Raw genomic sequence first — 57,671 nt, 5'->3', positions numbered from 1 at the left:
TGCATTAAAGTTGGCCCGTCTTGCGCGCAGCGGTGATCTGATACCGGTCTGGGTGCCTGGTCCGGAACAGGAAGCGATGCGGGATCTGACCCGTGCCCGTGGTGATATGAAGTCGCAGGAGCGCAAGGCCCGCCAGCAGCTGAGCGCATTCGTGCTGCGTCACGGCCACGCCTGGCCCGCTGGCAAGAAACGTTGGACGCAGGCCCATTACACGTGGCTGGAGTCGCTGAAGTTCTCACACGACTGGCAGCAGGTGGTACTGCAGGAGTATGTCGATGCGGTGAAGGCGGCGACGCAGCGGGTGGCTGATTTGCGGACACAGATGGAACGGGCGTTGGCACAGTGGTCCCTTGCACCGGTGGTGGAGGCTCTGGTGGCACTCAGAGGAGTCGACACACTGGCGGCCATGGTGTTGCTGGCTGAGTTGGGGGATATTACCCGCTTCGACTCGCCCCGTCAGTTGATGGCATTTTTAGGGCTGGTGCCGAGCGAACACAGCAGTGGCGGGAGGCGTCGCCAGGGCGGCATCACGCTCACGGGCAATGGTCATGCCCGGCGTATGCTGGTCGAGTCAGCCTGGAGTTACCGCTTCCCGGCGCGCCAGACGAAACACCTCAAGCGTAAAGCGGCCCCAGCGTCAGAGGACACGAAGAGGATCGCCTGGCAGGCCCAGAAACGGCTTTGCGGTCGCTACCGGGATCTCATCCAGGCGGGCAAGAACAGCAAGCTGGTGTGTGTGGCGATTGCGAGGGAACTGATAGGTTTTATCTGGGCAATCGTCCGGGAAGAAATGCCGAGGGTTCACAGTGCCACGAACGCCGGGTGAACCCCCATGAACCAGCAACAAGCATAGGATGAGGTAAAGAGGCACGTTAAGTCAGGGCAGGGCTAGGCCGGTGTGGAGAACCCTTGGGAACCACTAAACCGGCAGTGACCGGGAAACCGCCCAGAGGCGGTTTCGGTCGCTGATCCTTGCTGCTAGAGAAAGGCCAGCTCCGCGACGTAGTGAAGTCAGGTCGGTAACCAATCCACGTATATCAGTATGATCCACCGTCGCAAACTGCCTGGCCGTGCTCTGATCCAACGTGCTTAACCGGAGGTGCAACCATAAAAATTGTGCAACCATTTGACAGGTCAAAACATATCAGTGGTTCCCCTTGCCGGGTCCACAGGGGACTTGCACCCCCAAGTCATCCGGCCAGCACCACCTGAACCGGATCAGCGCCCGTCAAGGCGCTACGCGCCATGCCTGGCGCACAACAAATAAAAGCGGGCCTCTCAAGGCCCGCTTTTATTTAAACTTCGAGTTACCGTGGTCTTTATTCTGGCAAATACCAATCTATTCTTCTGAACCACTCCGAATCACCAATAATTTTTCCGGATTCCTATTCTTTACCCGCAGCTGTGGAGAAAGCCATGCAATACCGCCGCCTCGGAACAACCGGCATGAAAGTCTCCCGCCTTTGTCTGGGCACCATGACCTATGGCTCGCCCAAATGGCGCCAGTGGGTACTGGACGAGCAGGCCAGTCGCCCCTTCATCAAACAGTCACTGAACTCGGGAATAAACTTCTTTGATACCGCCAACATGTATTCGATCGGTGAATCCGAGCGGGTGGTGGGCAAGGCTTTGCTGGATTACGCGCCACGGGAAGACGTGGTCATTGCCACCAAAGTATTTAATCCCACGGGAGATGCACCGAACAACCGGGGCCTGTCCAGAAAACACATCATGGACGCTATCGACAGCTCATTGCGGCGTCTCGGCACCGATCACGTCGACCTTTACCAGATTCACCGCTGGGACTACCACACACCCATCGAGGAAACCATGGAAGCGCTCCACGATGTGGTGAAGGCTGGCAAAGTGCGTTACATAGGCGCATCTTCGATGTTTGCCTGGCAATTCGCCAAAGCCCAGTTCACGGCAGAAAAGCACGGCTGGACTCGCTTTGTAACCATGCAGCCGATGTACAACCTGATCTACCGGGAAGAAGAGCGGGAAATGATTCCACAGTGTGCTGACCAGGGCATTGGCGTGATTCCGTGGAGTCCGCTGGCCCGGGGTATCCTGGCCGGAAAAACCGTACAGGGGGAAGCCGGCGAGACAGCACGGGCGCGCACCGATGAAAATACCCGGAAATGGCGCCTCGGCAGCGATATCGACCAACCTGTTATCGCCGCCCTGAAGGAAGTGGCCGACAATCGTGGTACGTCTATGGCCCGTATTGCTCTGGCGTGGGTGCTCTCCAACCCTGTGGTCACCGCTCCTATCATCGGCGCCAGTAAACCCGGTCATATTGAGGAAGCACTGGCTGCACTGGAGCTGGAACTGAGCGAGAACGAAAAAGCGACTCTGGAGGCACACTATGTGCCCCACCAAGTAGCGGGTCACGCCTGAAATAATGGAAAATGGCGGGAAGCTCTGCTTTCCGTCATCTGGATTTTAGAACGGCAGTGTGAAAATTGCGCACACCACACTACAGACGACCAGTACCACTAGCGAAAGCTTCAGGCTCCAACCATAGGAGGCGGTGGCAGCACTATACCCCGTGCATCGTTCCAACAATATCGCGTTAGCGGAATATGGCGTACCTGCGATAGTAATTCCCCACCCCGCCACCATGCCCAACCCGAGCCCGAGCAGACCGTATTCCGGCCAGATCGGGCCAAGAATGCTACCCGACAGGGTGCCTGAGATAATCGGGTTAACTCCGACGGTGCCACCGGCAAAGAACAACCAGGGCACCACCATGGCGACCACCGGATAGGCCCAGACAGGCAAGCTGAACCCCATGCCCAGCCAATTCAATGCCAAGGTGCCAATAATACCGCCAAGAAACGACGACCCCCCCATAATGACCAACTCGTTATTCATCATAGCCAGTGATGGCATGTTCAAGACCCCGTCATGGAGGCGGCGGTATACCAACCCGATGACAACCGCCGTCAGGCAGCTCAGGGTCACTGCCTGGGAGTAGAGCAAACCGCCAACCACACTCAAGGTGAATGCACCCATACAAATCAATGCAACAACACCAATAAAGCGCAGCCAGGGCAGCACAGCTTCCCCGTCTTCATCTGCACTGATTGCCAACTCTTCACGTGGTGGCTCGTCTTCCCGCGACAAGGCACCGACAAAGAGGTAGAACAAAGCAAACGGCAGACCCAGTGCAATCAATTTCCAGCTCGACAGGGCCGGCAGGAAAGTCACCGTCAGAACCACAGCGACGGACAGCGGCGAGGCCATAGGCGAGGCCCCGAACCCCCGGACGACCGCCCTCGCCGCATTACGCGCCATCGGGCTGTCTCCCTGGTCCTTGACCTGCACGCCAATCATGGTGGCGATAACCCCCACCGACCCGAAATTAAGCGGCACAGCGAGCAACGCGGTGCCTGAAGTCATGCCAACGTAGCGATAAAGCGATTTGCCGGCAAACAGGCTGCGTGAAATCAGCTTCAAGTCGTTAGACTGCCCCAATACCGCCGATAACAGCATCACGGTAATAATCAGCGCCCCGATTCTAGCCATGTTGCCAGCGGCTTTCGGCACTGAAGAAGGCTCTACTATCAACCCGACAAAGGTCAGAACCACTATCAGGATCAGGATCGCACGGCCCACTGTACGCAAGTTGCCCCAGCCCAGCACAATGGCCAAGCAGGCTAGCACAGTGGCGAGGTAGGTATGACCGGGGACAACGTTCGCAATACCAGCGAAGAGCGCCAGATAGGTAAGCACCGAGCGAGTCCCGGATAAACAGTCCGGTCTCGAGAAAGCGTTAATCATATCCCATTCGCCTATAGTCGAAACGTCTCCGACATGTCTTGGAATGGGCTTCGCTGCATCATGAGGTCAACGGAGGCAATAACCGGGCCCCAGTCACCGCCTGGACCTCTTCAAAGGTGTTGGACCCGAACAACTCGATTATCTGTAGCCCCTCCGGAGTCACATCAAGTACAGCGAGATCCGTAAAAATCCGGCTGACAACCCCTGTGCCCGTCAAGGGAAAAGTGCAGCGCTGCAGTATTTTAGGGTCGTTGTCCCGAGTGCTATGACGCATTATGACGAAGAGCCTTTTCGCCCCCACCGCAAGGTCCATGGCGCCGCCGACTGCCGGCGGAAACTTGTCTTCATTGGTGGCCCAATTGGCCAGATCGCCGTTTTCAGCAACCTGAAATGCGCCCAGCACTGCGATGTCCAAGTGGCCGCCCCGCATCATTGCAAAGGACTCAGCATTGTCGAAATAACAACCGCCTGGCAATAAAGTGACGTATTGCTTGCCAGCATTAATCAGGTTGGTATTTTCTTCCCCAGGTTTCGGTGCCGGGCCAACACCCAGAATGCCATTTTCACTGTGGTAGATAACCTGTTTGTCACCTGCGACAAAATTCGCAACACGCGTCGGCATACCGATACCAAGGTTCACGTATGAGCCATCCGGAATATCTTCCGCGACGCGGCGGGCCAGATCTTCAGAACTAAGCCGAAACATGCATTGCCTCCTGTGACACCACCCGATCAATATAAATTCCCGGAGTGACAACCCGTTCCGGGTCAAGCTCGCCTAGCTGACCAATATGATTCACTTCGGCTATTGATAAAGTCGCCGCCATCGCCATCATCGGATTGAAATTTCGGCCAGCGGTGTCATAAATCAAATTGCCCCACGGATCAGCCGCCTCGGCCTTGATCAGTGCAAAGTCCGCATTCAGCGGCATCTCCAACACATAGCCTTTGCCGTCGATGACCCTCGTTTCCTTGCCCTCCGCCAGTTTGGTGCCATAGCCGGTGGGTGTTAGAAATCCTCCAATCCCGGCACCTGCTATGCGGATACGCTCGCTCAGGGTACCCTGCGGCACCAGCTCAAGTTCAACAGCCCCCTCCTCAAAGCGCTTTTCAAACCAGATGGAACCCGCAGAACGCGGGAAGGAACAGACTATTTTTTTAACCAGGCCATCGCGCAGCAGGCTCGCAATTCCTTCTTCTCCGACTCCGGCATTATTGGAGATAATCGTCAGATCCCCTGCACCCTGCTGCCGAAGTGCTTCAATCAGCCCGAGCGGAATACCAGAGCTTCCGAACCCGCCGATCATAACGCTTGCTCCATGCGGAATATCTCCTACGGAGTCCCGCAAAGAAGCAACTCGCTTATCAATCATCCTCAATCATCCTTTCACGGCTTTCAGCCTCAGTTTCTGTAAACAGGAGCTTTAGAAGCTCCGAGAAAAAGCTTCCCAAAATAGATTACCGCGACTAAAACGAAACCAAGGACTTCGGTGAGTATGTCTGGATAAATCATCAGGCCACCCGCAAAAAGCGCCAGAACTCTCAGAGGCCATCCAATGATACCGATCCTGTATAGGTAGCCTTCCATCGAAGACGCAATTAACCAGATCGCCGCGATCGCAGTGCCGGCCGACAACAAAATTCGCTCAATATCGCCTTGCAGTATCAGGGAAGGATTCACAACGAACAGGAACGGCAGAATGAACAGAATGCCACCCAGCCGCATGGCATAGATCCCGGTTTTGGTTGCATTGGAACCTGCTACGCCGGCAGCCGTTATCGCGGCGAGGGACACTGGTGGAGTGATATACGACAACATGCCCCAGTAAAGAATGAACAGATGGCTGGCAATCGGGTTAAGGCCCGCGTTGACCAGCGCCGGTGCCAGCAGGATTGACAGGAAGATATAACAGGCACTGACAGTCATTCCCATACCCAGAATAAAGCTGGTAATAGCACCGGCAATCAACATCAGCGGTATACTGCCATCAGCGTAAAGCAGCAGCTCCCGCGAGAATGCGCCAGCTACTCCAGTGTAGGAAAGCCCGCCAACAACCAGCCCGATACCCGACAAAATCGCCACGAGATTGGAGACATTGGTCGTCAAATCCGTAATAAAGGCCCTAGCACGGGCCCAGTTCAAGCGGTAGCTACGTTTGAACAAGGCTACGCCCAGTAAAACCAGCGAGGCATAGTAAGGCGCATAAGCCTCAAGACGCATCACCAGAAGCATATAAATTAGCATGAACAAGGCCAGCAGGTATGGCCAGCCATCCTTCAGCGTTTCCTTAAGAGAAGGAATCTCGGAGTCCGGTAAGCCCTTCAGACCCCTGCGCGCGGCATAGTTATCAACCTGGAACAATAACGCCAGATAAAACAGCAAAGCCGGGAGGAAAGCCGCGATCATAATTTCCGCATAGGGCACCCCAAGAAACGACGCCATGATAAAGGCAACAGCACCCATCACCGGCGGCATAAGCGTTCCACCGGTGGATGCACACGCCTCCACCGCACCGGCATAATACGCGGGGTAACCAGTTTTTTTCATAGTCGGAATCGTAATGGGACCGGTGGTGAGGATATTGGAAATAACGCTGCCGGAAAGACTACCCAGAATACCACTGGACAGCACCGACACCTTGGCCGGACCACCGCGACTACGACCCATCAGGGCGGTCGCAAATTTCATAAAAAAGTCACCGCCGCCGGTAATTGTGAGCGCGGCGCCAAAAACCACAAAGCCAATAACCAGCTGCGCAACTACCTGCATGGGAATCCCGATAATACTTTCCACGCCAATGACGTGTGCACGAAGAAGCTCCGGCAGCTCATATTGATTGCCCCAAAGAAAGCCGGGCATACTGTCTGCATATAATGGATAGCTGCCAAAAAACAATGACACTGCTAGCAATGGCCAGCCGCCACAACGGCGTACACCTTCAAGCACCAGCACCAGCAAAACACCCGAAAATATCGTGGCCTCTGACGGCGCAAAATACTCCCAACCCATGTTGATCATCGTCAGGCCGTGATAGCCCAGATAGCCACACGAGGCCAGTGCTGAAGCAGCAAGGACCCAGTCATACCAAGAGATTCGGTCACGGGCACCAAGCCAAGCCGGAAAGCACAAAAAAGCTGCGGCCAGAAATATCCCGATAAGATAATACAGATAGGAGTTTCCCAACGGTTGGAAACCCAGAAGTTTGAGATTAAAGGTCTGATTGATTGCCATGAGCAGCCCCAGGGTACCGAGGGCCATGACTATCCAGTAGCCAATTCCACGCAGACGTCCTTTGTCAGAGCTCTGGAGTTCAGGATTAGTGGTCGGGGTGTCAGCACCCGGCGCAGATGTCATGTTGGAAAGTGCTCCGGAATTAGAGTCTTGGGCGGCAGCGCCCGTAGGCACCGCCACCCGATTCGTGTCAGCTAGTCAAACAATCAGAGTGACCCAAGTGCTTGCTGGCGATGCTTTTCCCAGATTTCGGCAAACTCTTCGTCGCTCTTGCCCTCGCCTTCGGCAACAGCCTCAGGCCAGGCTTCCAGCAACGCATTCAAGCGTGCGGTACGGGCGTCGTTCCAGGCCTGATGCTCGTCGGTCCAGATGCCTTTTTCCTTGAGATATCGAATTGCGCCTTCGTGGAAAGGCACGTCAATAGCCGGCACGCCAGATTGAGTGATTTCCCAACGGGGCATTGCAGCAGTAGCATCCTTGTACATCGGATAAGTCTGATCCACTGCTTTGAGCATGTTATACGCGGTGTCGGCATCCATTTCTGCTTTTACAGCCATTACCGGATAACGATAGGCCATGATATCAACGGGGTTTTCTTCACTGATGCCAGCACCAATGGTTTCCTGGAAGGGTGCAAAGAACGGGGCTACCTCATTCACTTTCTTCCAGGATTCGGTGTTATCGGGGTCCATGTTCAACCAGCGAATACCGCGAGGAGACTCTGCCAGCTCATAGACATGGCTCGGCGTAGTGGTCGTGCAAGATGCATCAGCCTCGCCTCTGGCCAACGAACTCATCGCACTGGCATACGTAGGAAAAACCACCGCTTCCAGATCATCCTCAGTCAGACCAGCGAATGCCAGGAAGGCGTTACATTTGACGTTGATGGACGGGTTGCCCGCCACGTAGGCAAACCGCTTGCCCTTGAGATCTTCCAACGTCTCGATCCCGGCATCCTTGGCTGTAAAAATACCAATGGAGGAAGGACGTCCCGCAAGCGCACGCAGATTCTGCGGCCCCCACTGGCGAGTCGAGAAGTCATAAACACCCTCTGCGGCAAAGAAGGTTTCGGTGGCCAGGAAACCAACAGTCGCCCTGTCACTGAGCAAAGGCTGCAGACGACCAATAGCAGAACCGGAGGGCTGGATACGGATACGGGTGCCGAATTCCTTGCCAAATGCGTCGGCGATGGCCGAGGCTTCGGCATAACCAGCGGAGCCAACGTCATAAGAGGACCAGGTCATGGTATCTGGCAGGTTGGGCTCTTTGTCCTGGGCAGCAGTATTGGTGGCCCCAATAATCAGGGCAGCAGAACAGACCATAGCAGTCAGTGGCCGCATGAACTTTGAACAGTGGATGGTCATAGGATTCTCCCGAGGTTTTTGTTTTCTTTAATCAGGCCTGCCAATACGAACATGTATTGACTGACCCACTGCGATGAAAATACATGCAGCTCGCAAAAACTACCCCCTCTCTGCGACTTGGTCAATGAATCTTCCATTCCCCAGCAAACCGTTATTTTATCGACCCCATACCAAATTTATATAGCTTGCCGTCAGGGCCGCATCTGGCCGTGTGCGATAGCCCCGCGCCGACGGCCGAACGCGACGGCAAAACCGACTCGTTAATACATTAATGAAGGAAGGAAAAGCGAGATCTCCGGGAAGAACATCAGCAATGCCAGCACGACAGCTTCCGCCGCCAAAAACCATAAAGTCCCCCGAACAATTGTCCCGAATGGAACCGAGTCCCCAACGCCGGCACTAACGACATACAGATTGAGACCTATTGGCGGAGTAAGCAGGCCTATTTCTATAAATTTGACGACTAGCACGCCAAACCAGATGACATTGATATCAAAGGCGATGACGAACGGTGCCAAAACCGGAAGCGTTACCAGCATAGCCCAATTGGATCAAGAAACATGCCCAGAACGATATAAAAAACAGTCACTATAATCAGGAAAATCCATAATGCCACCGCATAGCCTTCAACCCAGATACCAATATTCATCGGTATCTGGCTCAGCGTCAGCATCCTGCTGAACAGCACTGCGCCAATGGCAATCAGGAAAATCGAGGCGGTGCTCTTCACAGTCTCCGAGACCGCCAGCCTGAGCGCTCCCCAGCTAAAGCTCCTTTGCACCACGGCTGCCACAATGGCAATAAAGGCGCCGAAGGCACCTGCTTCGGTGGCCGTAACGGTGCCGGTATACAAGCCGGCCACAATCACCGGCAGCGGCCATGGCTTTACCAACAGTATCGATTTCGCGGAACGGGTAATGCGGTCACTGGTCACCGGGGCCAGCCCGAGATTCATCTTTACCCGCACGATGATTAACAGCCATCAACAGCTGGCCCACCGATGCTTCCATGAACACGGCATAAAGCACGAACGGAATGCTGGGCGGAATAAACGCGCCGAGTGTACCCGATGCCGCTACGACACCGGTGGCCAGCCCAGGGTCATACTTTGCCCTGAGCATCTCCGGCACTGCGAGTCTCGACATCGCCCCCGCCATTGCCACGCTTGAGCCACTGGCTGCTGCGAAGCCCGCGCTGGAGACGTTGGTGGCAATCGCCAGCCCTCCGGGTAAAAAACTCAGCCAGGCCTTTCCTGCGTCAAACAGGGTTCGGGTCAGGCCTGTGTGAAAGGCTATTGCGCCCATCAGGATAAACATGGGAATGGCCGTCAGCGACCAGTGCGCAATGAACTGAAAGGTCGTCGACCCCATAAGCGCGAACGCTGCATCCATGCCACGTAAGGCAAAAATACCGGTAAAGGCTGTCATGCCCAGCGACACCCCGATAGGGATTCGCAGGGAGAGCAGGACCAGAAGCAGACCAATACACGTCAGGCCGATCTGTATATTACTAATTGCCCTGCCCCCCGAGGCTCGTCAAGTCGACTACCCCACACCAGGCGGAACAGGTACAGAACAGAAACCACTGAAAGCATAATCCCCGCGACGGCAATCCATCGTGAGGGCCATACCGGCAGTTCCAGAAAAATCGCATCGACGGTTTCGCTACGGGTCCAGCTCTTCAAGGCCTGCATATAGAGACCGCAGGCAAATATTGCGAAATACACAGCCATCACCGCCAGGCCAAACAACTCGACAGCGAGACGCACCCTGCCCTTTAGAAACTGTGCTATTACATCCACCCGGATATGGCCGTCTTCCGTAGTGCACGCAAAGATACCCATAAAGACCGCAGCGACCATATAATAGTAGGTGACTACCTCCATGGTGCCTGGAATGTGCATGCCAAAGCCCACCCGCAATAACACCTCGGCGGTTACATGCAACATCATGAGGACGATAAGCACCCCTACCACCAGTGCCGTCCCATCACTGAATTGCTTTAAATACCTGCCCACGACACACCTCTTATCTTGTTGTTATGACGACTTTTCCAATTGATCGACGACCAATTACGCAGTCAATAGCCGCCCCAAAATCAGTCAGCGCATACACTTCCGGCTGCTTGATAGTGAGATTGTTGTCATCGGCTTCCTGGAATAGCCAAGCCATCATCTCTTTAATCTGAAGGGCAAACTCGTACCTTCGGTCCCGCTTACCCCAGCCGATATATTCCGAAAAGTTCACCCCGAACAGGCTAATGTTTTTCACTAACAGCAGATTGACCGGAACTGCGGGAATATCGCCACTAGCAAAACCAAGAGATAGCATGCTGCCCTCGATCGCAGTGCAGCGGATCAGCTGTTCAAATAGCTCACCGCCCACCGGATCGAAAACCAGATCCGCTCCCTTGCCCCCGGTAAGGGACTTCACGCTGTCGATAAGATTTTCCGTCGAGTAATCAATAGTGTGCGTGGCGCCGGCTGCCAGTGCCGCCTCAAGTTTTGGCTGGGAACTTGCGGCAGCAATAACCGTTGCGCCCCTGAGGCGGGCAACCTGCACTGCCGCTAAACCAAGCGCACCAGTCGCCCCGGTCACCAGTACCGTCTTGCCAGGAGCCACCCCACCCCGGGCCAACGCCGTTGCGGCGGTACCAAACGACAGGGGGATCGCGACCGCTTGCACTAACGGCAACCCCTCAGGAACTCGATAGACTGTTGCCGGATCAACGACCACTTCCTCGCCGAAGGCACCTGAATCGATTATCGCGGCTACGGGATCACCGGGCTGAAACTCCGACACCCCCTCACCACATTCCAGAACGTAGCCGGAAACCTCGGTGCCCGGGATGAATGGCAAGGCCATCTTGCGCTGGTATTTTCCAGCCACCATGAGCGATATGGCATAGCTGACACTGGCGAAGTGAACCTCAATCCGCACGCAACCCGGTCTCAATTCGGGAGCGGCAACGTCCTCGAGTCTGAGATCCTTGTAAGACGAAAATTTTTCACAGATTACTGCACGCATCGGAGAGTCCACCTTGCCTTCTCCCTTCCATTAAATTCCCTGAACTATCGGGCCTGTATGCAAACTTCCGACATCAGAAAGGCGTCAATTTCGCTTTGCCCGTATCCCGCTTCCCGCAATAATTCACAGGTATGCTGGCCCAGATTCGGTGCCGGACTGAGGTCTTCAGCCTTAAGGTCGGCGCCAGGGAACCGAGGCATGGGGATATTGCCGAACGCCCCGTGGGCCAACATCGGCATCAGATCAAGAAAACGCACCTGGGGATCCTGCTGTAATTCCTGGTAGCTATTCAGCGGCCCGCAAAGCACACCCGCCTCGTTCAGGCGCTCAATCCAGTCATCGCGGGTGCGTTGCACAAATACCTCTGCCAGCATTCTGTGAACTTCCTCGGCGTTGATCTGGCGCGATTCGTTTTCGGCAAATCGAGGATCAGTAGCCCACTCAGGACGCTCAACCGCCTGAGCGAGCGCAACAAACATTTCGTTGCGCAGGCACACCACCGAAATCATGCCGTCGCTGGTGGCAAAATTTCCCGACGGTACCGTGACATGTTTATTTCTGACACCACCTTGCAGATGGGACTCAATCAGTGGCATGGCCTGGAAAGCAGAGGCAGAGCCCAGCAATGAAAGATCCAGATGGCGCCCCTGGCCCGTCGCTCGCTGCTCATGAATTGCCGTAGAGAGGGCAAAGCCGGCATACAGCCCGGCGATCATATCCACGGCCAGCATACCCACTCGCTTCGGGACTCTGTCGTCGGTCTCATTCATCACCGCCATACCGGTGGAACCTTGCAAGATGCTGTCGGAGCTAGGGCGCTTGGCGTGGGGCCCGGCACTGCCGAAGCCGGAGATAGAGCCAAGAATGATGCCCGGGCGCACCGACTCCAAATCCGGATAGCTCATATCCATCTTGGCCAGTACACCGGGACGAAAGCTCTCAAGCACAACGTCGGAACCACGTGCCAATTGCTTGAGAATGGCTTTTCCTTCAGGTTTTCTGGCATCGAGGCAAATAGCCCGCTTGCCCCAGTTTGCCGATACACTGAGCGAACTATGCCCTTCGGGGGCAACGCCCATCACCCTACCCCAGTCTCCCTGAGGTGGCTCTACCTTCAGCACTTCCGCCCCCCCATCATCACCAGCATTTGGGCGGCGTAAGGTTCCGCCAGGCCCTGGCTCATATCCAATACACGCACCCCCTCAAAGGGCTTGAATTGCGTTAATCGCTCGCTCATTGATAAAACCATCCTGACAAAATGGAAACGCCGGCCCTGGCGGGCCGGCGGTCTTTCGACTTTAAAACGCCTTGTCGTAGATTTCCGTCTTCAGAAGCTCTGCATACTCAGCCTCGGACAGGGATTTGCCTGCCAGCAGCTCTTCCCACTTTTCTAGGTTTCTGGTGAAGCTCTCCACGATTTGCTCCGCATTTTCGACTCCGCGATCTGTGGCGGTCTCTGCCGCCCGCTCCAGCTGGGACTGCATGAATTCTTCGCGTTGCCGTTTCATCTCACCGGATACTTCAACAAAGTTAACGCCTTCTTCTTTAGCCAGCTCCTTAACTTCGTTCTCCTCATCCTGATAGGCGTAAATAGTGCGAGCCAGACCAATCGAGGCGGCGTCGACAAGGGCCTGTTTTTCTTGGTCACTCATCTCCTGCCAGACAGATTCCCGGATGTTCAACAGTGAACCACCAAGAAACGCGCCCATGGGCAATTCAACCACACTATTTGCCACTTCGATCAGGGACAGAGACTTGAGCCAGCTGGTCGCACCGATAACACAATCCAGCTGGCTGCGCTCCATGGCCTCGTAGGATTCACTGTTGGGTATATTTACCGGTACGCCACCGATACCGGATACCCATTTGCCGATTTCCTCACCGGCTACTCGCATTCTTTTGCCTTCAGGTTCGAATCCGGAGGCAAATTCGTCCTTGCACATGGCCTGATAAGGTGGCGTTGCGTAACTGGCGAGGAACCGCACGTTATTGTTTTCGTACTCTTCCAGACACTGTGGGCAGCCGTTCAGGATAGTGTCTACAGATGCCGCTGTCGCCACCAAGGAGTCTTGGTTCCAGAAAGACAGGTCGCTGATGGTGGTATTGGCGGGCACCGAAGTCGGGAAATAAACGGTGACCAGGAAGCCACCGTCAATCATTCCGTCGGTGACAGCGGACAGCATGCCTTTACCCGATGCAGCGGCCGCGGAAGGGAAAATTTGAAATCGACGCTACCGTCAGATCGCTTACGGGCTTCGTCGATAAAGGTCGTGATCCCCTCACTGGTTGGGTGCTGCGGCGGCAGATAGCTCGCAAACGTCAGGTCACGAGCAGCGACGCCGGATGATATGGACAGGCCGGCGAGCAGCGCACAACCAGTTGCGGCAGAAAACAATCGGGATCTGTTGTTGTTAGGCATGTATAAGTCTCCGAATAGCTGGGTTGCACACAGGAAGATGATAATTTATTGTTCGATATGCGCACGTTTTGTTCTTTGTGAGAACGCGATTAAGATAAGTGCAATTTTTGAACAATGTCAAAGGATCTTTCCAGGTATAGAAAAAATGACTAACAGTCTTCAGAGTGATGACAACGCCGTAGTGACATCCTTTGCCCGTGGGCTTGACGTGATTCGGGCCTTTGGTGAAGGAGCTTCACGACTGACGCTTTCGGAGGTGGCAAGACGTTCGGAAATCTCCCGCGCAAGCGCCCGCAGACTTCTGCACACGCTGACGGCAATGGGTTATGCCAACTCCAACGGCAAACACTTTTGGCTCACGCCCAAGATTCTGGATCTGGGCTTTTCCTATCTCTCATCCATGGAGATATGGTCGTTCGCCCAGGGGCACATGGAAGAACTGGTACAGAAGGTGCAGGAGTCCTGTTCAATCGCAGTCCTTCAGGATTATGACATCTACTATGTAATGCGGGTGCCGACCCGTAAGCTACTCAAGAGCACTCTGAATGTGGGTAGCAGGTTACCCGCTCACGTGGTTTCCTTGGGGCGAATTCAGCTGGCGGATCTGCCACCGGAAGAGCTTGATTATTATTTGGACACCCAGGAAATCATTCGCTACACGCAGTTTACAATTACCGCCAAAGAAGAACTGAAACGGGTGATATTGAACGACGGCGCCAAAGGCTGGTCCATCGTCGACCGCGAACTCGAGGAAGGTATGTGCGGTATTTCTGTCCCCATCCGGAATCGAAACTACAAGGCCATTGCTGCTATCAACCTGACGATGCCTCCGAGTAAAGCCGCAGAACCAGGGGTGTTGGAGTATCTGCTGGAAGAGCTCCAGAAGACCGCCAGCAGAATCAATAGAGACCTCAGAACCACAGAGCCGCTGGGCACAAACTGAGCGTCTTAGACCGCTGATCGCACCGGCTATAAGAGCCATTCCTAAACGGCATGGCTTTTATAGAAAATATGCTTTTCTCCACTGACCTTAATCTTGTTAACGTGTCAATCTGAACAATCCATCTGATAATTCCGGGAATTCCATGACTACGCCAACGATGACACTGGTCGACGCCATCACAACACGCCGCTCAGTGAGAGGATTTCTTCCCGACCCAGTGAGCCACGATATTCTGACGTCGATTTTTGAGCTCGCCAGGACCTCGCCGTCCAACTGTAACACTCAGCCCTGGAAGGCGTTTGTGGCTTCTGGTGAAACGAAGGAAACCCTTCGTCGGAAGTTTTTGGAGCGTCATCGGGATGGCACCCCCGGCAACCCCGATTTCAGCTACGTTGCCCGTTTCGAAGGTGAATACCGCACCCGCCAGGTCGATTGCGCAGTTGCCTTGTACAACGAAATGGGTATCGCAAGGGATGATAAGGAGGGTCGGTTACGGGCCGTGAGACGGAACTTCGAGTTCTTTGACGCCCCCCACATAGTGTTTCTTGGTATGGATCGCCAGTTTGGTTCGACCATCGCCCTTGACGTAGGCATCTATGCCCAGACCCTGATGCTTTCAATGCAGGCGTTCGGGATCAGTTCTTGTGCCATGGGCAGCATGCGCGCCTACCCTGACCTGGTACGCGATGCGTTCGGCCTGGGTGACCAGACAGGCATCCTGCTGGGCATCAGCTTTGGATATGAGGACCCTGAAGTAGACGCGAACCGGACCCGGACGACACGGGAACTGCTGGAAAATACTGTCGCTTTTCGCGATTAATCCGGCAGGGGACCGTGAGTATCATCGCGCTGAGTCGCCCTCAGACTACCCACATGACCCTGGTGAGCCAGAATCTGGCAACGGTGTGCCTGGTCACCATCTCAGCGTGCGCGATCGCCAGGGAACTCTCTCCGAATCACTGGTCCAGCCCAGTAGCCGGCATCGCATTACTGTTGTTTGTGGTCCTGCAGTGGTCCCGCATCAGCCTGACCTATCGAATATTTGCCATTCTCGCCCCGACTCTCGCGATCAGCCTTTGGCTGGCGGATTTGATTGATGGCGCGACCGTGGGCGCGGGTCTCGATCGCGCGGCCTTTTTTACGTTCTTCCTGACCGCACTGGCCGTATTACGTGAATCAGCCAAGTCATCTTCCCTGGTTCGTCGCTGTGGCAAGGTGCTGGTCAACCAACCTCCAGGGCGTCGTTACCTGCTGATGTCCTTCGGGTCACACCTGTTCAGCGTGATGCTGAACATTGGTGCTCTCAATGTGCTGGGCACCATGATTCGTCGTGCGATACGGCCGTCATCCGATCCGGAAACCCAGAGGATCGGGGGCATTCGTCAACGGCGCATGCTGACAGCCACCCTCCGTGGGTTTTGCGGCGTTCCCCTATGGGCGCCAACGTCGGTCACCATGTTGCTGGTTTTGTCTGGCATTCCAGATCTAACCTGGGAGCAATACGCACCGCTGGGGCTCCTCTGGACCTTGTTGTTCATCCTGTGGGGAGCCATCCTTGACCGCTTTTCCTACCCCAAACCGAAGACCAACCGGGTCAGTGGCGGCGGCCTGGTCCAATTGATCCCTCTCGTGTTCCTGGTGGCGCTAATTCCCGGCCTGGCCTATGTGCTGGCACGGCTCACCGGCCTGCAGCTGTTCTCAGCTCTGCTGATGTGCGCGCCGGTCATCGGCATCATCTGGATCTGGGTCCAGTACCGGGGGCAGCGAACCAGGGTGAAGGGCGGGCTACTTCTGCGTCGGATCCGCCGCTCCTTCCCTGAAACCTTCACCAACCAGCGCAATGAGGTGGTTCTGTTCACCTCGTCCGGTTTTATCGGCGTGATTCTGATTCCGTTGATCGACCCACAGGCGGCCAGCGATTTCCTTATTCAGGCAAACATCAGCAACGCCACCCTGATGGTATGCATATCCCTGATCATGCTGACGTTTTCGTTCATCGGTATCAACGCAATCATTACCGTTACGCTGATGCTCGGGGCACTCCAGCAGATCCCCGATCTGGATATCTCACCCCTGGTGCAAGCCTCCGTAATCGCCATCACCTGGGCTATTTTTGCGGGGGCATCACCGTTTACCGCGTCACTGCGTTTTATTTCGAGCTTCTCGGGTGTCTCGCCATTGCGGTTTGGCATCGAATGGAATGGATGGTTCAGCACCAGTGCGCTGCTCATCATGTACATCACCCTCTACGCATTGCTTTAAACTGGCGTAAACACAACCTTCAGGAGTACCTCCCATGGGCCTTCCAGACAACATCAAAGATCATCTGACACTGCCGGTCCTCTGCTCACCCATGTTCATCATCTCCAATCCCAAAATGGTGATCGAACAATGCAAGAGTGGCGTGATTGGCTCCTTCCCGGCTTTGAACGCACGCCCGGCGGAAAAACTGGACGAGTGGTTAACAGAAATTGGCGAGGAGCTGGCCGCGTACAAGGCCTCCAATCCCAATGCCAAAGTGGCGCCCTTCGCAGTCAACCAGATTGCTCATCCCACCAATGACCGCCTGGAGCACGATACGCGGGTATGCGTGACGCACAGAGTGCCCATTATTATCACCAGCCTCCAGGCCAACCCGATGGTCATTGAGGCGGTTCACAGTTACGGCGGCCTGGTTTTCCACGATGTCACCAATATCCGCCACGCCAAAAAGGCCCTGAGCATGGGTGTGGATGGCCTGATTCTGGTTACAGCCGGGGCCGGCGGGCATGCCGGCACCCTCAGCCCGTTTGCCCTGCTTTCGGAAATCCGTTCTTTCTTCGATGGTCCCGTGATACTGGGCGGCGCCATCACCAAGGGCAATCACGTACTCAGCGCCGAAGTCATGGGAGCGGACGTGGCCTACATGGGCACGCGTTTCATCGCGACCGAAGAAGCCAATGCCGACCAGTCCTACAAGGACATGATCCTGCAATCGTCGGCGTCCGATATTGTCTACACCAACCTCTTTACCGGGGTGCATGGCAACTACCTTCGCGGCAGCATAGAAAAAGCGGGTCTGGACCCGGAAAACCTGCCCACGTCGGACAAAAGCAAGATGAGCTTTGGCGGAGGCAGTAGCAAGAGCAAGGCCTGGAAGGATATCTGGGGCGCTGGCCAGGGCGTTGGTGGGATTACGCAACTGGCGTCGGTGGCTGACACCGTGGCCAGTTTGCGTGATGAATACGAATCGGCCAAAGCGCGGGTGGCCGTAAAAGAGTAAACAATTGGGGTGTCGGATTATGGCTTCGGCTAATCCGACACCCAAAACAAAAAAGAAGGATTTACACTCAGGACCGGGTGAAGTTGCCCTCACGGCGTTCCTTGACCGCCGCTATGCCCTCTTTATGATCGTCTGTTTTGGCCAGCCAGATTTGCTCGGCAAACTCGTGTTCCAGCCGGCTCCGGAGTTCCTCCACCAGGCCATGCCGAAGTGTCGCCCTGGTGGATTCCACGGCAAGTGGAGCACACTGTGCGATTTCAGTCGCCAGATCAATGGCCTGATCACGAACCTGATCAGCAGGTACCAACTGGTCGGCCAGACCAAACTCCAACGCCTCTTCCCCATTGATCCGACGCCCTGTCAACAGCATCAGATTGGCTCGCTGCTGGCCTATCAGTCGAGGCAGCACCAGACTAATGCCAAAGCCCGGATGAATACCGAGTTTGACGAAGTTGGCAGCAAATCGTGTCTCCGGGCAAACCACACGAAAATCCGGTACCAGAGATAGGCCCAGGCCGCCACCGATTGCGGCGCCATGGATAGCCCCGACCACCGGCTTTGCACAGGAATACAGACGCGCGGCGGCTTTATACAGGGTGATCGCACTATTGTCTGAGTCCGCCTCGAACAGATCACTGCCGCTGGAGGAAAAGTCAGCGCCTGCACAGAACGCTTTCCCCTGCGCGGCCAGCACAATTGCACGGCACTGACGATCTTCCTCCAGAGCCTCAAAGACTTCCGCAAGATGCTCAATAAGGCGGACGTCAAAAAAGTTCAGAGGCGGCCGACGGATTTCCACCACGGCAACGTGGTCGTGCCACTCAATTGCAACATCATCAAACGATTTCATTGGTTTTCCTTGTTAATTCTAGCGGGACACAACATCCCACACCGGCCCACCTTCTACACCGGCATGACCTACCTCGCTGGCCACGCTCATGCCCAAGCGTTCGGACCAGTAGAATTCCGATCCGTATTCTTCTCTCCAGCCCCATACACGACGGCTGTATTGCTGTAACGGGTATTCAAAACTGAAGCCCATGGCGCCATGGGCCTGATGCGCCAACCGAGTGACTGTGGCAGCGCCTTCGGACGTTACCACCTTGGCAGTGGCCACCGGCAAGAATACGTGGTTATCGCCGCAGAAAGGCTCCGAACATTCCGACAGCGTCCGGATCGCCTGCTCAACGGCGGCGTTGGCCATGGCACTCTCGCCGGCGATGTCCGCGACCTTGTGCTGTATGGCCTGAAATTTACCCAGGGGGCGACCGAACTGCTGCCGCTCACTCACATAACGAACCGTCAACCCAGTGATTTTTTCGAACGCCCCAGCAATCTGACAGGCCCTCACCAGCGCGCAGAATTGCCTGAGCCCATCTTCACTCATGCTATCAACAACCGGAGATAGCTGAGCGGGTATTACACTATCGAATGCCACCCTGGCTCGGGCTTCGCCTGCAAGACTCTCACGCTCCTCAATGGCCAGATTATGGAATGCAAATGTGGCAATTCTGACCATACCTCCGTCGGTAACTGGGACCACCAGCCGTGACCCGTCGATCACGCCCGGTGCATTGTCGACCACACCATTGACTCTTCCTTGCTCGACGGTCGGAAGTTCGCCTTCCTCAAACACCAGGGCAGCCCAGCCCTCGGCAAGTTCAAGGCCGCTTTTCGCAAGCACCAGATTGGCAATCATGGTATCCACCAGCGGTACCGGAACGGCAAAACTGGCAGCCAGACGAATTAGGTTAAAGCCCAGTGCAAGGGAACCTCCCACGCCGCCAGCTTCTTCGGGCACCCAGGCCAGTGAAAGACCCGCGGCCCTTACCGCATCGCGGAACGTTTCCGGCGGCTCGTCGAGCTCCGCCTGGTTAACCACATCAGCCCCGGAATGGTCGGAGAATAGCCTGCGGGCTGTATCGAGAATTAGCTGATCTGTCTGCTCCATACCACTTCCTCTTATGGGTCGTCCGCCAATCGGTCGTATTCCGGGCGACTTACCTCAACCCCATACCCCTGGCGACAATGCCTTTTAGAATCTCATTCGTGCCACCGCGAAGGGTGAACGAGGGTTGCCTCAGAAGGCTGTCGGAAAGCAGGTTCTGCAATTCGTCCCCGGCATTCGGTTTCATCTGGATAGGCCAGAACTCACGCAAACGTTCAATGACATCCTGCTCCAGACGCGTTCCCAGATCCTTCACCAGGGCGGCCTCCACATCTGGTGACTGTCCCTGGCCAAGTAACGCCGCCACGCCCAATGACATGGCGCGCAACCCACGAATACGTGCCAGAATGCTGCCAACGACTACGGCCTGCCGCTTCTCCATCGATGCTGTCCCCCGCTGAATAGCCTTTTCCAGGGCAATAAAAGTACTCAGAAAACGTTCTGGGCCTGAACGTTCCAGGGCAAGTTCACTGGTGATCTGCTTCCAGCCTTCGCCCACCGCTCCAAGCACGGCATCGTCGGCAACAAACACTTTTTCAAAATGACTTTCATTGAAGTGCTCCACGCCGCTCATGTCACGGATACCCCGAACGGTGACCCCCGGCGAATCCAGCGGCACCAGAAACTGGGTCAGGCCGTCGTGGCGTTTCCGGTCGTCCCGCTCTCCGGTGCGTGCCAATACCGTCATGTACTGGCAGTGGTGGGCGCCGGAAGACCACAGCTTGGTGCCGGTAATTTCCCAGCCGCCCTCGACACGATGCGCACGCGTCCGCACCGAAGCGAGATCCGAACCCGATTCCGGCTCGCTGAGCCCCAGAGCGATGAAACATTCGCCGGCTGCAATACGAGGGAGAATAGTACGTTTCATCTCTTCCGTGCTCGTTGCCAGGATCAGCGGACCGCTCTGGCGATCGGCGATCCAGTGCGCATGTACAGGTGCACCTGCAACCAGCAGTTCCTCTGTGATGACGTAGCGATGCAGGGCACTGAGCTCCCGGCCGCCGTACTGTTTTGGCCACGTCACACCAATCCAGCCGCGCTGCCCCAGTTTGCGGCTGAATGCGGGATCGATACCGGCGCACCAGCAATCTGTCGTGGGGCGAAAGCTGCCATTGCGAATTTCGTCCTGCAGGAACGAACGGACGTCTTTACGGAGTTGATCGACACTGTCATCAATCTCGGGGGCGGGAAAGTTAAAACGGATACTATCCATAATCACCACAACCTCAAAATATCACTCATTACCGTCGGAAATCATCTTCCTGAGCTCTGACTTAAGAATCTTGTTAACTGCCGATACCGGAAGCGGCTGCTCCATGAAGGTCACCCCCGTGGGGCACTTGTAATGGGCGATGCGCTCCCTGCAGTAACGGATAATATCGTCCTTACTTACCACCGCATCATCGGCCAGCCTTACCACGGCATGAACAGATTCGCCCCACTTTTTATGAGGCACACCAATAACCGCAGACTCTTTAATGTCAGGATGGCGCGATAGAATATTTTCAATTTCTATTGGATAGACATTTTCCCCGCCACTGACAATCATGTCTTTGATCCGTCCCACCAGGAACAGGTAGCCATCCTCGTCCAGGTAGCCGCTGTCCCCGGTGTAATACCAGCCATCCTGAAGCACTGCGGAGGTTAATTCCGGCGCGCGCCAGTAGCCCTTCATGATGCTTGCGCCCTTTACGGCAATTTCACCCACCTCACCGACACCCAACACTTGACGCTCTACGTTGACGATACGGACCTGGTTATGGAAGACCGCCCGCCCAACCGATTCGAGCCGTGGTAAACGGGCCGCCTCGAGAGAGTGATCCTCACCATCCAGCACCGTCACCACGGGGGACGCTTCTGTCATTCCGTATGACTGAGCAAAGGAGACTGACGGCAAAAGTTTCAGCGCTCGCTCCATTAACGCCACCGGAATGGGCGATGCGCCATAGGTGATCATCCGCAGACTGGACAAATCAAACTCGGCAAATCGAGGGTGATCAAACATCAACTGCAGCATGGTTGGCACCACCTGCATGGTATTGATGCGATGACTTTCCACGGTCCGCATGGTGTCCAGCACATCAAACCTGGAAAGAATCACCGTGTGGGTGCCCATCATGGTGGCGGTATAGACCCGTGAACCGGCAGCGGTGTGGAACATGGGCCCCGCCAGCAAATGGGTTTCTCTCTCGATCAGCCGGTAAAATGGGATACCGCCAAGCGCATTGGTGAACAGGTTGATATGTGTCAGCATGACACCTTTGGAGCGTCCCGTTGTGCCGCCTGTGTAGAAAATAATCAGGGTATCATCGTTGCCGCTGGGCTGAAGCTCCGTTTCTACAGCACTCAACAACAGTTCCTCATGACTCAGGAAACCCTCCGGTACAGCTCCCTCCCCCGAATACACCAGAGTCTCCAGCCTGGGACATGCCCGGCTGATCGCCCCGGCGTGCTCAACGTGATGGCTGTCGACCAGCAACACCGTTGGTTCGGCATCCTCGACACACTCAATCATTTCGCCCTCGGACAGGCGGAAGTTTACCGGCACCGCAACAGCTCCTGCCATCGGTGCAGCGAAGAAGAGTTCAAAGCACCAGTGGGAGTTGTAGCCAAGGTAGGCTACCCGAGCCCCCGGTCCCACTCCCTGGTTCGCCAATGCCCGGGCCAGACGCTGGCAGCGCTCATACGTCTCAATCCAGGTGTACGAATATCCCTCGTAAGTCACCGAAGGACTATCGGGCCAGCGGCCCGCTGCCTTCTCCAGCAGGTTCAACACCGACACTGCATACGCACTCTCAGCTAACATCAATCCAGTTCCTTGCAGCCATTGAAAACGAACCCCTGACCTTTGTTACCCTTCATCATCCCATGCTGTGTGGAATCAGCAGGGAGATAATGGGGAACGAAACCAGCAGCGCCAGCACAATAAGATCCGCCACCAAGAACTTCATAACACCGAAGAAGATCGTGTGTACCTTGATCTCTTTCGTCACCACACTATTAATGACGAAGACATTCATGCCGAGGGGCGGCGTCACCAATCCAATTTCCAACAGCTTGACCACCACAACGCCAAACCAGATCAGATCCATACCCATGCCTTCCACCAGTGGAATCACAAAGGGCAGGGTCAGCAGCATGGTGCCGATGGAATCCAGGAACATGCCCAACACCACATAGAGCAACACAATGCTAAAAAGCACCATCCAGTTTTCTAGCCCGAGGCTAGCAACGAAGTCTACGAAGGCCCCCGTCACGCCGGTAAGGGATACAAAGGAAACGAATATCTTGGCGCCAATGGCGATGAAGAACAGGGATGCGGACTGGAACGCCGTCTCCTTCATGGAGCTCAGGAAATCCTCCCAGGTCAGGCGGCGGGACAGAACCCCAAATGTCAGCGCAAACACCAGGCAGATAGCGGCGGCCTCGGTGGCAGTGAAGAAACCGCCATAGATACCACCGATGATGATCGTCATCAGCATCAGCGCCGGCCAGCCCTTGATCGCGGCTTTCAGCCGGTCACGACCGGTAAAGTTCAGGTCTTTCGGAGCCGGGGCATCGCCCGGCTTCAGCATGGCCCAGATAACGACCACAATAATAAAGCCGGTAATCGTCAGAATGCCTGGCAAAACGCCTGCCAGAAACAGCTTGTTTACCGACTGCTCCGTAAACATGCCATACAGAATAAACAGGACACTCGGAGGAATCAGGGACCCCAGCGTGCCCCCCATGGCAACGGTGGAGGTCGCAAGCTGCTTGTTGTACCCAAAACGCAGCATTTCAGGCACACAGATACGCCCCATGGAGGATGCACAGGCCAGGCTGGAACCCGTGATCGCGGAGAACCCCCCGCAACCGAACAATGACGCGATCGCCAACCCACCCGGCATTTTTGCCAGCCACACCCGAACCGCCTCGTAGATGTCTGTGGTAATACGGGAATGATAGGCAATGTGCCCGGCCGCAATGAACAGCGGGATCATGCTCAGCGAATAGGAATGGATAAAATCAAAGGCATTGGACTCGATCAATGCCATGGCAGGGCGCAGACCGCGCTCAAACATGAACTCCCCACCCGGCCGCCACGCGTAGGCCAGCAGCGAGCACACCGACGCCACGCCAACCAGCACGTAGGCGATGGGTACCCGCAGAATCATCAACACCAGCGCGGCCCCAAAGCCCCAACTGCCAATAACGGACGGTTCCATTAGTGCTCGGCCTCATCTGCGGTTTCCGGCTGTTTGCGATTGATGACGCCCAGGGCCTCCAGGCCGTCATGGAGAGCCAGATCAATCAGCCGTACAAAAAACAGGAAATAACCCAGAAAGAACAGGGTGTGCCCCGGCCACTTGGGCAGCTCCAGTAGGCCAAAAAAATAGGAGCCGGACTCGAAAGCATCAACCACGGAAATAAACGCCGCGAAGGTAATCGGTGTCACCGCAATCAAACCCACAAACACGGTCAACACATTTAACAGCTGCTGTACCTTTGGCCCCAACAACTGGGTGAAGATTTCCACGGCAATAAAACCACGATCAGCGGCCACGAATGCCAGCGGTAATACGAGTGCACCAATCATCAGTTCGCCGACAATCACGACCTCATCCGGTATTCCGGAAGAAGCAAATGACCGTAACAGAACGCTGCTGGCTATGACGACGCATAGACCTAGAATACACACCACAGCGATCAGCAAAAACACGTTCTCCAGCCAGGCCAGAGAGCCCCTTGCACACCTCATCACTCCCAGGGGAGCAGTCGATGAGCCTTCAGACAGCAGTCGTTCCGAACGCTCGGTGACGACCATATGCACCTCCATAAGAACCCGTCCGAACCCGGACGAGTCCCGATTACTGAAAAGTTGTTTATTGTTGTCAAATCAGTGTAGGTTACCCAGGATCTGCCGATGGCTTTGCCACCGGCCGTGGGCCTCACGACTTCAGTCAATCAGCTCCGGTTCCACGGGTAACCGTTTTCGTCCAGCTCCGCCTGATACTTGGTTAACAGGGACTGATACTCGTCCCAGATGGCCTGGCCATTTAGACCGGCCCTATTCATATCCGCAATCCAGGCATTAATGTATTTTTCTGATTCGTCAAACAGTTCAGCGCGACTTTCGTCCGACCATTCAATAACTTCGACCTTATTACCCAGTTCACCAGTAGGCAGCTTTTCGATCACTTTCTGGTTGTCAGCAATCACCCTTTCGGCAAAGGAATCGACCATTTCGGAGCCCACCTGTCGCAAAAGTTTCTGCTGCTCACTTGTCAGGTCATCCCAGGCCCATTTGTTCATAACCATGGCGAAACCGGCGATCTGGCCCCAGTTAGTGAGTGCCACGCTGGTAGTAACCTCCGGGGTCTTGAATGCCCGCATGGCGTATAGGTAGCCACCAGAACAGTCCACCAGCCCGGTATCCAGGGCCTGATACACTTCGGAGTAGCTGAGGTTCACGATGTTTGCGCCAGCGTCGTCGAGAACATTGGCATAGATGGAGGTGGCCCGAATTCTCTTACCGGCAAAATCCTCCAGCTTCTCGATTCGCACGCCACCCCCACATTCGAACTCTATCGCGCTGGTAGTGTAGTTAGTGATGTATACTACTCCGGCCTCTTCAAACTCGTGCTGCAACTGCTCGTTGGTAGTCATCAGCTCATACATGGCCCGCATACCAACCCAGGAATCGGCCTGCGGCACCGGAATATCACCAACACTCAGAGCCCGCATTTTCTGTGGCTCATAGGCGGCCAGCACCGACCCCATATCGGCGGCTCCAGAACTGACGCCACCGAGAATCGCTCTATACTTTAGCAGCGCACCACTCCAGTGAATGTCCAGCTTCATGTTGCCACCGGACTGCGCCTCCAGTTGATCTGCAAAAAACTGAATTGCCTCTGCCCGAGCCCCACGGTTTGGAATTGATGCGGCGAAACGAAATGTAGTCTCTGCCATTGCATGACCTAATGTAGCAAGCGAGAGTACGGAGCCAAGAGCCCAAAATTTCAACGTTTTTTTGGCAGTCATTGCTTTTAACCTCTTGTTATTCGAAGTACGGCGTGGTTACCCACACCTCACTCAATGGTCCACCCAAAGCCAAACAGCTTGAAGTCGAACGTGCTCTCTAAATGTCAGCTCTGCCAAGGGTAGCCATTAACCTCGAATTCGGACTGATACTGCTCGAGCAGTCCGATGTACCTGTCCCAGATCCGCTGTCCATCCATTCCACGACGATTTGCGTCCTGAATCCAGCTATCACGGAACGGGAGCGTGGCTTCGAGAATCTTCTGGCGCTCTTCGGGCGCCATCCGGATTACCGGAACCACCTTGCCAAAACCTCCGTTCGCAAGGGTTTTGGCCACCTTTTCTGCATCCTCGATCGTCAGGCGGGCAAAGTGATCAATCATATTTGATCCGGCTTGCAGCATAATGGCCTGCTGCTCGCCATTTAAATCGGACCAAACAAACTCGTTGATCACAATGGCAAAACCAAGCAGCTGCCCCCAGTCGACCCGGGTCACTGTCTCTACCACTTCATAAGTCTTGTAGGCTTTCATTGTGTAAAAATAACTGGCCAGACAGTCCACCAGGCCTGTATCCAGTGCCTGATAAACTTCACCGAAGGTCATGCTCACAGTGTCAGCACCTAGTTCCGCCAGCACATTGGTATAGGTGCCGGTGGCCCGAACACGCTTGCCCTTAATATCACCAACGGTGTGAATCTGGTTGCCCTCGGTGCACTCGAACTGGACGCCGGTTGTACTGAAGTTGCTGAGGTAAACCAGTGACTGACCGGCAAGGGACTCTTGAAGTTGGGACTCTGTGGTCATGAGGTCGTACATCGCTCGCATACCAACCCATGGATCAGCGTATTCAAGTGGAATATCGCCAATAGCCAGCGCCTTGAGCTCCTGAGGCTCGTATGAAGAAAGCACAGAACCAAGATCGGCACTACCCGCAGAGACACCACTCATGACGCCACTCCACTTGAGCAGCGCTCCACCCCAATGGATATCAACCTTGATATCGCCGCCGGACAGGCGCTCGACTTCATCAGCATAAAACTGCACAGCTGCAGCACGGGTACCGCGGTTAGGCCCGGCCTCTGCGTACCGCAGCACAACCTCAGCGGAGGCCTGGGCAGCCCCGGCCATCGCCAGGACAAACCCGAAGGTCAGCGACTTGAATTTTGTTATCATGATGTTGTTCCTCGTATGGGGTTTTGTTTTTGTTGGATGTGGCGGATGACACGCATCCACTTCACAGGATCAAGCTACCACCGCAAAGCAATATCAACAACGTCCCATATTTTATAGATTCCATGCCAGACAGGCATGACTTGACGGACGTCAATCTACGGGAACACCCTCCTCATTTTCGCCTCCCAGGACATAGCGAAAGGTGCCTTGGCCTGTCGCGATCAGAAGCTCTCCGCAAGTAATTCTTCCTTGGACGAAAAATATCTTCCTGCCGCGGCTGACCATCTCAGCTTCGATCCGCACCACCCCTGCTTGCAATGGATTCATGAAATGGGTGTTAAGCGATATCGTAATGCAACGCCTGACGTTGCCGGGCACCGAGCAGTATGTTCCGCAAAGCCCTGCGGCACTATCCAGCAAGGACACAAATACCCCACCGTGAACAAAACCATTACGATTGAGATGACGTTCAGTCATCTCTGCGGTAATGACAGCACGACCAGGCTCCCAGTCAGTTACGGAAAACCCTAGAACTTCCCGAAAACCGCTCATATTTGAATCTTCAAACTGTAAGTTTGCGTCACTCATATTACTCTCACAATCTGTTGGCCATGAATGATGTCGCTACGGTTATCCTTTTTGTAAAATCCGGATTGCAAGATCACCAGGAATGGGACTCAACGCTATCACTATGCCTGCATTGGCGCAGTTATAATTTATCTATATTTTCCATGCCGATCGGATATGCCAAAAGTCAGATTAAAGAGCAATTCCGGGTTACTTTTAAATACCGATAGATCAGTCGACAAATCGCCAAAAGACAATAACATCTGGAGTAACCATGGCCGATACAATACATGAGATAAACAACAACATTCTGACCATTACCTTGAATAGACCTGACCGCCTCAATGCGATGAGCAACGAGATGCGCACGGAGTTACTCCGGCTGCTTACAAAACAGGAGTCAGACCTGAATGTTCGCACCATTGTAATCCGCGCCAACGGCCGAGGATTCTGCAGCGGCGCCGATGTCCAGCCGGATGAAATCCTCACCCGGCGCACAACCATTGGTGACCAGGTGGAAAACGGAATCAATCAGATCATCAGGCGGCTGACCAGCCTGCCGGTGCCGGTCATAGCTGCCGTCAATGGCCCTGCTGCAGGCGCGGGCGTAAGCCTTGCCCTGGCCTCTGATCTTATGCTGGTGAACCGGGATGCAGCATTTCATATTTCCTTTGCCCGTATTGGCGCAGTCATGGACGGCGGCAACTCCTGGTTTATGACCCGCGCCCTCGGCCCACGACGTACAGCCGCGCTCGCACTGACCGGCGGTACCTTCGGGGCAGAGCAGGCACTTGCCTGGGGGCTGGCCCACAAAGTAGTGGACAATGATCAGCTCTGGATGGCAGCCGAGGAATTGGCCTGCGAACTGGCGTCCGGACCAACCACCGCTCTCGGCCTGATCAAGAAAGAAGTGGCGATGGCCGCGACACTGGATCTCTCCTCCGCACTTAGCCTGGAGGCCGAATGCCAGCAAACGGCCTTCAACACCGAGGATTTCGCCGAAGCAATCGATGCTCATCATCGCAGGAGGCGGCCGGCATTCCGCGGATACTGAGCCCCGGAAAGCCCAGGAGGCCGTATGCATGCCAGCAGTATGGCAACCTCAGATCTTCCGGCCAGCCTGCTGCCAATACTTGTCACGCAGGCGACGCTTAAAAATCTTGCCCGAATCTTCCCGTGGCAGGTCTGATCCAATCTCGATGGTTTTTGGCACCTTGAAACCCGCGAGATGCTCACGGAGATAGGCTTTAACTTTGTCTACACAGATATCATTAGCGCCTTCCGCCTCAACCACCGCCATCACCGATTCGCCAAACTCTTCATCGGGAATCCCGAAGACCGCACAATCCTTGATCCCGGGGTAATTGTGCAACACCGACTCGATTTCCGCTGGATAGATGTTCACACCACCGGAGATCACCATATCCTTGACCCGGTCGGCAATGAACAGGAAGCCATCCTCATCCAGATAGCCCATGTCCCCCGAGGTGATGAAGCCATCCCGGTCGATTTCCACCCGCGCTTCGGGTTTGCCGTGGTAGGTGAAATCCAGCAACGGGAACCGGGAGTAGATTTCCCCGACGGTGTTAGGAGGCAGGCAGTTGCCCTGTTCATCCAGTATGCGGAGTTCCGCCTCCGGGACCGTCTTGCCCACGCTGCCCGGTTTCGCCAGCGCCTGCTCGGAATTGCAAGCAACCACCGCGCTGGATTCGGTAGAGCCATAGAACTCGTTGATCACCGGCCCGAACCATTCGATCATCTTGCGCTTCACATCCGCCGGACAGGGCGCCGCCGCGTGAATAATGAACTCCAGTGACGACAGGTCATACCGGTTGCGCACCGTTTCAGGCAGTTTCAGCATGCGAATGAACATGATGGGGACCATAATGCCCGCCGTCAGCTTGTAGTCCTCAATGAGCCGCAGTACTCCCTCGGCATCAAAGCGGGGGGCGATCACCAACAGATCACTGATCTTGGAAGCCTGCATGCTGTAGCCGTTCGGGGCGCTGTGATAGAGCGGACCGGGCACCATGCAGCGAGCCCCGGGCGCGCAGCCGTAGACCCTGGAGCGAAAATCACGCATCTGTGCCGCGCCTTCCTGATCCAGGGTAACGCGGCGCACACCCTTGGGATGTCCGGTTGTGCCCGAGGTATACAACATGGATGACGGTCCGGCCTGCGCCGGCTCCGCGATGGGCTCCTCGGCAGCCAGCCAGGTCTGCCAGTTGGTCTGTCCCTCCGGCACGGCGCACGCATCCGGATCCAGATCAAATGCGGCCCGGATGTCTTCCGGTGTTTCCACCACCAGGCACTGGACTTCGCCGGGGATGGCCTGATGAATCCGGCGCCACAGGTCGGCATGGATCACCATGACCCTGGCACCGCAATCCTTGAGGATATATTCCAGCTCTTCCCCGGCCAGATGCCAGTTGATAGGAACGCCATAGGCCCCGACATAATTCGCAGCATGGTTGGCGGTCAGGAAAGGAATATCATTGCGCATGAAAATGCCGACACAATCGCCCGGCTGCACGCCCATACGCTTGAACCCGTTGGCGGCCTGACGGATGTTGTACTGGAATTCTTCATGGGTCAGGTGCCTGCTGCCGCAGACGATGCCTTTGAACGACGCCTTATCGATTGTTGTATTTGTCACTGCGTGTCTCCTGTGAACTTCCTCACTCCCCTTACCGGACTCAGCGCCCGGTAAACTTCGGGGGTCTCTTTTCGTTGAATGCCCGGACACCCTCGACCCAGTCCTCGGCCATGGCGCTGTCGCCGAAGGTTTCGGCCTCCGACTGCAGCTGTTCTTCCAGGGAATTGTCCGACGACTCCAGGATCAGCTTTTTGATGTTGCCGTAGGCCTTGGTGGGACCCTTGGCCAGACGTTCCGCCAGGGTCCGGGTTTCGGATTGCAACTCTTCAGTCGCAACCACCCGGTTGATCAATCCCATGTCCAGGGCCTGCCCGGCGCTAAACCGATCGCCGAGCAATGCGATTTCCATTGCTCTCTTGGTGCCGACCAGACGTGGCAGGTAATAGGACGCGCCACCATCCGGGCTACTGGCGATGTGGGAATAAGCCAGGGTAAAAAACGCATCCTCGGCCGCTACCACCAGATCACAACACAGCGCCAGGCTGACCCCGGCGCCGGCCGCCGCTCCGCGAACGCTGGCAATGATGGGTTTGCGCAGGCGCCGCATGGTGTACATGATCGTATTAAGGCCGTGGATACGATTGACAAAGGTCAGTCGACGCTGTTGCGGCGTGAGCTCGGTGAACTCCATGAACGACTTCACATCGCCACCGGCCAGGAAGTGTTCACCAGCTCCCCGGAGAACCACGCAGCGTACGCTGTCATCCGATTCCAGGGCCTGAAGCGTCTCAAGCAGTTTCTGCCGCATCTCGATCGAGAGCGCATTGCGGGCTTCCGGGCGATTCATGGTCAGATACGCAACGTTGTTTTCTACTTCGTAGAGCAAGTGGGTCATTTTATTATCGTCCTCCTGAATAGGCCGTCCCGGTTGGACGGATCATCAACCGCACGTCGACTGTGCCCGCATCTCGTCAAGCTGTTCAGCGCTGTACCCCACTTCGGCCAGTACCGCATCGGTATCAGCGCCGTAAGGCCGGGCTTCATGCCGGACAGAAGGCTCCGTGCGACTGAACCGGGGCGCTGGTGCCGGCTGTTTGATACCGCCCACATCCACGTAGGTCTGCCGCGCCAGGTTGTGGGGATGATTCTGCGCTTCTTTCAGATCGAGGACCGGTGCGAAGCAAATATCCGTCCCTTCCATCAGCTCACACCACTCATCCCGGGTTTTCTGCAGGAACACGTCCGCAATGGCCTGCTTGAGCTCGGGCCAGCGCGACTGGTCCATCTGTTGCCCGAACTGCTCGCGCGGCAGGTTGGCCACCTCAAGCAGCTGATTGTAGAACTGGGGTTCGATGGAGCCGATGGAGATGTATTTACCGTCGCGGGTTTCATAGGTGTCGTAGAAGTGGGCGCCGCCATCAAGACGATTGGTGCCCCGCTCCAGGGAATGGCGCCCCATCTCATAGGCCGTGTTGAACATCGACATCAGCACGGCGGAACCGTCGGTCATGGCTGCGTCGATGACCTGGCCCTTGCCCGATGTCCTGGCCTCGAGTATGCCAGAGACGATGCCCAGTGCCAGGAACATGCCGCCGCCACCAAAGTCGCCAACCAGGTTAAGTGGCGGCACCGGCTTCTCTCCCCGACGGCCTATGGCATGAAGCGCCCCGGTGAGAGAGATGTAGTTGATATCATGGCCGGCGGCCTGAGCCATCGGACCATACTGACCCCACCCGGTCATGCGCCCGTAGATCAGCTTCGGATTGCGCTCAAGGCACTGTTCGGGACCGATACCCAGTTTCTCGACCACCCCGGGGCGGAATCCCTCAAACAGGGCATCGGCACTTTCCACCAGCTTCAACAGGGCCTCGACACCGGCCTCGCTCTTGAGGTTGAGAGAAATGGATCGTTTGCCCCTGCGACTGCAGTCCAGTGCGGGCTTCTCTGCCTGGGCGCCGACACGTTCCACACTGATGACTTCTGCCCCCAGGTCCGCCAACACCATGCCGCAGAACGGGCCGGGGCCGATACCGGCCAATTCGATAATACGGACGCCATGTAGCGGTCCCATACAACGTCTCCCATGCCATCCCGCGGCAACTGTGCCGGCGGATGGCATTATTATGTTTAGTCAGATCCGGCCACAACCTTCTGGTCAAACAGCTTGGCGATCTCCGGCGCAGACAGGCCCAGGGTGTCGGCAAGAATTTCCTCGGTATGCTCACCCAGCTTCGGGGCCCGGCGTACCGGCTCCCGCTCCAGCGAGGTGAAATTCAGCGGGTGATCCGGCATCAGGTACTCCCCGATGCCTGGCTGCTCCACCATCTGGAATAAAGGGTTGTCCGTCGAACAGTCAATATCCGACTCCACGGTTTCCTTGATGGTCTGGTACTTACCCCAGCACGCACCGGCATTGTCCAGTTCACTTGCCACCTGGCTGAACGGCCGTTGTGCGAACCAGGGCTGGAATATCTCGGTAATCTGCTCCCGGCCCTGGTAACGGTCCCCTTCCTTGCTGAAATCCAGTCCCATCCGGGTTTGCAGTTCGTTGATTTCATTAGCGGTGCCGGTAACCTCGACAATCGCCTTCCACTGGTTCGGGCTCACCCCGACCACCATCACCCGTTCACCATCCTGACAGGCAAAGTCATGGCCATAGGTGCCATAAATATGGTTACCAATGGCATCACGCTCGGTGCCGTTAATCATCGCTTCGGCGATATAGCCAAGGTTACCCAGAGTTGCCAGGGCAACATCCGCCAGCGCAATCTTCACCAACTGGCCCTCACCGGTTTTCAGCCGATGGCGCTCCGCGGCCAATAGCCCTAGGGCGATTTGCTGGCCGGTAATCACGTCCCAGGCCGGCATGGGGTTATTCAGCGGTGGGATCGATTTGCTCTTGCCCACACCGGTAATTGAGGGGAAGCCCACCTTGCAGTTGACGGTATAATCAAGCGCACTTTTGCCATTGCGATCACCGGTCAGGTTCATGTAAATCAGATCATCCCGATAACCCTTCAACTGGTCATAGGACAACCACCCCTTGGCCGGGAAGTTGGTCAGGAACATGCCAGCATCCTCCCCGGGAGAAGTAATCAGCCGGGTCAGCAACTCCTGACCCTCCGGACGCCGGAAGTCCACGGCAATGGAACGCTTGCCTTTATTCAGGCTGTGCCAGTAAAGACTTTTCTGATCAGCGGTCACCGGCCAGCGGTTGTAGTCAATGCCGCCACCGATCGGGTCGAAGCGGATAACATCGGCCCCCAGCTGGGCCAGCGTCATCCCACCCGATGGGGCCGCAACGAACGCACTGCCTTCAACAACGCGGAATCCTGAAAGTATGCTTTGCATCAGTTGACCTCGGCATAGCCGTTGTTGATCACCACCACATCACGCTCGACGACGCGACAGCGGAACGCCACCTCCTGACCGTTACGCCAGATTTCCGTGCGAATGGTTTCACCGGGGTAGACCGGGGATGAAAACCGCAGGCGGATGCGGTGGAACCGGGCAGGGTCGTAATCGCACAACGTCTTGAGGATGGCGTGGGTTGCCACACCGAAGGTACACAGGCCATGCAGGATCGGCGCCTTGAAGCCGGCAGCCCTGGCCACCTCCGGTGACGCATGCAGCGGGTTATAGTCGCCGGACAAACGGTAAATCAGTGCGGCCTGGGCGAGCGTGGGCAGGTCACACACGTGATCCGGCTCCCGCTCGGGAATCGGGTCCGGCCTGGGAGAGGCAACCGCAGGGCCGCCAAAACCGCCATCGCCACGGGCGAGGGTCGTGCTCACCAGGGTGCAAAGGTCCTCTCCGGTGGCACTGTCGCGCACTGTGCGCTCGGAAATAATCAGCGCCCCCTTGCCTTCACCCTTGTCGATAATGTCGGTGATTTTGGTGGTTGCCTCTACCTGCCCGGAGGCTGGCAGCGGCTTGTGCATGATCATTTCCTGACCAGCGTGGAGGATCTTGACCCAGTCAATGCCGGTATCCGGTTCTTTCGCCCAGAACCCCGGGTAGGCCAACACATTGGCCTGGCTGGGAAGTGCCTTGAGGCCATCTTCATAAACAAATTTCAGGCAGTCCTCATCCAGGGGATCAATACCCAGCCCCACACCCAGTGCATAGAGGATCGTGTCCTTCTCTGTGTACTGATGCTTGAGGCATTCAAACTTACGATTCATCAGCTTGTCGTAATCGATGGCCACCGTTGCTCTCCTTTCCTGTTGCTATCGTTCCGCCCCTGCTCCAATCCGCAGATCAGAACGGATCCCAGCTGAAGACATCAGCGGAACGGCTCAATGGATAGAAATCGGCTTCAAAGGCCGGCAGCACACGATCCAGAACGGTTTCCGGCGTCCACCCCTCGGAGGTGTGTGCGGAACGGAATGGGCGCGGCTGACTGAACAGGAAGATCTCGTTGTTGCGAACACCAAAGATCTGGCCCGTAACGTTCTTCGCCTGGTCGCTGCACAGGGACACTGCCAGGGTGGCAATCTTGTCCGGGGTCATTTGCTGAATCTTGGCCACCCGGGCTTTCTGCTCTTCGCTGTCGGTCGGGATACTGCCGATCAGACGGCTCCAGGCGAAGGGCGCGATGCAGTTGGAGGTCACACCAAAACGCTGCATGTCCAGCGCCATGGACTTGGACAGACCAACAACGCCCATCTTGGCAGCGGCATAGTTAGCCTGGCCGAAGTTACCGATCAGACCGGAGGTGGAGGTCATATTGACGAAGGTTCCACTACCCTGCTCACGGAAGATCGGCGCGGCTGCACGACTGACGTTGAAAGTACCCTTCAGGTGCACGGCCAGGACCGCATCGAAGTCTTCCTCGGTCATCTTGTGGAAGATCACATCGCGGAGGTTACCGGCGTTGTTGATCACCCCGTCGATGCGACCAAACGTATCAATGGCGGACTGGATGATCTTCTGACCACCTTCCCATTCGGTCACGCTGTCAAAGTTGGCAACCGCATCACCGCCAGCCGCCTTGATTTCGTCGACCACTTCCTGGGCCGGTGTGGCATCGTTACCGGAACCATCGGCGCTGCCGCCGATGTCGTTAACCACAACCTTCGCCCCGCTCTGCGCCAACATCAGCGATGTTGCACGCCCGATACCACGGCCCGCGCCGGTGACGACGATGACTTTTCCTTCAAGAAGTTTACTGTTGCTCATGACACCCTCCTACAGGTCTCTTGTTTGATTCATCAATGTTGTTCAATACAATTTGCCAGCGTTCAGGCGTTACCCACCAGGTTTCTCGCAATAACTTTCAGGGCCAGGGTTTCCTCCGCGCCCTCGAAAATCGACAGCACCCGGGCATCCACGAAATAGCGGCTGACGGCCGACTCTTCCGCGTACCCCATGCCACCGTGAATCTGCATGGCTTCCCGGGTTACCCATTCCGCAGCACGGCAGGTGAACAGCTTCACCAGGCTGGCCTCCATCTGGCCCGCCCCTTCATCCATCATCCGCGCTACCGAATAACTGAACTGGCGGGAGGCGGAAAGCGTGGCCATCATTCGCCCCAGTTTTACGCGGGTCAGTTGGTAGTCCCCCACCGCACTGCCAAACACCTTACGCTCCCGGGAGTATCCCAGCGCCTTTTCGAATGCGGCTTGCATGACCCCCGTAGCCCGGGCGGCGGTCTGGATGCGACCGCCAGCGAAACCGGCCATAGTGAAATAGAAGCCCTTGCCCCGGCCCGCTTCCTCACCAATCAGGTGGTCCGCTGGCACGAAGTAGTCCTCGAAGAACACATCGTAGGAATGCATGCCGCGGTAGCCGAGCGTGGCAATGGCTTTGCCGGAAATGGTGCCGCCACCGGGCTGGCGATGGTCAAAGCGGTGGCCTGGTGTTGCCGGCTTCTCCACCAGGAACAGACTCAGCCCCTTGTGCCCCAATGCCGGGTCGGGCTCGGTGCGAGCCATGGTGACCAGCAGGCTGGCTTTGCCGGCGAAGGTGCACCAGGTCTTGCTACCATTGAGAACCCAGCCGCCCTCGACCGGCGTCGCTTTCAGACCCAGCGAGGCCACATCGGAGCCGTAGTTGGGCTCGGTAATGGCAATGGCGCACAGTGTTTCGCCGGAGGCAATACGGGGCAGCCAGGTTTCCTGCTGAGCCTGAGTGCCGCCCTGAAGCAGGGCCTTGGCGGCGATCTCCGGGCGGGTAATGAGGGAACCGGCGCCCCCCAGGGAAGCTTTGGACAACTCCTCCGTCACCACGATCATGCCGAGGCTGTCGTCCCGATCGTCCGGCTGCAGGCCGCCAAAACGCTCCGGAATACTGATTCCGAAACACCCCAGTTCAGCCGCCTGCTGAAGGATTTCGTCCGGAATATCCAAGTCTTCCCGATGGATTTGCTCGGCCAGGGGGGCCACCACGTCCGCACCGAAGCGTGCGAACATGTCCCGCACCATTTCTTTGTCTTCATTGAGCAGGGTCGGCAAGCGGGTGCTGCCACGCTCGCTGACCGTGGCGCCGACCGAGGCCAGGAACTCACCACTGCCGTACACGGAGCGCAGTTCACGGATGTCGCTGTCAGCGTAGAGCCCCGACAACTCCGCGATGTCCAGCCCCATATCGCCGGCACGGGCGATCAATCGCTGGATCACCGAACTGACCGCTTCGGAGGAAAACGCCAGCGCCGTACTGGCGGCAAGCTCGTCTTCAGTCACCGCGTCCGCTGCATAGCGGCATACGGCGTCGGAAGCGGCAAGCTCGGCGGCACAGAAAGCCAGCTCGTAGCAGCTCAACTGGTGCTTATCCAGCAGATCGGAATCCAGCTTGCCGTTCACCATGGAAAACGACTGGAGATTCTTCAGGGCCTGCTGAACATTCACTCGGACCTGACTGACACAGCGTCCCGCCTGCTCCAGAGCTGCGACCTGTTCACTGACACTCATCACGACACCTTCCCGAATCTGGTTGTTTAAGGGGCGTACCACTGTGGCCGGACGCCCGGCCACACACTGACCCGCCTTATTCGTAGCGACCTATAATGGAAATGCTGCAAATGTTCTGGTGAGGAAAACCACCCAGGTTATGGTTCAAGGCAAGCCGGGGATCCTTGAGCTGGCGCGCTCCAGCCCGCCCCTGAAACTGCAGGTAGTTCTCATAGATCATTCGCATGCCCGATGCGCCGATGGGGTGACCGAAGCATTTCAGGCCACCGTCAATCTGGCACGGAATCCGACCGTCGGCATCGAAGTCACCGTTAAGGACATCCCGAACCGCCTGTCCCTCATCGGACAATTGCAGATCTTCCATGGTAACCAGTTCGGTGATGGAGAAGCAGTCATGCACTTCGGTCATGCTGATTTCTTCCCGGGGCTTCGTGATACCTGCCTCATCGTAGGCGCGCTGGGCAGCAATGCGCGTGGTCTTGATGTGCGAACCGTCCCAGGTTTTGAAACCGGCTTCCTCGCCATTGGACACCGCCAATTGCAGGGCCTTGACCGACACCAGATCTGCCTTGCCCAGGCGTTTGGCAATCTCCGGCGTGGTCACGATGGCACAGGCGGCACCGTCACTGACGCCACAGCAATCGAACAGACCGATGGGCTCGGCAATATATGGCGCATTAATGGCCTGCTCTTCGGTGATCTCGCGCTGCAGGTGAGCCTTCGGGTTCTTGGCGCCATTGGCATGACTTTTCACGGAAACATGAGCCATGGCGCGCTTCAGGTCAGCCTTGTCGACACCGTGCTTGGCGCGGTAACCGCTGGCCAGTTGGGCGAATGCCCCTGGTGCGGACAGGTTCGGCCAATACATGTCATTCTCAACACCGCGAGTGCGCTGTGGCAGGCCGCCGTAACCCACGTCCTTGAGCTTCTCGACACCCAGTGCCAGCGCAATGTCGCAGGCTCCGGAAGCGACCGCATAAACCGCACCACGAAAGGCTTCGGTACCGGTCGCGCACATATTCTCCACTTTAGTAGCGGGGATATTCGGCAACCGCAGGGCTATCGACAGCGGCATGGCGCTGGAGCCAACGTTGAATGCATCAATACCGGCGCCAAACCAGGCCATCTGGATCTGGGTTTTATCGATGCCCGCATCTGCCAGACCTTCCTCAAATGCCTCAACCATCAGATCCGCAGGGCTTGCGTCCCAGCGCTCACCGAACTTGCTGCAGCCCATCCCGAGGATCGCTACTTTATCTTTGATTCCACTAGCCATTGTCATTCACCTGTCTTAGCTGCGTAAGTTATTGCTGGACCGGAGTGGCTTTCCAGAAGTACTTCCGGAAGCCCCGCTGGTTATCGAACTGACGGATACGGAAGTGCATCGACACCGGCACGCCGGTATCGATCGAGCCCGGCTCTACTTCGGTAAAGTCCATCATCAGACGGCCACCGCCCTCGAACTCAACCAGGCCGAAATACGCAGGTGGGTTCCAGTCAAAGGTCAGACGGTCAGCGGTCCAGGTCTTGACGCGGCCCTGTACGGCAGACATTGGATAATCGTCCTGACTGTCCAGTTCGCCGCACTCGGGGTTAACGCAATAATTTTCCTTTGGGATCTGAATGGTGCCGCAGCTACGACATTGGCCGCCCACGAAGCCGGTCAACAAATCCTTTCGGCGATACATGGCAGCGAGGTAACTTTGCTTGTCCATCTCACCACGCTTGCCAACCTCGCGCTCAACCAGGTTGTTGAAGCTCAGGAAACGGTTGTAGTTGGCGTCTTCACGTCGACGCGCCAGGGCGCCAGCAAAGCCGATTTTCGGCTGTCTGTCTTTGATCTTGTCGGTGGCACGGAACAGAACCGCGTCGGTGCCCTGACCAAACCCGGTCACCAGGATCAGATCACCTGCGGTCGCTTTTTCCAGCGCGGCGGCCAGTAACAGGATGGGGTGAGCCACACCGGATACACCCACGCTACCGATGTGGTTGTCCACCAGAGCCTCGGCAGGGATCCCCATCTCTTTTGAAACTGCCGCCGGTGTTCTGGCCTGATCCGATGCCAACACAAAGTGAGCAATGTCGACAGCTTTTACACCCGCCTTTTCGAGCAAGCGGGAAACAGCCTTGGGTACGCTCTTCATGTAACCTTCATCACGAATCCAGCGTTCTTCCCATTCATAATCGAGGGTCGAGTCCTCACCGCGGTAATGGTCGACGAAGTCAGTCACATAGGTTTCGCTGCCCAGGTATTCGGCAATAACTTCCTCAGCACCAACACCGAGTGCCGCGGCGCCATCACCCCAGAGCATTTCGGCACGCGAACCGCATTTGCTGCGCCGGTGCTCGGACGCCACCAACAGTGCGTTGCCGCTAACGCTGGCACCAGACTCCAGCATGGAGATCAAGGCCGATGTTCCCGCTCTCTGGGAGGCGGCAACATCCATCGTACGAAGCTGATCACCCAGATTCAGGGCCTGACTCACAACCACCGAGTTCTGGCGATCCAGGAACGGCAGTGTGGTAGACGCCAGGTACAGCGTATTGACGGATCCGGCATCGAGGACCGACAGGCAGTCCTGCCCAGCCTCGACAGCCATGGTGATGGTGTCCTCATCCCAGTTACAGACGCTGCGCTCACCCTTGGCAAGGCCGCGGAGACTGGGGTCAAACCAGTCGTTGGCATCAGCGATCGCCGCCTTGGACAAGCGGGTTCTGGGAATGTAGGCACCGTAGGCGGTTATACCAAACATGTGAATTCCTTCCTTTAGTTGTGCAATCTCAACAATCGTTAGTGGTGATTAAGAGCTCTGTGCGCCGTTAAAGCGAGCGCCCGATAACCAGCTTCATGATCTCGGAGGTGCCGCCATAGATCCGACGCACGCGGGCATCCACATACATGCGGGAAATAGGGTATTCGCGCATGTAGCCGTAGCCACCGAACAACTGCAGGCATTTATCGACGACCACCCCTTCGTTCTCGGTCGTCCAGAGCTTCGCCATGGCACCCTCTTCCGGGGTCAACACACCCTCATCACACTTCTTGATGCACTGATCGAGGTAGGCCCAGCCCACTTCCAGATTGGTTTTCATATCGGCAAGCGTGAACTGGGTGTTCTGGAACTCGAAAATCGCCTTTCCGAACGCTTTGCGCTCCTTGACATAATCCCTAGTGATGTCGAAAGCGCGCTGGGCCTCGGCCTGCGCACGACAGGCAATGGTGATTCGCTCGCGGGGCAACTCCCGCATCATGATTCTGAACCCCTCACCTTCCTCGCCGACCAGGTTGCTGATGGGAACACGCACATCCTGGAAGAACATTTCAGAGGTATCGGCCGCCTTCTGACCGATCTTGTCTAGGTTGCGACCGCGGGAGAAACCGGCGCGGTCGGTTTCGACGATAATCAGACTGATGCCACGGCCACCGGCACTGGGGTCCGTGGTACAGGCCACCAGGACAAAGTCACAGTTCTGACCGTTGGTGATGAAGGTCTTCTGGCCGTTGATAACGTATTCGTCGCCGTCCCTGACGGCCGTGGTACGGAGGTTCTTCAGGTCACTGCCGACGCCGGGTTCGGTCATGCCGATGGCGGCAATCTTTTCAGCGGTTACCATCTTTGGCAGCCAGTACTTTTTCTGCTCTTCGGTACCGGCGCTCAGCAGGTAGTAGGCAACAATGTCGGCCTGAACGGAGAAGCCGACACTGGCACCGCCAATGGCGTAGCCGGTTTCTTCGGAGAGCACCATGTTGTAGAGGAAGTCCGCCCCCGGACCGCCGTACTCCTCCGGCACACCGCAACACAGAAAGCCATTCTCCGCAGCTTTCTCCCAAAGACTGCGCGGCACCACGCTTTCCTCTTCCCATTGCTCGATATTGGGTTCGAGCTCGGCACGGAAAAAGCGGCGGACATTATCACGAAACAGCTCATGGTCACTGTTGTAGATTGACCGGTTCTGCATATTGTTATCCCCTTGAAGCGACAGAAAACCCTTGATTTGAGTAACCGTATCAGCAAGGCAAAACTACAACAATTATATACTTTTTATATGTGCTATATTTTTTCAGCATATTATTAATTAAAGAACAGACACCAAGACTAATGCATAAGTGTGGTATAGAATGCGAATAACAGATACTTAATTGTTATAGAAGAGGGATGGCATGCCTTTCAATCTGAACATCGACCTGCGCCAGCTGAACACCTTTCTGACGGTCGCCGACACCGGCAGTTTCAGTCGCGCATCCGAAAAGCTGTTTGTGGCGCAACCCGCACTGAGCCGACAGATCCGAATGCTGGAGGAAGCCCTGAACGTCGAGGTGTTTGTCCGACACGGCCGGGGGGTGGTGTTGACCGCAGCTGGCGAACTTCTTTATGAACGGGCCCACACACTGCTGCAGAGCCTGGAGCGCACCCAGGCCGATGTGACCGCCGTTGCTGGCGAGGTGACCGGCCAGGTGACATTGGGGCTCCTGCCTACCGTAGCCCATACATTCTCCGGAGCCACGATCGAGGAATATCGCAAACGCTTTCCTCAGGTCACCCTCTCGGTGAAATCCGCAATGAGCGGCACGCTACAACAGATGGTATTGCAACACCGGCTGAATCTTGCCATAACCTACAGCCACCACGGCAGCCAGAAAAATCTGCGCTACCGGCCATTGATCGAAGAGCGCTTTTACCTGATCTCGCCCCCCGGCACCAAGGTCTCCAAGCTCTCCGAGATTACCCTGGATGAAGTAATGGATCTGCCGCTCGTACTGCCGGAAGAAAAACATGGTTTGCGTGTACGAATGGAAAAAGAGGCGGCGGAGCGCAATAAAAGTCTGAACCTGGCACTGGAAGTCAGCGCCTGGCCGATGCTGACGGACATGGTAAGGCGGGGACTGGGTTACACCATCCTTTCATCAGCAGCGGTCCACGACATGGCCTCAAGATCCGAAGTCGTCGCCATCCCCATCACCTCTCCGGAGATCAGCAGAACCCTGGCGATTGTCACTCCGATGGACCTTCCCTCTTCCGTGGCCACCCTCAAGCTGGCGGAGATCATCATGCAGCAAGTGGCGATACAGGTGCAGGCCGGAATCTGGAATGGAAAATTGTTATTCGATCCAAAGGAGATTGGCGACACCCGTAAAAACCAAATATTGCATGAGGATGCATAGAAAAACCGGATAGATAGGGTCTGCCAATGTCGGAATCAGTAGCCAGCCATATAAACGGGGCATAGGTATTATCGAATATAGATAATTGTTGGAGTACATATCTACTGTTACTTTTCAGGCGCTACCTGACGTACAAGGATAATTTCATGAAGTCGTCAGTCAGGGTACGCCTGTGTAGATTTTCGATATTCCAACAATAATTTTGGAGATAACCCCCTATGCCCAATAATAAATTTATTCACAGCCATCAAACTGACTACAGCCGCCATCGCACTGGGTGTCGCTGGACAGTCGGCCGCTATCGGATTTACCGCCGGCGATGCAACCGTTGATATTTATGGCTATGCACGACTCAACGCCTCCTACGATATTGATGAAGATATCAGTCGCTCCACCGGCACCCGCTCAGGCGACTTCAGTAAAGTGAACACCGGCGCAGCAGAAGACAATGAAGCTTCCGGTTATTTCGGTGCCGATGCTGTTCAATCAAGGCTCGGTGTTCGCACGACGCTCCCGAATGATGTAAAAATTACCATTGAAGGTGACTTTCGGACCAGCACCAGCACCGTCCGTCTTCGCCACGCTTTTGGTCAGTACAAAAACTGGCTTATGGGGCAGACTTGGTCAAACTACACTGCGTTCACTGGCGCCACCTCTGTCCTAGAATTCGACGGAGTAGCAGGCAACGCAGGCTTATACAGCCGAACTACTCAAGTACGTTACACCACTGGCGGTTTGTCACTGGCTGCTGAAGATTCCAAAGCCAGCATCACTGATGGTAGTGCCTCAGTAGAGACCAAACAAAGCATCCCTACCTTTACTGCACGCTATACCGGAGAGTCAGGGCCGGTTGCGTTTTCCACAGCGGCACTTGTCCAGCAAGTTGGTTATGACACCGGCACCAAAGACGATGCGGCATTGGGCTTTGCTGTCTTCGGTTCGGCCAAGTTCAACGTAACCGATACGGTCAGCATTCAGGGCAACGTCAACTATACCGACGGCGCCAACGGCTACCTGTGGCGCTCAGGCACCAACTACTATGGTGAAGATGCCTATGTGGACGCCAACGGCGACGTAGAAACCATTACCGGCTACAGCGCTAACCTGGGCACCAGCATCAAGGCCGGCCCGGGTGCATTCAACATTGTTTATGGTTTCACCACTATGGATTGGGACGACGCTGTCGATGATGGCCTGGCCGTGGGTGACAAACACGAAACCAACACCAACGCTTTCGTTAACTACCAGTGGAGCCCAGTGAAAAGCGTAAATCTCGGCGTTCAGTATGGCTACTTCGAGGTGGAGAAAGTAAACGGTGACGATGGCGATGCAAGCCGAGTGATGTTCGCGGCCCAGTACAATTTCTGAGTCAGTCACTGAAAGGGAAAACACCCGGGCCCGACAGGCCCGGGTATTGTAGGGCTATACGGTTACCGGACCTCTCCGACTGACCCTCCGCAACCCGAACTCCCCTTGGCTTTACCTGACTCCGATTTATACCGTCAAGCGCAATGGCCGACTGCTTGCGTCTGCATCCGCACGGGATTTCACCTGACTTCTTGGAACCGAAACCGGCACCTGAAAACTGGAGAATTGGATGAAAGTTCTAGTCACCGTAAAACGAGTAATCGACTACAACGTAAAGGTGCGCGTCAAGCCGGACAACACCGGTGTTGATCTCGCCAACGTCAAGATGGCAATGAACCCGTTCTGCGAAATCGCTGTTGAAGAAGCGGTTCGCCTGAAAGAGAAGGGTGTTGCCAGTGAAATCGTGGTGGTGTCCATTGGCCCGAAAGCCTGTCAGGAGCAGCTCCGTACGGCTCTTGCATTGGGTGCGGACCGGGGCATCCATGTCGAAACCGACGAGGAGGTTCAGTCTCTCGAAGCGGCCAAGCTGCTGAAGGCTGTTGTTGAGAAAGAAGAGCCAAAGCTGGTCATTCTTGGCAAGCAGTCCATCGATTCCGATAACAACCAGACTGGCCAGATGCTGGCCGCGCTGACCGGCATGGGTCAGGGCACCTTCGCTTCCGAAGTGGTTGTGGAAGGCGACAAGGTTAACGTAACCCGTGAGGTAGATGGTGGTCTGATGACCCTTTCCCTGAACCTCCCTGCGGTTGTCACCACCGACCTGCGTCTGAACGAGCCGCGCTACGCTTCTCTGCCGAACATCATGAAGGCCAAGAAGAAGCCGCTGGACAACATGAGCCCGGCCGATCTGGGTGTCGACATCGCTCCGCGCCTTTCCACCCTGAAGGTTGAAGCGCCTGCTTCCCGTCAGGCGGGTGTGAAAGTGGCCGACGTTGCCGAGCTGGTCGATAAACTGAAGAATGAAGCGAAGGTGATCTAAATGAGCATCCTTGTAATTGCTGAACATGACAACAGCAGCCTGAAACAGGCTACCCTGAATGTTGTAGCGGCTGCCAAGGCCATCGGCGGAGACATCGACGTACTGGTTGCCGGTGAGAACTGTGGTGCGGTAGCTGAAGCAGCTGCCAAGGCCGAAGGCGTTAACAAGGTACTGGTTGCCGACAACGCCGCTTATGGTCACTTCCTGGCCGAAAACCTGGATGAGCTGGTTGCCGAAGTAGGCAAGGGCTACAGCCACATCCTGGCTGCTGCTGGCACCGTGGGCAAAGACTTTATGCCACGTGTTGCTGCACTGCTGGACGTTGCCCAGGTTTCCGACATCATGCGTGTGGAGTCCGAAGACACCTTCGTTCGTCCGATCTACGCTGGTAACGCCATTGCCACTGTAAAATCCAGTGACAGCATCAAGGTTGTTACTGTTCGTCCGACCGCGTTCGACCCGGTTGCTGGTGAAGGTGGCTCCGCTGCTGTTGAACAGCTAGACGTTGTAAAAGACGCTGGCCTGTCCCAGTTTGTAAGCGAAGAGCTGGCCAAGTCTGACCGTCCTGACCTGGCAAGCGCCGGTATCGTTGTTTCCGGTGGTCGCGGCATGCAGAGCGGCGACAACTTCAAGATGCTTGAGCAGGTTGCCGATCTGATGGGTGCCGCTGTTGGCGCATCCCGTGCTGCTGTTGACGCTGGTTTCGTACCGAACGACATGCAGGTTGGCCAGACCGGTAAGATTGTTGCTCCACAGCTGTACATCGCCGTGGGCATTTCCGGTGCCATCCAGCATCTGGCTGGTATGTCTGATTCCAAGGTGATCGTTGCGATCAACAAGGATGAAGAAGCGCCGATCTTCCAGGTTGCTGATTACGGCCTCGTTGCGGATCTCTTCGAAGCTGTACCCGAGTTAGAGACTGAACTCCGAAACGCGGTGTAGATACTCAGGGGGTTTTTGCGTCGTTGTTGTACCCCTCTTTTGCCCCCGCCATGGGGGCCTTTTTGTTTTTATATCCTGAGGAAACAATTATGGAACGCGAATCGATGGAATTTGATGTTCTGATCGTCGGCGGCGGCCCGGCGGGCCTGTCGGCAGCGTGCCGTGTCATGCAGTTGGCACAGGAAGCTGGCGAGGAACTCACCGTATGCGTGGTAGAAAAAGGGTCTGAGATCGGCGCTCACATTCTGGCCGGTACCGTATTCGAGCCCACTGCCCTCAACGAACTCTTCCCCGACTGGAAAGATAAAGGCGCTCCGCTCAACACGCCGATTACCCGTGACGACATTTTCCTGCTGAAGAACCAGGAAAACGCCACCAGGATTCCCAATGCGTTTGTGCCCAAGAACATGCACAACCATGGCAACTACATTATCAGCCTGGGTAACCTCTGCCGCTGGCTCGCCGAACAGGCTGAGCAACTGGGCGTTGAAGTCTACCCCGGCTTTGCCGCCGCCGAGACCATTGTTGAGGATGGCCAGGTAAAAGGCATTATCACCGGCGATATGGGCGTTGCCCGCGACGGTTCCGAATCTGCGGGGTCGACAACAAGGCTAAGTTCCGCTTATCGCCCAGAATGGCATGAACTCGGGGGTTGGGTGACCAAAAAACCAGTAGTTCAATAGGTTGAGAGTGTTTTTGGGCTATTTTTCTCGTTTGTCTGCCAACCCTCATGAAAGTCCGACAGCGGGACTTTCCCTTTCTGACGGGATTGGCACGAACCCTTCCAGAACTGCCCTGATTTGCGATCGAACACCGGCCGGCTTGCCGAGCGATAAAGAACGTAGCCAATTGTGAGGTAGCCGGGAATCAAGAGGAACGGTGTGATAAACGCAAACTTGCCCCAGGTGTCGACGATAAGAATCATCGGCAGGGTGATCAGAACAGGCAGCAGGGCCATCAGGATCTCCAGCGAGGATGGCAATGAGAATGTCAGAGCAAGTGGCCCCAGGGAAACGAGCCTTCGCCGTAGAAGCACGCTTTGTGGTCATTCTGACAATTTTCGAATGTTCGCTTTTGTTTAGAAGCTTGGATTTATGCTGATGCCCTTGCCACTCCCAGCGTATGAGTGAACTTACCTCGGTTCAGATTCCCCTCACTGGCTCATCTCGTCGCCGCATAAAGTGCGCTTTCCCAATGAAAGCGTGGCCAGAACCCCGACGAATGTCGCCATAATAATGTGGCAGATTGGGCTAGACTGGAACTTCAAGAACACACTCAGGCTTGCCGCGTAGAAGACCACTCTCACAGGAAGAACAAAAACTGACTGACGGTCATTTTCCAGCTGGCCGCAGATCGAACCGTCACAAGCCTTGGCACATATTTGTCACATATACGTCACATGGAATTTCTGCTGGCCCAAACGCAAAAAAGGCAGACCAGTAACTAACTGATCTGCCTTTCTCTTTTATGGTAGCGGGGGCTGGATTCGAACCAACGACCTTCGGGTTATGAGCCCGACGAGCTACCAGACTGCTCCACCCCGCATCAAAACTGGTTGTTTACCGGGCTACCCCGATCAACGTGCGCGTATATTAATGATTGGATTCAAAACTGTCAATCGATATCTTCGAAAAGGTCTGCCCGGTACTGAAGCTCTTCGGGCTCTGGGGCAGCGTGATCTTGATAGAATCCCACTGTTTCAATCACTTCCTGAACAGGTCGAAAGGAGCGGCGGTGTTCAATGGTTGCTCCGAGGCGGCGCAGGGCCTCCAGATGGACCGGGGTCGGATAACCTTTGTGCTGCGCCAGGCCGAACCCGGGGAAACGCGCTTCCAGCGCTTCCATTTCCCGGTCACGGGTTACTTTGGCAATAATAGAAGCGGCGCTGATGGCAGCCACCCGACTGTCGCCTTTGACAACCGGTTCCGACGGCCAGCGCCACTTGGGACAGCGATTACCATCCACCAGAACGTACTCAGGCACCACAGCCAGCCCCGATACTGCGCGCTCCATAGCCAGCATTGTGGCCTGGTAGATATTCAGCCGGTCGATTTCGTGGGACTCGCACCGGCCAATGCTCCAGGCTTTGGCATGCTCGAGAATCTGATCGTAGAGGGCGTTGCGACGCTTCTCGGTCAGTTTCTTTGAGTCAGCCAGGCCTGCGATTGGCCGGTCCGGATCCAGAATGACCGCGGCAGTCACGACGGCCCCGATGAGCGGCCCCCGACCGACTTCGTCCACGCCGGCAAGCAAAGAACCGGTGTAACGACACTCGAAGGGTGGCAAAGGGCTCTTGGGCATCAGTGGACACCCTGCTCTATCAGGTCTGAGATCGCCTGAGCGGCTTTTTCATCAGCCCCCTGCTTCAGTGAATGGTGCAACTCGGTAAAGGCTTCGTTAAGCCTCGCCCTCTCCTCTTTGTTCTCCAGTCGCTCAAGCACTGCTGCACCCAGACTCTCGGCCGTGGCGTCGTCCTGGAGCAGCTCTGGAACAAGCTGGCGCTTCGCGAGGAGATTGGGCAATGCGACATGAGGCACCTTCACCAACTTCGACAGAAGCGCATAGCTGAACCCGCTCAGGCGGTACCCTACAACCATCGGCTTTTTGAGAAGCATCGCTTCGAGTGTTGCCGTTCCAGAGGCCAAGAGCACAACGTCGGAGGCGGCCATAACATCCCTGGAACGCCCACGTACGATGGTAACCGGAAGCTTCACCTCCAACGCATCGACCAGATCGCGCACCTGCTTCTCCCGGTCCCGGTTCACGCAGGGGATCACCAACTGCAGATCAGGTCTTCTTTCCTGTATCCAGCGAGAGGCTTCAAGAAACAAGGTACCAAGTCTCTCCACTTCTCCTGCACGACTACCGGGAAGAACCGCCAGTACGGGTGCGTCCGCATCTATTCCCAACGACTCCCGCATCTTGAGGGTATCCGGCGCCATGGGAATTCGATCTGCCAGTGGATGGCCCACGAAGGCCACAGGCACCTGATGCTCCTCGTAAAACCTTGCCTCGAAAGGAAACAGGGTCAACATCAGGTTGACCGATTTGGCAATTTTGAAGATCCGCTTCTGCCGCCAGGCCCAAACCGATGGGCTGACATAATGCACGGAAAGAATGCCGGCCTCGCGGCAGCGCCGTTCGATCGCAAGCGTAAAATCCGGAGAATCGATACCGATCACAACATCCGGTGGCGTGGCGAAGAAATAGTCCAGGAGCCGGGCCCGGATGCTGAACAATTCACGAATTCGTCCAAGGACCTCCACCAGCCCCATGACCGAAAGACGTTCCATCGGCACCAGGGAATGGAATCCCTCCGCAACCATTTCCTCCCCGCCAATGCCGACGAACCGGGCCTGGGGATAGCGTTGGCGCAGCGAACGGATCAGGCCGGCACCGAGGATATCCCCCGATGCCTCACCGGCAATGATTCCGAATGTGATTTTACGCTCGCTGATGGTCGCGTGAGAAAGATCTGTCACCGACAGGCTCCTGCCGGGTTAGCGGATGATGCCGCGGTGAGCTCCACGCAGGGAGTCAATGAGGGGACGTATTTCTGCAACATCGGAGTAGGACTTCTCAAGCTCTTCGACGGCCTGTTCGGTTGTCAGCCCCTGGCGATAGATCACCTTGTAGGCGCGGCGTAAAGCCAGCAAGACATCCTTGCTGAAACCGCGGCGCTTAAGGCCTTCCACGTTCATGCCGTGTGGCTGGGCGGACTGACCGCTCGCCATCACATAAGCCGGAATGTCCTTGAGTACGATGCTGCCACCAGCCGCCATGCTGTGGGGACCAATATGACAGAACTGGTGCACCATGGTACCACCGCCCAGAATCGCGAAATCGCCGACCGAAACATGGCCCGCCAGGGTGGCACAATTGGCCAGAATGGTGTTGTCACCGACGATACAGTCATGAGCGACATGCACGTACGCCATCAAAAGATTGCCACTGCCGATACGGGTTTCACCCCGGTCCTGGACCGTGCCCCGATGAACCGTGCAATTCTCGCGAATCACGTTGTTGTCGCCAATCACCAGTGTGGTTGGCTCGCCCGCGTATTTCTTGTCCTGGCATTCCTCGCCGATACTGGAGAACTGGAAAATACGGTTATTCCGGCCGATAACCGTCGGCCCCTTGACCACCACGTGGGACAGGATCTCGGTACCCTCGCCGATTTCCACATCAGGGCCAATGTAGCTCCAGGGCCCGACAGTAACGTTGTCCCCGAGCCTGGCTGACGGGTCTACAATCGCCTGAGGATGGACACCCGACCAGTCATTTGTCGCCATCAAACTTCTCTCTCAGCGGTCAGAATCTCTGCCACGCAGACGACTTCACCGTCGACCAGGGCGCGACACTCGAATTTGTAAATACCCCGTTTACCGGAGATGAGTTCCGACTCCATACACAGTTGGTCCCCTGGTAAAACCGGGCGTTTGAACCGGGCCTTGCTGGATCCGGCGAGGTATTGTACCACGCCGTCAGAAGGTTTCCGGCCCACAGTCACAAAACCGAGAATGCCGGACAGCTGAGCCATGGCTTCGATGATCAACACCCCCGGCATGATCGGGTTGTTCGGGAAGTGGCCCTGGAAGAACGACTCGTTAAACGAAATATTCTTGTAGCCCTTGATCGATTTTCCCTTTTCGACCTCCGTGACCCGATCCACCAGCAGAAACGGGTATCGGTGCGGCAGGTATTCCAGAATTTCGTCGATGTTCATCATGTTGATCGGCCTCAGCCCTCTAATTTCTTTTCCAGTTCTTTTACCCGTCTTGCCAGCGCATCCAGCTGCCGGAAGCGGACAGCATTCTTGCGCCACTGACGGTTGCTATCGGCGCTGGTGCCGGATGAATAGACCCCGGGCTCACGAATGTCGCCCGTTACCAGGGTCATACCTGTCAGATGAACCTGATCAGCAATCTCCAGATGACCAGCCACACCCGAGGCGCCGCCGAATACACAGTGCCGTCCAATGCGGGTACTGCCGGCAATGCCGACCATCGCCGCCATGGCGCTGTGATCGCCGATGCGAACGTTATGGGCAATCTGGATGAGGTTGTCGAGTTTCACCCCATCACCGATGACGGTGTCGTCGAGAGCGCCACGATCAATGGTGGTGTTGGCACCCACTTCCACATCACTCCCCAGAACAACCCGACCGAGCTGTGCGATCCGGTGCCATACACCCTTCTCATTAGCGAAACCAAAACCGTCGGAGCCAATAACGGCGCCACTGAGGATGTGACAACGCTCGCCAATGACCACATCGTGAGCCAGAGTCACCCGTGGCCGGATTAAAGTCCGGGCCCCGACCCTGGCGCGGGCGCCAATAACCGAGCCGGCTCCCACGACGACTTTCTCGCCAATGTCAGCCCCTGCTTCCACCACCACATTAGGACCGATACAGGCATCGTCAGCGATGCTGGCCGACGGATCGACCACAGCAGTCGCGTGAACGCCGGGCAAAGCAACAGGCGCGAGATCAAACCAGTGGCTCAGCTGAGCATAGCCGAGGTAGGGATTGTCCAGTAACAGGACGTTGGTCGGAGCATCCTTCGCCGAGGCCGGCGAAGCAATAACCGCCGAAGCACGTGTATCCGCCAGATACTTGCCATAGGAAGGGTTAGCGAGAAAACTGATCTGGCCGGGCACGGCGGCCTGCAACGTCGCCAGCCCCGATACCCTGATATCAGGATCACCGCGCAGCTCCGCACCCAGGGCATTGGCAATATCCCCCAGGCGATAGGACCTTTCTGTCATTGCGTGCTCCCAAGCAACGATCAGGGCACCGGGGTGCCCGTCACAGATTAACGGTTCAGTTTTTCAAGAAGCTGAGAGGTCAGGTTCATTTCAGGCTTCACATAGACAACAGCTTCGCTGGGCAGGATCAGATCGAGATTGTTCTCTTCAAGAAGCTCCTTGACCGCCGCGTCCACCTCGGGACGGGCCTGCTCCAGAAATGCCTGCTTACGCTGATTCACCGTTGAATCGAGCCGTTGCTTCAGGAAGTTGAACTCTTTTACCTTTTCCTGGAACTCACCGGCCAGTTTGTTGCGCTCGCTCTCGTTCATCATGGCACCGTCTTTCTCCAGGCGCTCCTGGAGCTTGCGGGCCTCTTCCTGAGCTTCGCGCACCCGGGCCTCATCGCCCGCAAAATCCTTCTGGAGGGATTCGCTGAAGGTCCTGGCATCGTCTGAAGAGAACAGTGCCTGACGCAGGTCCACCACACCAATTCGGGTTTCAGCCATGGCCGGGAATGAAAACGCCATAACCATGGCGGCGAATATCAACATGAATCGGGACATTGGTTTTCTCCTGATTTTCATCCGTAGGTTGTTATTATCCATGCGCTAGAAGGTCTGGCCCAGCGAGAACTGGAATACCTGGGTGTCATCACCCGGCTTGTCGTTCAGCGGCTTCGCCAGACTGAAGGCCAGCGGGCCAACAGCGGTAATCCACTGGAAGCCAATACCGGCGGACATTCTGATTTCGCTCAGTTCCGGATCGAAACCGCGCGCAGTGTCGAACACCTGACCTGCGTCCAGGAAAAACGCCGTTCTCATGGAGCGGGTATCACCGGCAAAGGGCGTGGGGAATATCAGCTCAACACCACCTTCAGTGAGCAGGTTACCGCCGAACGGATCCGGGTCTGAGAGGTCGTTGACGTTGTTCGTAGCAAGGCGACCCAAGGAGTTGGCCCGGTACCCCCGAACCGATCCGTAGCCCCCTGTATAGAAGTGCTCGTAAAACGGCATCTGGGTCCGATCTCCGTAACCATCACCATAACCGATCTCTGAACGCGCCCGTAAGATCCAGCGATTATCGTCAGTCACCGGATAGTAGAAATCGGTCTTGTGTGTCACCTTGTAAAAGGTCAGATCGCTGCCCGGCACTGCTACGTCAAGCGACAACGACTGGCTATGGCCATCACTGGGCAGAACACCCCGGTTGAGAGTACTGCGGCGCCAGCTGCCGAAGAGGAAGAAGTTATTGAACGAATCCCCTTCCTCATCAATGAACTGAATGACCTCCTGTGAGGTGAACAGGCCTTCCTTAAGATTGGACTGGGTAAACCCGGCCCCAAAGTTCAAACGGGTGATATTGTCCGTGGGATAACCGAAGGTGATACGGCCGCCATATTCGTCCAGCAGGAAGGCGGAGATATCCTCTTCCTCATAATCGGTTTGCCGGGCAAAAAGACTGTAGCCACGGCTTACGCCGTCAACCGTGTAGTAAGGGTCCAGGTAGGAGACGTTTGCGCTTTTGACAAAATCACTCACGTTGACACCGAAAGAGACGCGCTTCCCGGTACCGAAAAAATTATTCTCGGACACGTTGGCGCCAAGAATCACCCCGGACTCCTGCGAGAAACCGACGGAAGCGGAAAGACTGCCCGTCGGCTGTTCTGCCACGGAGTAGTTCACATCAACCAGATCGTCGGTGCCCGGAACTGGTACCGTCTCAACATTCACCATCTCGAAGAAGCCGAGACGCTCCAGTCTGGTCTTGGAAAACTCGATGCGATCGGAAGACGCAACACCGCCCTCCATCTGGGTCATTTCCTGGCGCAATACATCATCACGGGTGGAAACGTTGCCCTCAAAATTGATTCTGCGGACATAAGCCCGCTTGCCCGGTTCGACGAAGAAAGTCACCGCAGCCGTGTTGTTCTCACCAGGTTCAGGAACGGCATTGACGTTGGCGAAGGCGTAGCCTTCCCTTCCGAGCCGGAATGCCAGGGATTCGGAAATTGCCGTCATGCGGGATCGGGAAAATACGTCGCCCTCCTCAACCGGAATCAGCGAGCGCAGCTCCTCTTCACCCACGATCAGCTCACCACGAAGGTTAATCTCGGAAATGGTGTACTGAGGCCCCTCATTCAGGGCAATCGCGATGAAGACTTTTTGTTTGTCAGGCGAAATGGATACCTGGCTGGACTCGACGTTGAAATCCAGATAACCACGGTCAAGATAGAACGACCGCAGCGATTCAAGGTCGCCACTCAGGCGCTCTCTCGCGTACTTGTCCGAGTTTGTAATTGAGTTCCACCAGCTCGTGGTCTGCAGCTCGAACAGCTCTTGCAGTTCTTCGTCACTGAAGTCCTTGTTGCCGATCAGGTTGATATGGTGGATCGCAGCGACCGACCCCTCATTGATATCCAGGCGAATCGCAACGCGGTTTCTGGGCAGCTCCTCGGCCGTTGCCTTTACCCGGGCGTTGTAGCGCCCCTGGGCAATGTAAGAGCGCAGAATTTCCAGTTCCAGACGTTCAAGAGTCGCACGCCGGAATACCTGGCCTTCCTGAAGCCCGGCGCCAGCGAGGGCATCCATCAACATCTCGGTTTCAATGTTCTTGTTGCCCTCAATCTCGATATCGCTGATGGAGGGTCGTTCACGAACCGTCAGGATAAGCACACCGGCATCCCGGCTGGCCTCAATGTCGGTGAAAAGACCGGTCCGGAACAGCGACTTGATCGCATCAGCCAGCTCGGTCTCGTCCACCTGCTCGCCAATATTGACAGGGAACGCGGAAAAAACAGTACCCGCAGATACCCTCTGCAGGCCTTCCACCTCAATATCCGCAACAGTGAACTGATCAGCAAATGCTGGCTTCAGGCCGGACACGGCTACAGCGAGGCCAACGGCTACACCTAGAAGAGAACGTCTCATTCAAATATTTCGCCTGGTTAATGCGCGTAAGGAGCTCGCAATTCTCACAACCGCATCAGGTCGTTGTAAAGAGCAAACACCATTAATGTGAGGATCATTGCCATACCAATTCGTAATCCAAACGCCTGAGCCTGCTCGGAAAGCGGCTTCCCACGGAGAGCTTCGATGGTGTAGTAAACGATATGACCACCATCTAGCACCGGCACAGGCAGAAGGTTCAGAATGCCCAGGCTCACGCTCAGATAGGCAAGAAAACGCACGAAGTCTTCGAACCCGGAACTGACACTGGCTTCAGCAACCCGGGCAATGGTAATTGGTCCACTGAGGTTGGTGGGTGACAACAGGCCGGTGACCATCTTCTTGATGGCCACCAGTGTCAAGCGGGTATCCGCCCAGGTTTCGCTGAGGGCGACCGGAACCGCAGCAAACGGGCCGTAGCTAACATCCCGCAAAACCTCTTCCGGCCAGGAAATGGCTTCCACACCGGCACCGACAAAACCAATCGACTCCCCGCTTTCTTCGGCCCTCGCCTCCGGCGTGACACTGACAGCTTGTTCCGCACCATTGCGTTCGATGGTTACCTGCAGCGTCTGCTCCGGGGCATTGCGGATAAACTCAACCAGCTCGAACCAGCTGTTGATCGATTCCCCGTTGACGGCCACTATGCGGTCACCGGGCTGAAGCCCTGCCGCCTGAGCGCGGCCACCGTCGGAAATCTGCCCCAGTACCGGGGGAACCGACGGGCGCCATGGTGTGATACCGAACTCGGCCAAAGGATTGGGGGTGTCATCACTCAGGCCCCAACCGGAAAGCTCGCCGCTGATAGTCCCGCGTGCGCCGTCCTCCGAAACCTCCATGGAAATCAGGCCATGCTCCCCGGTTCGCTCCAGAATGCGCATATTCACATCGCGCCAGGAGCTTACCCGGTGGCCGTCCACCGCGTGGATCTCCATACCTTCCTGCAAACCGACCCGCTCGGCCACGCTCTCATCGGCAATCTGCCCAACAATGGGCGCGACATGGGTAACGCCGACCACGCTCAACAGCCAGTATGCGAAAATAGCGAAAATGAAGTTGGCCACGGGACCGGCTGCGGCGATGGCAATGCGCTGCCCTGGCGGTTTGGAGGTAAAGGCCTGATCCCTCAGTTCTTCTGGCACCGGCCCTTCGCGCTCATCCAGCATTTTCACGTAGCCACCCAAAGGAATGGCGGCAACCGCAAACTCGGTTCCATGCCTGTCGTACCATGAAAACATCGGTTTCCCGAAACCCACCGAGAAACGGAGCACTTTCACGCCGCAACGCCGGGCAACCCAGAAATGACCGTATTCGTGCAAGGTCACGAGGATACCCAGGGTAAGTGCGAGTGCTAGGACGGTTTCAATAATCTGCATAGCGTTCCTGATTGAATGGCTTCAGCCGGGCAGCATTCCGCTGCGACTATCAGACAGTTAACAGACCTATCTGTTCCCGCGCACGAGCCCGTGCTTCTTTATCCTTTGCAAAGATAATGTCAAAGCTGTCTGCTGGTTCAACAGCAGTCGCAACCAGCGTTCGCTCTATGATAACGGGGATATCCGAAAAACACAGGCTGCCCTCGAGAAAAGCGGCAACAGCCACCTCATTGGCGGCATTGAGAACCGCCGGCGCAGTGCCACCTGCCTCGAACGCTTCCGCCGCGAGGCGCAGACACGGAAAACGACCCAGATCCGGACGCTCGAAATGAAAGCGACCGATCGCAAACAGGTCGAGAGGAGCAACGCCGGCATCAATGCGCTCTGGCCAGGCCAGGCCGTTGGCAATCGGTGTTCTCATATCGGGACTGCCAAGCTGGGCCAGAACGGAGCCATCGGCATATTCAACCATCGAGTGGATAATACTCTCAGGGTGGACATGCACCTCAACTTTCTGGGGCGTGGTGTTGAACAGCCAGCAGGCTTCAATGAGCTCGAGGCCCTTGTTCATCAGGGTGGCCGAGTCCACGGAAATCTTCTGCCCCATGGACCAATTCGGATGGGCACAGGCCTGGGCGGGCGTTACCGATCGAAGATCCTCGGCAGAATGTTCCCTGAACGGGCCCCCGGAGGCTGTCAGAAGTATACGAGTGATGCCGGCACCGGCAGGGTCCCGGACCTTGTCGGCCGGCATGCACTGGAAAATCGCGTTGTGCTCAGAGTCGATCGGCAGCAATTCTGCCCCCGCTTCGGCCACGGCATCCATAAACAGTTTGCCGGACATCACAAGCGCTTCTTTGTTGGCAAGCAACACCCGCTTTCCCGCCCGCACCGCCGACAGTGTTGGCGAAAGACCCGCTGCCCCGACGATAGCCGCCATCACAGTATCAACACCGGGGGTGGAGGCCACCTCGCACAACCCTTCCAGCCCGCCAAGCACGCGAGTTTCAGGCAGGTCTGCCAGCAATTTTGAGAGGACATCGGCCGCTTCAGGGTCAGCCATGACCGCCACTTTCGGACGGAATTCACGGCAGAGGACCGCGAGCTCTTCCGCACGGGTACTGGCCGTGAGCGCATAGACCGAGAAGCGGTCAGGGTGGCGCCGAACAACGTCCAGGGTACTGAGACCGATGGAGCCGGTCGCCCCGAGAACACTGATAGAGCGGGTTACCATAGTCACCAGTGCCCGGTTGTCAGCCAACCAAGTTGGGTAATAATCAATGCAAATACCGGAATGGCCGCCGTCAGGCTGTCGATCCGGTCCATGATGCCACCGTGACCGGGTAACAGCTGACTACTGTCCTTGATGCCACGGTGCCTCTTGAGCATGCTTTCCAGCAGATCGCCCAACACTGAAACAAGACCCGTGGCGAGGCTGGCAACAATTAGCAGCGAGGTCTGAACCGTCCCCGCCGAAGCCAGCCAGCTGACAACCAGGGCAAAAACCCCGACGGCCATCAGGCCGCCCCAAACGCCCGCCCATGATTTGCCAGGACTGACACGGGGCGCCAATTTTGCCTTACCAAACGCCCGACCGGCGAAGTAAGCACCGATATCGGCAACCCACACCACACAGAATACGTAGAGGATGAGCAGCAGGTTATTGGTGCTGTCACCAAACTGGAAACCACCCGTGCGCAAGTGATTCAACCCCACCCAGGCCGGCACCAGAACGAACAGCCCCATCACGGCCCTTGCCGGGAGACTGCCCCATTTATCTGAGCCTGCGGGATAACTGCGAACCAGAAGGAAACAGACGCACCACCAGAGCAGCGCCAACCACAACACCGCCACAAACGGCACGTTGAGTAGCCCGTAAAGAATAATGGCAGTAGCCAG

55 protein-coding genes, 1 tRNA gene and 1 pseudogene (2 of these 57 running past the window's edge) are annotated in these 57,671 nt (G+C 56.2%); 12 read left to right on the top strand and 45 right to left on the bottom strand.

The features are described 5' to 3' along the window. Positions 1–826: the 3' portion of an IS110 family transposase gene (locus BM035_RS10470; protein ID WP_254775466.1), read on the top strand. Its footprint begins 377 nt before the window's first position; only the last 826 of its 1,203 coding nucleotides appear in the window; the start codon falls outside the window, past its left edge; its stop codon occupies positions 824–826. Positions 827–1,416: 590 nt separating this feature from the next. Then, positions 1,417–2,400 (top strand): aldo/keto reductase, encoded by a 984-nt coding sequence (locus BM035_RS10465; protein WP_053115163.1) that lies wholly within the window; start codon positions 1,417–1,419, stop codon positions 2,398–2,400. A 45-nt stretch (positions 2,401–2,445) separates the two neighbouring features. Here BM035_RS10465 and BM035_RS10460 read toward each other — a convergent pair whose 3' ends face one another. The 14 genes from BM035_RS10460 to BM035_RS22635 all read right to left on the bottom strand — a co-directional run bounded on the left by BM035_RS10460 (position 2,446) and on the right by BM035_RS22635 (position 13,827). After that, positions 2,446–3,738, bottom strand: a complete 1,293-nt coding sequence (locus tag BM035_RS10460) for a hypothetical protein (protein ID WP_254775464.1) — start codon at positions 3,736–3,738, stop codon at positions 2,446–2,448. A gap of 106 nt (positions 3,739–3,844) precedes the next feature. Continuing rightward, positions 3,845–4,492 carry a 3-oxoacid CoA-transferase subunit B gene (locus tag BM035_RS10455; protein ID WP_053115161.1) on the bottom strand — a complete coding sequence of 216 codons (648 nt, stop codon included), beginning with the start codon at positions 4,490–4,492 and terminating at the stop codon, positions 3,845–3,847. Continuing rightward, positions 4,479–5,159, bottom strand: coding sequence for a 3-oxoacid CoA-transferase subunit A (locus BM035_RS10450; protein ID WP_053115160.1), 681 nt, complete (start codon positions 5,157–5,159; stop codon positions 4,479–4,481). Before BM035_RS10450 ends, BM035_RS10455 begins: the two co-directional genes overlap by 14 nt. A 29-nt stretch (positions 5,160–5,188) precedes the next feature. Further along, positions 5,189–7,141, bottom strand: coding sequence for a TRAP transporter permease (locus BM035_RS10445; RefSeq protein WP_254775462.1), 1,953 nt, complete (start codon positions 7,139–7,141; stop codon positions 5,189–5,191). An 83-nt stretch (positions 7,142–7,224) separates the two neighbouring features. Continuing rightward, positions 7,225–8,382, bottom strand: coding sequence for a TAXI family TRAP transporter solute-binding subunit (locus BM035_RS10440; protein ID WP_092031711.1), 1,158 nt, complete (start codon positions 8,380–8,382; stop codon positions 7,225–7,227). Positions 8,383–8,642: 260 nt separating this feature from the next. Continuing rightward, on the bottom strand, positions 8,643–8,921 hold the full coding sequence (locus BM035_RS22790) for a TRAP transporter large permease subunit (protein ID WP_217646345.1): 279 nt from the start codon (positions 8,919–8,921) through the stop codon (positions 8,643–8,645). Further along, positions 8,912–9,316, bottom strand: coding sequence for a TRAP transporter large permease subunit (locus BM035_RS22785; protein ID WP_217646344.1), 405 nt, complete (start codon positions 9,314–9,316; stop codon positions 8,912–8,914). The genes BM035_RS22790 and BM035_RS22785 overlap by 10 nt, the downstream gene beginning before the upstream one ends. Then, complete coding sequence (locus BM035_RS22780) at positions 9,306–9,854, bottom strand: TRAP transporter large permease subunit (RefSeq protein ID WP_302848264.1); 549 nt, start codon at positions 9,852–9,854, stop codon at positions 9,306–9,308. Before BM035_RS22780 ends, BM035_RS22785 begins: the two co-directional genes overlap by 11 nt. 17 nt (positions 9,855–9,871) lie before the next feature. After that, on the bottom strand, positions 9,872–10,399 hold the full coding sequence (locus tag BM035_RS10430) for a TRAP transporter small permease (RefSeq protein ID WP_092031708.1): 528 nt from the start codon (positions 10,397–10,399) through the stop codon (positions 9,872–9,874). Between the two features lie 10 nt (positions 10,400–10,409). Further along, positions 10,410–11,408 carry an NADPH:quinone oxidoreductase family protein gene (locus BM035_RS10425; RefSeq protein WP_092031705.1) on the bottom strand — a complete coding sequence of 333 codons (999 nt, stop codon included), beginning with the start codon at positions 11,406–11,408 and terminating at the stop codon, positions 10,410–10,412. A 44-nt stretch (positions 11,409–11,452) separates the two neighbouring features. Next, complete coding sequence (locus tag BM035_RS10420; RefSeq protein WP_175497381.1) at positions 11,453–12,529, bottom strand: CaiB/BaiF CoA transferase family protein; 1,077 nt, start codon at positions 12,527–12,529, stop codon at positions 11,453–11,455. Then, a complete protein-coding gene (locus tag BM035_RS22775) occupies positions 12,523–12,645 on the bottom strand; it encodes a CoA transferase (protein ID WP_217646343.1) in 123 nt (40 codons plus the stop codon). The genes BM035_RS10420 and BM035_RS22775 overlap by 7 nt, the downstream gene beginning before the upstream one ends. 61 nt (positions 12,646–12,706) lie before the next feature. Then, positions 12,707–13,591 carry a hypothetical protein gene (locus tag BM035_RS10415; RefSeq protein ID WP_092031699.1) on the bottom strand — a complete coding sequence of 295 codons (885 nt, stop codon included), beginning with the start codon at positions 13,589–13,591 and terminating at the stop codon, positions 12,707–12,709. Further along, positions 13,564–13,827 (bottom strand): hypothetical protein, encoded by a 264-nt coding sequence (locus BM035_RS22635; RefSeq protein WP_175497380.1) that lies wholly within the window; start codon positions 13,825–13,827, stop codon positions 13,564–13,566. The genes BM035_RS10415 and BM035_RS22635 overlap by 28 nt, the downstream gene beginning before the upstream one ends. Before the next feature lie 145 nt (positions 13,828–13,972). Here BM035_RS22635 and BM035_RS10410 point away from each other — a divergent pair, with 145 nt between their 5' ends. The 4 genes from BM035_RS10410 to BM035_RS10395 all read left to right on the top strand — a co-directional run bounded on the left by BM035_RS10410 (position 13,973) and on the right by BM035_RS10395 (position 18,032). Then, on the top strand, positions 13,973–14,770 hold the full coding sequence (locus BM035_RS10410) for an IclR family transcriptional regulator domain-containing protein (RefSeq protein ID WP_175497379.1): 798 nt from the start codon (positions 13,973–13,975) through the stop codon (positions 14,768–14,770). 142 nt (positions 14,771–14,912) lie between these two features. Then, the gene (locus tag BM035_RS10405; RefSeq protein ID WP_053115151.1) at positions 14,913–15,590 is read left to right on the top strand and encodes a nitroreductase; all 678 of its coding nucleotides are present in this window, start codon (positions 14,913–14,915) and stop codon (positions 15,588–15,590) included. Positions 15,591–15,604: 14 nt separating this feature from the next. After that, positions 15,605–17,032, top strand: coding sequence for a hypothetical protein (locus BM035_RS10400; protein WP_053115150.1), 1,428 nt, complete (start codon positions 15,605–15,607; stop codon positions 17,030–17,032). 34 nt (positions 17,033–17,066) lie between these two features. Further along, complete coding sequence (locus tag BM035_RS10395; RefSeq protein WP_092031693.1) at positions 17,067–18,032, top strand: NAD(P)H-dependent flavin oxidoreductase; 966 nt, start codon at positions 17,067–17,069, stop codon at positions 18,030–18,032. A 67-nt stretch (positions 18,033–18,099) separates the two neighbouring features. On the opposite strand, the gene BM035_RS10390 is transcribed toward BM035_RS10395, so the two are convergent. From BM035_RS10390 to BM035_RS10350, 9 genes are all read right to left on the bottom strand, one after another. Further along, positions 18,100–18,882: an enoyl-CoA hydratase/isomerase family protein gene (locus tag BM035_RS10390; protein ID WP_092031690.1), complete on the bottom strand. Its 783-nt coding sequence runs from the start codon at positions 18,880–18,882 to the stop codon at positions 18,100–18,102. 18 nt (positions 18,883–18,900) lie between these two features. Further along, positions 18,901–19,983 (bottom strand): acyl-CoA dehydrogenase, encoded by a 1,083-nt coding sequence (locus BM035_RS10385; protein WP_092031687.1) that lies wholly within the window; start codon positions 19,981–19,983, stop codon positions 18,901–18,903. A 49-nt stretch (positions 19,984–20,032) separates the two neighbouring features. Beyond that, positions 20,033–21,193: an acyl-CoA dehydrogenase family protein gene (locus BM035_RS10380; RefSeq protein WP_092031684.1), complete on the bottom strand. Its 1,161-nt coding sequence runs from the start codon at positions 21,191–21,193 to the stop codon at positions 20,033–20,035. A 21-nt stretch (positions 21,194–21,214) separates the two neighbouring features. Beyond that, entirely contained in the window at positions 21,215–22,786 is a 1,572-nt protein-coding gene (locus tag BM035_RS10375) for a class I adenylate-forming enzyme family protein (RefSeq protein ID WP_092031681.1), read from the bottom strand. A 55-nt stretch (positions 22,787–22,841) separates the two neighbouring features. After that, positions 22,842–24,188 carry a TRAP transporter large permease gene (locus BM035_RS10370; RefSeq protein ID WP_053115144.1) on the bottom strand — a complete coding sequence of 449 codons (1,347 nt, stop codon included), beginning with the start codon at positions 24,186–24,188 and terminating at the stop codon, positions 22,842–22,844. Then, positions 24,188–24,787, bottom strand: coding sequence for a TRAP transporter small permease (locus tag BM035_RS10365; RefSeq protein ID WP_217646342.1), 600 nt, complete (start codon positions 24,785–24,787; stop codon positions 24,188–24,190). Before BM035_RS10365 ends, BM035_RS10370 begins: the two co-directional genes overlap by 1 nt. Before the next feature lie 140 nt (positions 24,788–24,927). Further along, on the bottom strand, positions 24,928–25,932 hold the full coding sequence (locus BM035_RS10360; protein WP_175497378.1) for a C4-dicarboxylate TRAP transporter substrate-binding protein: 1,005 nt from the start codon (positions 25,930–25,932) through the stop codon (positions 24,928–24,930). A gap of 176 nt (positions 25,933–26,108) precedes the next feature. Then, positions 26,109–27,176 (bottom strand): C4-dicarboxylate TRAP transporter substrate-binding protein, encoded by a 1,068-nt coding sequence (locus BM035_RS10355; RefSeq protein WP_092031673.1) that lies wholly within the window; start codon positions 27,174–27,176, stop codon positions 26,109–26,111. Positions 27,177–27,326: 150 nt separating this feature from the next. After that, entirely contained in the window at positions 27,327–27,764 is a 438-nt protein-coding gene (locus BM035_RS10350; RefSeq protein ID WP_053115141.1) for a PaaI family thioesterase, read from the bottom strand. Between the two features lie 253 nt (positions 27,765–28,017). Here BM035_RS10350 and BM035_RS10345 point away from each other — a divergent pair, with 253 nt between their 5' ends. Continuing rightward, complete coding sequence (locus tag BM035_RS10345; RefSeq protein WP_092031670.1) at positions 28,018–28,797, top strand: enoyl-CoA hydratase-related protein; 780 nt, start codon at positions 28,018–28,020, stop codon at positions 28,795–28,797. A gap of 48 nt (positions 28,798–28,845) precedes the next feature. On the opposite strand, the gene BM035_RS10340 is transcribed toward BM035_RS10345, so the two are convergent. The 10 genes from BM035_RS10340 to BM035_RS10295 all read right to left on the bottom strand — a co-directional run bounded on the left by BM035_RS10340 (position 28,846) and on the right by BM035_RS10295 (position 41,210). Beyond that, positions 28,846–30,399 (bottom strand): acyl-CoA synthetase, encoded by a 1,554-nt coding sequence (locus tag BM035_RS10340; protein ID WP_217646341.1) that lies wholly within the window; start codon positions 30,397–30,399, stop codon positions 28,846–28,848. 40 nt (positions 30,400–30,439) lie between these two features. Next, a complete protein-coding gene (locus BM035_RS10335; protein ID WP_092031667.1) occupies positions 30,440–31,234 on the bottom strand; it encodes an enoyl-CoA hydratase/isomerase family protein in 795 nt (264 codons plus the stop codon). Positions 31,235–31,279: 45 nt separating this feature from the next. After that, a complete protein-coding gene (locus BM035_RS10330; protein ID WP_092031665.1) occupies positions 31,280–32,410 on the bottom strand; it encodes a CaiB/BaiF CoA transferase family protein in 1,131 nt (376 codons plus the stop codon). 56 nt (positions 32,411–32,466) lie between these two features. Continuing rightward, complete coding sequence (locus tag BM035_RS10325; protein ID WP_092031662.1) at positions 32,467–33,690, bottom strand: CoA transferase; 1,224 nt, start codon at positions 33,688–33,690, stop codon at positions 32,467–32,469. Continuing rightward, positions 33,690–34,547: a MaoC/PaaZ C-terminal domain-containing protein gene (locus tag BM035_RS10320; protein WP_092031660.1), complete on the bottom strand. Its 858-nt coding sequence runs from the start codon at positions 34,545–34,547 to the stop codon at positions 33,690–33,692. Before BM035_RS10320 ends, BM035_RS10325 begins: the two co-directional genes overlap by 1 nt. Before the next feature lie 52 nt (positions 34,548–34,599). Beyond that, a complete protein-coding gene (locus tag BM035_RS10315; protein WP_053115135.1) occupies positions 34,600–35,520 on the bottom strand; it encodes an SDR family NAD(P)-dependent oxidoreductase in 921 nt (306 codons plus the stop codon). 62 nt (positions 35,521–35,582) lie between these two features. Beyond that, the gene (locus BM035_RS10310; RefSeq protein ID WP_092031657.1) at positions 35,583–37,250 is read right to left on the bottom strand and encodes an acyl-CoA dehydrogenase family protein; all 1,668 of its coding nucleotides are present in this window, start codon (positions 37,248–37,250) and stop codon (positions 35,583–35,585) included. A gap of 76 nt (positions 37,251–37,326) precedes the next feature. Further along, positions 37,327–38,526 (bottom strand): acetyl-CoA acetyltransferase, encoded by a 1,200-nt coding sequence (locus BM035_RS10305; RefSeq protein ID WP_053115133.1) that lies wholly within the window; start codon positions 38,524–38,526, stop codon positions 37,327–37,329. 28 nt (positions 38,527–38,554) lie between these two features. Further along, the gene (locus tag BM035_RS10300) at positions 38,555–40,003 is read right to left on the bottom strand and encodes a 3-oxoacyl-[acyl-carrier-protein] synthase III C-terminal domain-containing protein (protein ID WP_053115132.1); all 1,449 of its coding nucleotides are present in this window, start codon (positions 40,001–40,003) and stop codon (positions 38,555–38,557) included. Between the two features lie 67 nt (positions 40,004–40,070). Then, the gene (locus tag BM035_RS10295) at positions 40,071–41,210 is read right to left on the bottom strand and encodes an acyl-CoA dehydrogenase family protein (protein WP_053115131.1); all 1,140 of its coding nucleotides are present in this window, start codon (positions 41,208–41,210) and stop codon (positions 40,071–40,073) included. Between the two features lie 202 nt (positions 41,211–41,412). Here BM035_RS10295 and BM035_RS10290 point away from each other — a divergent pair, with 202 nt between their 5' ends. The 5 genes and pseudogenes from BM035_RS10290 to BM035_RS10270 all read left to right on the top strand — a co-directional run. Beyond that, positions 41,413–42,414: a LysR family transcriptional regulator gene (locus BM035_RS10290; RefSeq protein ID WP_053115130.1), complete on the top strand. Its 1,002-nt coding sequence runs from the start codon at positions 41,413–41,415 to the stop codon at positions 42,412–42,414. Between the two features lie 225 nt (positions 42,415–42,639). Continuing rightward, positions 42,640–43,782 (top strand): DcaP family trimeric outer membrane transporter, encoded by a 1,143-nt coding sequence (locus BM035_RS10285; RefSeq protein ID WP_368073260.1) that lies wholly within the window; start codon positions 42,640–42,642, stop codon positions 43,780–43,782. A gap of 229 nt (positions 43,783–44,011) precedes the next feature. Then, on the top strand, positions 44,012–44,761 hold the full coding sequence (locus tag BM035_RS10280; protein ID WP_053115129.1) for an electron transfer flavoprotein subunit beta/FixA family protein: 750 nt from the start codon (positions 44,012–44,014) through the stop codon (positions 44,759–44,761). Continuing rightward, positions 44,762–45,703, top strand: a complete 942-nt coding sequence (locus BM035_RS10275) for an electron transfer flavoprotein subunit alpha/FixB family protein (protein ID WP_053115128.1) — start codon at positions 44,762–44,764, stop codon at positions 45,701–45,703. Between the two features lie 89 nt (positions 45,704–45,792). Continuing rightward, a pseudogene (locus BM035_RS10270) lies at positions 45,793–46,311 on the top strand (FAD-binding protein); the annotation flags it as partial. Between the two features lie 68 nt (positions 46,312–46,379). Here the strand turns inward: BM035_RS10270 and BM035_RS10265 are convergent. From BM035_RS10265 to BM035_RS10210, 12 genes are all read right to left on the bottom strand, one after another. Next, positions 46,380–46,661 (bottom strand): hypothetical protein, encoded by a 282-nt coding sequence (locus BM035_RS10265; RefSeq protein ID WP_092031650.1) that lies wholly within the window; start codon positions 46,659–46,661, stop codon positions 46,380–46,382. Between the two features lie 510 nt (positions 46,662–47,171). Beyond that, positions 47,172–47,248 (bottom strand) — tRNA-Met (locus BM035_RS10260). Between the two features lie 69 nt (positions 47,249–47,317). Further along, positions 47,318–48,004 (bottom strand): ribonuclease HII, encoded by a 687-nt coding sequence (gene rnhB, locus BM035_RS10255; protein WP_053114841.1) that lies wholly within the window; start codon positions 48,002–48,004, stop codon positions 47,318–47,320. Further along, the gene (gene lpxB / locus BM035_RS10250) at positions 48,004–49,185 is read right to left on the bottom strand and encodes a lipid-A-disaccharide synthase (protein ID WP_092031647.1); all 1,182 of its coding nucleotides are present in this window, start codon (positions 49,183–49,185) and stop codon (positions 48,004–48,006) included. Before lpxB ends, rnhB begins: the two co-directional genes overlap by 1 nt. Positions 49,186–49,203: 18 nt before the next feature. After that, positions 49,204–49,995 (bottom strand): acyl-ACP--UDP-N-acetylglucosamine O-acyltransferase, encoded by a 792-nt coding sequence (lpxA, locus tag BM035_RS10245; RefSeq protein ID WP_008170364.1) that lies wholly within the window; start codon positions 49,993–49,995, stop codon positions 49,204–49,206. Further along, a complete protein-coding gene (gene fabZ / locus BM035_RS10240) occupies positions 49,995–50,432 on the bottom strand; it encodes a 3-hydroxyacyl-ACP dehydratase FabZ (RefSeq protein ID WP_008170365.1) in 438 nt (145 codons plus the stop codon). The genes lpxA and fabZ overlap by 1 nt, the downstream gene beginning before the upstream one ends. 11 nt (positions 50,433–50,443) lie before the next feature. Next, the gene (gene lpxD / locus BM035_RS10235; RefSeq protein WP_092031645.1) at positions 50,444–51,469 is read right to left on the bottom strand and encodes a UDP-3-O-(3-hydroxymyristoyl)glucosamine N-acyltransferase; all 1,026 of its coding nucleotides are present in this window, start codon (positions 51,467–51,469) and stop codon (positions 50,444–50,446) included. Positions 51,470–51,516: 47 nt separating this feature from the next. Next, positions 51,517–52,014, bottom strand: a complete 498-nt coding sequence (locus BM035_RS10230; protein WP_092031642.1) for an OmpH family outer membrane protein — start codon at positions 52,012–52,014, stop codon at positions 51,517–51,519. 45 nt (positions 52,015–52,059) lie between these two features. After that, positions 52,060–54,378 carry an outer membrane protein assembly factor BamA gene (gene bamA, locus BM035_RS10225; protein WP_092031640.1) on the bottom strand — a complete coding sequence of 773 codons (2,319 nt, stop codon included), beginning with the start codon at positions 54,376–54,378 and terminating at the stop codon, positions 52,060–52,062. Positions 54,379–54,422: 44 nt separating this feature from the next. Then, complete coding sequence (gene rseP / locus BM035_RS10220) at positions 54,423–55,772, bottom strand: RIP metalloprotease RseP (protein WP_092031637.1); 1,350 nt, start codon at positions 55,770–55,772, stop codon at positions 54,423–54,425. A 49-nt stretch (positions 55,773–55,821) separates the two neighbouring features. After that, positions 55,822–57,006, bottom strand: coding sequence for a 1-deoxy-D-xylulose-5-phosphate reductoisomerase (ispC, locus tag BM035_RS10215; RefSeq protein ID WP_092031634.1), 1,185 nt, complete (start codon positions 57,004–57,006; stop codon positions 55,822–55,824). A 2-nt stretch (positions 57,007–57,008) separates the two neighbouring features. Next, positions 57,009–57,671, bottom strand: the 3' portion of a protein-coding gene (locus tag BM035_RS10210) for a phosphatidate cytidylyltransferase (protein WP_092031631.1). Its footprint extends 177 nt past the window's final position; 663 of the gene's 840 nt are visible here — the last part of the coding sequence; the start codon falls outside the window, past its right edge; the stop codon is at positions 57,009–57,011.

Origin of the sequence: Marinobacter sp. DSM 26671 (genome assembly GCF_900112835.1) — a bacterium.
Lineage (GTDB): Bacteria > Pseudomonadota > Gammaproteobacteria > Pseudomonadales > Oleiphilaceae > Marinobacter > Marinobacter flavimaris.
The sequence above is the reverse complement of the archived record's forward strand: the minus strand, read 5'-3'. Positions and strand labels throughout refer to the sequence as shown.

What these genes read in the sequence shown, in the direction of transcription:
- bamA (WP_092031640.1), bottom strand. Translation starts at nt 54,378, where the DNA reads ATGAGACGTTCTCTTCTAGGTGTAGCCGTTGGCCTCGCTGTAGCCGTG.
- BM035_RS10335 (WP_092031667.1), bottom strand. Translation starts at nt 31,234, where the DNA reads ATGACCCACTTGCTCTACGAAGTAGAAAACAACGTTGCGTATCTGACC.
- BM035_RS22635 (WP_175497380.1), bottom strand. Translation starts at nt 13,827, where the DNA reads ATGCCTAACAACAACAGATCCCGATTGTTTTCTGCCGCAACTGGTTGT.
- BM035_RS10230 (WP_092031642.1), bottom strand. Translation starts at nt 52,014, where the DNA reads ATGTCCCGATTCATGTTGATATTCGCCGCCATGGTTATGGCGTTTTCA.
- BM035_RS10380 (WP_092031684.1), bottom strand. Translation starts at nt 21,193, where the DNA reads ATGGATAGTATCCGTTTTAACTTTCCCGCCCCCGAGATTGATGACAGT.
- BM035_RS10405 (WP_053115151.1), top strand. Translation starts at nt 14,913, where the DNA reads ATGACTACGCCAACGATGACACTGGTCGACGCCATCACAACACGCCGC.
- BM035_RS10385 (WP_092031687.1), bottom strand. Translation starts at nt 19,983, where the DNA reads ATGGAGCAGACAGATCAGCTAATTCTCGATACAGCCCGCAGGCTATTC.
- BM035_RS10275 (WP_053115128.1), top strand. Translation starts at nt 44,762, where the DNA reads ATGAGCATCCTTGTAATTGCTGAACATGACAACAGCAGCCTGAAACAG.
- BM035_RS10375 (WP_092031681.1), bottom strand. Translation starts at nt 22,786, where the DNA reads ATGTTAGCTGAGAGTGCGTATGCAGTGTCGGTGTTGAACCTGCTGGAG.
- BM035_RS10280 (WP_053115129.1), top strand. Translation starts at nt 44,012, where the DNA reads ATGAAAGTTCTAGTCACCGTAAAACGAGTAATCGACTACAACGTAAAG.
- BM035_RS22775 (WP_217646343.1), bottom strand. Translation starts at nt 12,645, where the DNA reads ATGAGCGAGCGATTAACGCAATTCAAGCCCTTTGAGGGGGTGCGTGTA.
- BM035_RS10325 (WP_092031662.1), bottom strand. Translation starts at nt 33,690, where the DNA reads ATGCAAAGCATACTTTCAGGATTCCGCGTTGTTGAAGGCAGTGCGTTC.
- BM035_RS10450 (WP_053115160.1), bottom strand. Translation starts at nt 5,159, where the DNA reads ATGATTGATAAGCGAGTTGCTTCTTTGCGGGACTCCGTAGGAGATATT.
- BM035_RS10360 (WP_175497378.1), bottom strand. Translation starts at nt 25,932, where the DNA reads ATGGCAGAGACTACATTTCGTTTCGCCGCATCAATTCCAAACCGTGGG.
- BM035_RS10415 (WP_092031699.1), bottom strand. Translation starts at nt 13,591, where the DNA reads ATGCTGTCCGCTGTCACCGACGGAATGATTGACGGTGGCTTCCTGGTC.
- BM035_RS10330 (WP_092031665.1), bottom strand. Translation starts at nt 32,410, where the DNA reads ATGGGACCGCTACATGGCGTCCGTATTATCGAATTGGCCGGTATCGGC.
- BM035_RS10365 (WP_217646342.1), bottom strand. Translation starts at nt 24,787, where the DNA reads ATGGTCGTCACCGAGCGTTCGGAACGACTGCTGTCTGAAGGCTCATCG.
- BM035_RS10290 (WP_053115130.1), top strand. Translation starts at nt 41,413, where the DNA reads ATGCCTTTCAATCTGAACATCGACCTGCGCCAGCTGAACACCTTTCTG.
- lpxD (WP_092031645.1), bottom strand. Translation starts at nt 51,469, where the DNA reads ATGACAGAAAGGTCCTATCGCCTGGGGGATATTGCCAATGCCCTGGGT.
- BM035_RS10265 (WP_092031650.1), bottom strand. Translation starts at nt 46,661, where the DNA reads ATGGCCCTGCTGCCTGTTCTGATCACCCTGCCGATGATTCTTATCGTC.
- BM035_RS10350 (WP_053115141.1), bottom strand. Translation starts at nt 27,764, where the DNA reads ATGAGTGACGCAAACTTACAGTTTGAAGATTCAAATATGAGCGGTTTT.
- ispC (WP_092031634.1), bottom strand. Translation starts at nt 57,006, where the DNA reads ATGGTAACCCGCTCTATCAGTGTTCTCGGGGCGACCGGCTCCATCGGT.
- rnhB (WP_053114841.1), bottom strand. Translation starts at nt 48,004, where the DNA reads ATGCCCAAGAGCCCTTTGCCACCCTTCGAGTGTCGTTACACCGGTTCT.
- BM035_RS10370 (WP_053115144.1), bottom strand. Translation starts at nt 24,188, where the DNA reads ATGGAACCGTCCGTTATTGGCAGTTGGGGCTTTGGGGCCGCGCTGGTG.
- BM035_RS10410 (WP_175497379.1), top strand. Translation starts at nt 13,973, where the DNA reads ATGACTAACAGTCTTCAGAGTGATGACAACGCCGTAGTGACATCCTTT.
- fabZ (WP_008170365.1), bottom strand. Translation starts at nt 50,432, where the DNA reads ATGATGAACATCGACGAAATTCTGGAATACCTGCCGCACCGATACCCG.
- BM035_RS10305 (WP_053115133.1), bottom strand. Translation starts at nt 38,526, where the DNA reads ATGGCTAGTGGAATCAAAGATAAAGTAGCGATCCTCGGGATGGGCTGC.
- BM035_RS10295 (WP_053115131.1), bottom strand. Translation starts at nt 41,210, where the DNA reads ATGCAGAACCGGTCAATCTACAACAGTGACCATGAGCTGTTTCGTGAT.
- BM035_RS10395 (WP_092031693.1), top strand. Translation starts at nt 17,067, where the DNA reads ATGGGCCTTCCAGACAACATCAAAGATCATCTGACACTGCCGGTCCTC.
- BM035_RS10300 (WP_053115132.1), bottom strand. Translation starts at nt 40,003, where the DNA reads ATGTTTGGTATAACCGCCTACGGTGCCTACATTCCCAGAACCCGCTTG.
- BM035_RS10390 (WP_092031690.1), bottom strand. Translation starts at nt 18,882, where the DNA reads ATGAAATCGTTTGATGATGTTGCAATTGAGTGGCACGACCACGTTGCC.
- BM035_RS10465 (WP_053115163.1), top strand. Translation starts at nt 1,417, where the DNA reads ATGCAATACCGCCGCCTCGGAACAACCGGCATGAAAGTCTCCCGCCTT.
- BM035_RS10445 (WP_254775462.1), bottom strand. Translation starts at nt 7,141, where the DNA reads ATGACATCTGCGCCGGGTGCTGACACCCCGACCACTAATCCTGAACTC.
- BM035_RS10345 (WP_092031670.1), top strand. Translation starts at nt 28,018, where the DNA reads ATGGCCGATACAATACATGAGATAAACAACAACATTCTGACCATTACC.
- BM035_RS22790 (WP_217646345.1), bottom strand. Translation starts at nt 8,921, where the DNA reads ATGCTGGTAACGCTTCCGGTTTTGGCACCGTTCGTCATCGCCTTTGAT.
- BM035_RS10440 (WP_092031711.1), bottom strand. Translation starts at nt 8,382, where the DNA reads ATGACCATCCACTGTTCAAAGTTCATGCGGCCACTGACTGCTATGGTC.
- lpxA (WP_008170364.1), bottom strand. Translation starts at nt 49,995, where the DNA reads ATGGCGACAAATGACTGGTCGGGTGTCCATCCTCAGGCGATTGTAGAC.
- BM035_RS10425 (WP_092031705.1), bottom strand. Translation starts at nt 11,408, where the DNA reads ATGCGTGCAGTAATCTGTGAAAAATTTTCGTCTTACAAGGATCTCAGA.
- BM035_RS10355 (WP_092031673.1), bottom strand. Translation starts at nt 27,176, where the DNA reads ATGATAACAAAATTCAAGTCGCTGACCTTCGGGTTTGTCCTGGCGATG.
- rseP (WP_092031637.1), bottom strand. Translation starts at nt 55,772, where the DNA reads ATGCAGATTATTGAAACCGTCCTAGCACTCGCACTTACCCTGGGTATC.
- BM035_RS10455 (WP_053115161.1), bottom strand. Translation starts at nt 4,492, where the DNA reads ATGTTTCGGCTTAGTTCTGAAGATCTGGCCCGCCGCGTCGCGGAAGAT.
- BM035_RS10315 (WP_053115135.1), bottom strand. Translation starts at nt 35,520, where the DNA reads ATGAGCAACAGTAAACTTCTTGAAGGAAAAGTCATCGTCGTCACCGGC.
- BM035_RS10310 (WP_092031657.1), bottom strand. Translation starts at nt 37,250, where the DNA reads ATGAGTGTCAGTGAACAGGTCGCAGCTCTGGAGCAGGCGGGACGCTGT.